Genomic DNA, 56,936 nt, shown 5'->3' on the forward strand with positions numbered 1-56,936 from the left:
AGGGCGCATGGTGGATGCCTTGGCATGCTGAGCCGATGAAGGACGTGTAAGGCTGCGTTAAGCCTCGGGGAGTTGTCAATAAAGCGTTGATCCGAGGATGTCCGAATGGGGAAACCTGGCCCTGGTTATGTGGGGTTACCCTTCAGTGAATTCATAGCTGTTGTGGGGGTTACGCGGGGAAGTGAAACATCTCAGTACCCGTAGGAGGAGAAAATAATAATGATTCTGCTAGTAGTGGCGAACGAACGTGGATGAGGCTAAACCGTGTGCATGTGATACCTGGTAGGGGTTGTGTGTGCGGTGTTGTGGGGCCTGATTTTGTGTCATCTACCAGTGGCACGCCCTTTTTGCATTGTTGTTAGGTGAAGTGGTTTGGAATGATCTGCCGGAGTAGGTGAGAGTCCTGTAGCTGAAGATGATGATGTGGGGGTTGTTGGGTTCCCGAGTAGCAACGGGCTCGTGGAATCTGTTGTGAATCTGCCGGGACCACCCGGTAAGCCTAAATACTCAGTGTGACCGATAGTGGATAGTACCGTGAGGGAATGGTGAAAAGTACCCCGGGAGGGGAGTGAAATAGTTCCTGAAACCATGTGCTTACAATCCGTCAGAGCACCTGTTTGTGTGTGATGGCGTGCCTTTTGAAGAATGAGCCTGCGAGTCAGCGGCATGTCGCGAGGTTAACCCGTGTGGGGTAGCCGTAGGGAAACCGAATCCTAATGGGGTGATAAGTGGCATGTCCTGGACCCGAAGCGGGGTGATCTACCCATGGCCAGTGTGAAGCAGCTGTAAGAGGTTGTGGAGGCGCGAACCCACGTAGGTTGAAAACTGCGGGGATGAGCTGTGGGTAGGGGTGAAAGGCCAATCAAACTCCGTGATAGCTGGTTCTCCCCGAAATGCATTTAGGTGCAGCGTCGCATTTAGCTTGGTGGAGGTAGAGCGACTGGTTGGTTGAGCGGGACTACAATCTTAGCAATGTCAGCCAAACTCCGAATGCCATCAATTGTGTTGTGCGGCAGTGAGACTGTGGGGGATAAGCTTCATAGTCGAGAGGGAAACAGCCCAGATCGCCGGTTAAGGCCCCTAAGGGTGTACTAAGTGGAAAAGGATGTGGGATCGCGAAGACAGCCAGGAGGTTGGCTTAGAAGCAGCCATCCTTGAAAGAGTGCGTAATAGCTCACTGGTCGAGTGGTTCTGCGCCGACAATGTAGTGGGGCTCAAGTACACCGCCGAAGCCGCGGCAAGCAACATTTTTTTGTTGTTTGGGTAGGGGAGCGTCGTGCATGGGTGGAAGCGTTACCGTGAGGAGGCGTGGACTGTGTGCGAGTGAGAATGCAGGCATGAGTAACGAATTGTAAGGTGAGAATCCTTACCGCCGGATGACTAAGGGTTCCTGGGTCAAGTTCGTCTTCCCAGGGTGAGTCGGGACCTAAGGCGAGGCCGACAGGCGTAGTCGATGGATAACCAGTTGATATTCTGGTACCCGTACATGTGCGCCCATGATAAAGCACGGATACTAACCACTGCGGATACGCTACCTTTGCACTTTTTTGAGTGTTGGTGGTGTTGATGTCGTGGGGCCTGATGTGTGGTTCAAGTGATGGGGTGACGCAGTGAGGTAGCCGCGCCACTTAGTGGATTGGTGGTGTAAGCGTGTAGGCCGTGTGGTAGGTAAATCCGCCACACATAGAGGTTGAGGCGTGATGCGTAGACCCTAAGCGGGTTGATGGTGGTGATCCTGTACTGTCGAGAAAAGCCTCTAGCGAGTGTGTGTATGGCCCGTACCCTAAACCGACACAGGTGGTCAGGTTGAAGATACTAAGGCGTTCGGGTGAACTGTGGTTAAGGAATTCGGCAAAATGCCCCCGTAACTTCGGGAGAAGGGGGGCCCTGTGACGTGAAGACCCTGTGCGGTTGGAGTGTTGTGGGGTCGCAGAGAATAGAGGGAAGCGACTGTTTATCAAAAACACAGGTCCATGCGAAGACGTTAAGTTGATGTATATGGACTGACGCCTGCCCGGTGCTGGAAGGTTAAGAGGACCGGTTAGTTAACGTTTGTTAGCGAAGCTGAGAATTTAAGCCCCAGTAAACGGCGGTGGTAACTATAACCATCCTAAGGTAGCGAAATTCCTTGTCGGGTAAGTTCCGACCTGCACGAATGGCGTAACGACTTCTCTGCTGTCTCGACCACAGGCCCGGTGAAATTGCATTACGAGTAAAGATGCTCGTTACGCGCGGCAGGACGAAAAGACCCCGGGACCTTCACTATAGCTTGGTATTGGTGTTTGGTTCGGTTTGTGTAGGATAGGTGGGAGACTGTGAAACCGTCACGCTAGTGGTGGTGGAGTCGTTGTTGAAATACCACTCTGATCGGATTGAGCATCTAACCTTGGCCCATGATCTGGGTTGGGGACAGTGCCTGGTGGGTAGTTTAACTGGGGCGGTTGCCTCCCAAAATGTAACGGAGGCGCCCAAAGGTTCCCTCAGCCTGGTTGGCAATCAGGTGGTGAGTGTAAGTGCACAAGGGAGCTTGACTGTGAGACAGACATGTCGAGCAGGGACGAAAGTCGGGACTAGTGATCCGGCACCTACTTGTGGATGTGGTGTCGCTCAACGGATAAAAGGTACCCCGGGGATAACAGGCTGATCTTCCCCAAGAGTCCATATCGACGGGATGGTTTGGCACCTCGATGTCGGCTCGTCGCATCCTGGGGCTGGAGTAGGTCCCAAGGGTTGGGCTGTTCGCCCATTAAAGCGGCACGCGAGCTGGGTTCAGAACGTCGTGAGACAGTTCGGTCTCTATCCGCCGCGCGCGTTGAAACTTGAAGAAGGCTGTCCCTAGTACGAGAGGACCGGGACGGACGTACCTCTAGTGTGCCAGTTATCCCGCCAGGGGTATCGCTGGTTGGCTACGTACGGAAGGGATAACCGCTGAAAGCATCTAAGCGGGAAGCCTGTTTTAAGATGAGGTTTCTTTTGAGGTCCCCTAAAGACTATGGGGTAGATAGGCCAGACTTGGAAGCACTGTAAGGTGTGAAGGCTACTGGTACTAATTGACCAAAACAAACACACCACAACAACCCCGAACACCATGTGGTTTAAGGGATGTTGAAGAGTGTTCTTGTTTAGCGAGTAAACAAACAAAAATGCACATTATCGTGTGTGTCGCGTCCACTATGCAGTATCTGACACAACACCCACACAATTGTGGTGGGTAGTGTTCTGATAGGTTTGTCGGTGGTTCATAGCTACAGGGAAACGCCCGGTCCCATTCCGAACCCGGAAGCTAAGCCTGTACGCGCTGATGGTACTGCAACCGGGAGGTTGTGGGAGAGTAAGTCACCGCCGACACCAAACAACAAAACAACAAAATAAAGTTCGTACCGAGAGGGGCAAGGACACCGATTTCTACGGAGTCTTTGCCCCTCTTTTTCGTGATCCCATAATTTTCTATAATGAAGCCTATGAGGACTCTTGCACAGGCGGTAACCGCTCTCGTTCGGACCAATGACCCAGACCTGTACAAGGGTTCCCGCGCCGTTTATTACAGCGACCGAATATATGAAGCCGCTGAGCTATTAGAACAGGCAGTGGAGGATCCTGCGCAACTTCTCGGCATTATGCCGCCGAGTCCATCCGACATTGTGCTTGTTTCCCTAGACGCAGTAGAAGAGGTCCTCAAGACCATTCCGAGGGTGAATGACTATGCCCATGCCGTAAGGGATGCCGGCGAAGTCTTGGCGCGGGTAGTTCCTTTCGCGGCGCAGCAAGCTAGTTACTCCGGTAGCGCTTTGGCTGATTGGTTTATACGAATGAATGAGATTCTTCCGGCCGAAGAAATAGACCTCGACCCAGTCTTTTTGGCACCTGCTCTCGGGGAAGAGGGCGTGGCCTGCATCCGCTCGTGGTATGCTTCACAACAGGTCGGTGGCTACGTGGGGCGTCGGCTAGCGGTGCTTGAAGGCAGTGCTGAAGCCGTTCTTCGGACCCATGGTCTCAAGGGAGTGCGGCGTTGCGATATGAGGAGATCATTGGCGGCCTTTGTGACATCGGCCGCTATGGTCTTGCCTTCGATTGGTCCGAGAAGGCGGTTAACGAGTGCGCCGTGGAGGAAACCCGAAATATAGCCTCGGGTTGGGCTGTTCTTGCCAGGGAGCATTTTCCCGAACATTCGGAACGCGTCGCCCGAAAAGTATTCGATACGTACCCGGAACTACCGTCCGCTCAGGAACTCTATGCAGTCGCCCCCGACAAGGCGGAATCGGCGGCGCATATACAACACACGTTGGAGGATAAGCCATGGGATTTGGTGATGTTTCAGCACTTGTGCCTTGAAGACCCTGGACTTGCCTGGAGCACCGTCGTTAAGGCGGGAATGGAACGGCCAATGGCGCAACGGTTCCTCGATGACCTCCCGGCGCAGGTCCTTCCTTTCGTTCGCGACAATGTCACAACTTACCTAGATTCGACGAAGGTCGGTCGTGACATGGGCATCGAGCTGCTGCAGACCATGAGAGAAAAGTCGTCGGAGCTGGGAGCGCCCTGGGATGCGGATTTCAACACGCTCTTGACAGATCTACGGTGCCGCTATGCAGAGCGGTATGTCGTCTTAAGGAGACTGGACGAGGTTTCCTTTATCACTTGATTCGGCTACCGAGAAAACGCTCAATTTGTGCCTATGGGTGAGAAGGGAGTCAGCAGTACGACGTGACCACAGCAAAGCGCCGGCAATGCTCACAGGGTGGTGTACAAATCGCTTTACTTGTTGTAAACATGTTTACATGAGCGAGTCAGTAATTAGTTTGCGCGTTAACGCGAAGCAGAAAGAGCGCCTAGATGCGCTTGCTTCGCGGACTGGGCGGACTGGGGCCTTCTATCTTCGCAAGGCCCTAGATTCCTACCTAGATGAACTTGAGTATGTGTATGCGCTTGAAGCCGAAGCCGAAGCAGCACGACGCGGAGAATTGGACACAATCTCCCTGCAGGACTTAGAGGACGAGTGTGGCTTGGTCGATTGAGTTCACCCCGCGTGCGGCAAAGTCGTTTCGGAAGCTTGACAAGCCCGTGCAGAAACAAATCAGTAAGTTTCTTCGCGAGGTAGCAGAGTTAGACGATCCCCGTGTGCGCGGTAAAGGACTCGTTGCGGACAAGTCTGGATTGTGGCGATGGAGAGTAGGGGATTATCGGGTGATTGTTTCTATCCTCGATGAAGCTGTGGTCGTCAACGTCATCGATGTAGGACACCGACGCAATATTTACCTTTAGCCATTTGACATAGGTAAAAGAAAAAGCACCAGAAACAATCTGGTGCTTGAGAGTCCTAGCTAGAGGACGAGTAGGTCATAGCGGGTTGCTTTGACATCGGAAAGCCGCTTGCGGGCGCGCTCTAGGCGCTGCCATTGTTCCTGGGGGATGGATTTGCGGGCGATGGTGACGGTTTCAGCATCGGGGGTTCCCCAAGCAATGGGCATGGGGGAGATTTGCTGCCAATGCTCTTTATCGGAGGTGGAACGCTGGCCGGATACGGCGGCGACCGGAACCTTGGTGCCAACGGTGCGTTGGACGCCGGGGATGGAAGACACCGTGCGCAGGCACGCGCCCCAGCGTGGGGGAAGGGACGGATCCACATTAGTATTTACCAAGGCAAGAAGGATCATATCTCGTTCGTTGACCTGTGCGATGACGGCGGGAGCGAGCGGATAAGAATCATAGAGGGATTGGGCCGTTCCTACCTTGCTTGCGGCGGCGACGCCGACGATGGCAACGACGATGCCAAAGAGGATGAGCCCTAAGCCCAAGGTGATTCCCCAGGAAAAGCTCCACCAAACAGCGGCACCGGCGATGATCAGGATGAGGCCGAAGATAAGCCCGGACACGCGCAGGCGGTTGGAATCACGAAGTAGCTCATTATTGGACTTAGCAAAGGACTCGTCAACGTCGAACTTAAAGATTTTCATTAACCCAAGTCTACTGCGTCCATCAGCCGGTAGGCATATCCTTGCTCGGCGAGGAAGCGTTGGCGGTGCATGGCATAGTCGGCATCGAGGCTATCGCGGGTTACGAGCGTATAAAACAGGGCCTCGGTTTCTTTCGGGCGAAGCAGGCGGCCTAAGCGTTGCGCTTCTTCTTGGCGGGACCCAAAGGTTCCAGATACTTGGATAGCCAATGCGGCCTCGGGAAGGTCGATGGAAAAGTTCGCGACTTTAGAGACGACGAGCGTGGGCAAGCTTCCCTCGCGGAACTGCTGGAAGAGTTTTTCGCGCTTGGAAGTGGACGTGGAGCCATCGATGACGGGGCAGTCGAGGTGCGTGCCGAGTTCTCGGAGCTGGTCCACGTAGCCACCGATGATTAGCGCCTGCTGATCGTGGGAGGCGAGGATCTTGTCCACGGCGCGGAGCTTCGCGGAGGCTTGGGCCGCGATGCGGTAGCGGTCGCGCGGCTGCGCGGTGGCATAGAGCATGCGTTCTTCTGGGTCCATATCTACACGGACCTCAGTGCATTCCGCGGTGGCGATGTAGCCGGCCATTTCCAGCTCTTTCCACGGCGCATCGTAGCGCTTCGGGCCGATGAGGGAGAAGACATCGCCCTCCCTGCCATCCTCGCGCACGAGGGTGGCGGTAAGCCCTAGCCGGCGCCGCGATTGCAGGTCCGAGGTCATGCGGAATACGGGTGCGGGCAGCAGGTGTACTTCGTCGTAGATAATAAGGCCCCAGTCGCGGGAATCGAAGAGTTCAAGGGCGCGGTACTCACCCTTGGTTTTTCGGGTGACCACTTGATAGGTGGCGATGGTGATCGGCTTGATTTCTTTCTTTTCACCGGAGTACTCGCCGATGTCGTTGGCGGAAAGCGTCGTGCGGCGCAGGAGCTCGTCGCGCCACTGGCGGCCAGCAACGGTATTGGTGACCAAGATGAGGGTGGTAGATTGCGCCTTTGCCATGGCGGCGGCACCAACGATGGTTTTTCCGGCACCGCAAGGCAAGACCACTACGCCCGAACCGCCGGACCAGAAGGCGTCGGTGGCGTATTCCTGGTAATTGCGCAGGTGCCAGCCATCCTCGTTCAGTGCGATGGGGTGGGATTCACCGTCGATGTAGCCGGCGAGGTCTTCGGCGGGCCAGCCGGCTTTGAGGAGTTCCTGCTTGAGGCGGCCGCGCTCGGAGGGCGCGACGGCGATGGTGTTGTCATCGATGCGCGCACCAAGCAGTTTTCCTACTTTGCCCCGGGAGAGCTCGGTAAGGATGGCGGGCTCTTCGGATTCGAGGATGAGCCCGTGGGCGGGGTGGGCGTGGAGGCGGACGCGGCCGTAGCGCGACATGGTTTCGGCGACATCGACAAGCAGCGATTGCGGGACCGGGAACCGGGAGTAGGTTTCGAGGACATCGACGACCTGCTCGGCGTCGTGTCCGGCGGCGCGGGCATTCCATAGCGCCAGGGAAGTAATGCGGTAGGTATGTACGTGTTCGGGGGCGCGTTCCAGCTCCGCGAACGGTGCGAGGGCGGTGCGCGCAGCGGCGGAATCTGGATGATCGACTTCCAGCAAGACGGTCTTGTCTGACTGCACAATCAGTGGTCCGTTCATGCGTCTAGGGTAACGGAGGTGATGCGGTGCAAGGGAAACCGGATGGTGGAGCCATCGGCGGCGCGGGCATCGATTTGGCCGCCGGCGACGGTAAGCGGGGTAACGGTGCGGGTCTTGGTATTGCCATTTTTATCGGCATAGCCAATGGTGATGGGGCGTGCGGTACGTGCGGCGGCGTGGACCAGATCCAGGTTGGGCAGGCTTGGAGCCTCCCCAGTGGTGAGATTGCGCAGCGCACGCGTGATATCGGGCGGTGCGGCTTGGCCGCGTGGGCTGGGCGTTGGCAGCGTTGCGGGCTCGGGCGCGATGGACAGGCTGGCGCCATTTTCGTCCTCGGCGGCGGGGGAGAGTCCGTACTCGCGCAGGCGCTCCAACAGATCGCTGACGCGCAGCTGGGAAATCGCGACCGTGGGGGCGAGCAGGCGCAGCGGGGCGGCCTTCGTTGCGATGTGTAAGAGGGCTGGGTCCTCGCTGCGCAGGTAGGATAGGGCCGGTCCGGAGCGCAGGGTGCCGTGGCGCTCGGCGATGTCCTCGATGTGGAACTCCAGCGTATGCGGGACATCGCCATGCGTGGCGAAGAAGTCGCGGATTTCTGTGCCCGTCATCCCTCGGTCGAGGCCGCGGCGGAGTGAGGCATCGCTGATGCGGTAGACGCTGGCTAAACCGGGCGATTCTAGGTCCGCGAGGGACTCTAGAGTGTGATGGGCGGCAGGCTCGAGGGGCCCAGGCACGAGCACGGTCATATCCGCTTGAATCAGGAAATAATCGATGGTGTCTGGGGTTAAGGCATCGGCCGCAGCAAAGCCATCGATGAGCACGCTGGTAGCTCGCCCGAGCGCGATGGCACCTATCCATTCCGCCTCGTGGTGCAGCTCATCGATGGTCTCTGGGGAGGTATGCGTGGCAAAAAGCGGAAAGGAAAAATGCAGGTCCGCTTGAAATTCAGCTGTGGAAAGCGGCTCTGCGGAGTGGAGGTAAACATCGAGGATATGCCGGCGGAACTTGGGCAGGCGATCGGTGCTGGCAGAGAGCACCCGGCCGGATTCCCACGGGGTCCAAGGGGAATGTTCCCAGGCGGCGAGGAGCACGCGCCACTGGGCGGCTAGTCCTGCATCGAGCCATTCTTGGGCGGAATCGGTGGGCGCGAGGAAATTTCCCTCGTACCCGGACGGTTCGCCGCGGTTGATAAGGCGCGCAGACAGGCCGAGCGTGATGAGGCGGCGCAGTTCTGGTTCCGCGATGTCCAGCTGCTTGCTGAGCTGGGCAAGGGGGCGCACGCCGACGGTTTTATCCTTGAGCAGCTCGATCGGCCGGGCGCCCAGGGCAGAAATCAGCTGTTGCATGCCGCGCACCACGGACAGGCCCGCGGCGGTGCCGGCGTCATCGGCCTTGCGGTCAGCGGTGGGCTCGCCGCGCCGCGCGGAGGGCTCGGTGGGAATGTGGGGGACGGTCTGCCCCTTCATGGCGCGGTGCACCTCGCGCGGGAGGCGAACGGTCTGGGAGTCGACGCGCTGCAGGAGCTGCATGTCAATCAAGCGCGGTACTGGGTGGGACGGATTGGTCTCTCGCGTGGTACCGATGCCATTGGAGCGCGCCAGGGTGGCAAGGACGTGGCGTTCGTCTTCAGGGAGGGCATCGATTGTCGCGGGTGATACATCGAGTTGATTAAGCAGTGACCAGCCCGTGGGGAGTGCGGGCATGACCTCTGGCGGGATTTGCACCGCGCCAAAGGCGAGGCCGCGTTCCTTGAGCTCGCGGGTGATGGCGGGGTTGTGGTCTTCTACCTCTGCAAGCTCCCCGCCGCGTTTGGCGATGTCCTCCAGCACCGCCAACTGCTGCGCGTTACACTCCGCTAGCGCTCGGGCGATGGAGGTGCGCAAGAGCAATCGCGTGGCCAGTGCCGCGATGGAGGGTGGCAGCGGGGTTAAAACGTCGGGGCGGTGGCGAAGGATGGTGGCCAGTTCCTCTTCAGTGAGGGAATTAAGCCAGGTGCGAAAATGTGGGAGGTGGGAGGACTGAGTCATGATAAATCACAATTTTAGCGCTGGATTGAGTTACGTTTTTGCCCGAGGTTTGAAATAATAAGGCTATGTCGAATGAAAAGAATGGCTTTGTTTCCCCGGCGTGGCCGGACAATGAAAACCGCGAGCATGCAATTACGGAAATTTCTGCGCCTTTTGCTGGTGCCTCCAGCCCCTACGGCGATGATTTGGTGCTGCCGATGCCGGCAGAGAAGTTGAACTACGTTCACCCTTATACCCGCATCAACCGCTAAAAAAATTCCCCTTGCTGCAGAAGGCGAGGGGAATTTTTATGTGCTTATTTAGCGGCTGAAGTTCTCAATTAGCTGTGCAACCGGGTCGATGACGTTGCGGTTCGCGGAGTAGAACGCGTTAAAGTCGTGGCGGTTTGCGTGGTAGAAGTCGGTGAACTGTGCCGGCAGCTGCAGGCCATAAGCGTTAGCGGTGTCCTTGATGAGGTTGTAGACGGCGTCTACAGCGAGCTCATCGGACTTGTTTTCTACTGCCTGCTGTACTGGCTGCGGTGCTGCAGCAGGTGCGGAAGGAGCGGTGCGCTCGGTCGGCGCGGAGTTCAGGCCAAGGGAAGCCGAGCACGCAGGCCATGCGCCCCAGCCCTGGTTGGCCAGGGTGCGCTCAGCGATGACAATCTGCTGCTCGCGGGTTGCCTGGTTAGCGGTAGGGGCGAATTCACCGCCGCCGTATGCCTGCCAGGTCTGCGCGTTGAACTGCAGGCCGCCGTGGTAGCCATTGCCGGTGTTGATGTGCCAGTCGCCGCCGGACTCACACTGTGCGAGGCGGTCCCAGTCGGAGTCAGGGGCAGCGGCGGCGTTCGGTGCCATGAGGGCGGCGGCTGCACCCAAGGCAACGGTGCCTGCGGTGAACTTAGCGGCAAAGTGGTTAGTCTTAGCGGAGTGGCGTCCCATAAAAGTAGTCCTTTCCGTAGTGCCCGTTTTCGTGTAAATGTTTTGCGCCTAGAAGAAAGGATGGGCAGGGAAACCTTCTTTGCGGCGACACTGGGGGCCAGCGTAGCGGTTTATAACGAAATAGTCACGTTCTGGGCACTAAATGGGAAAGAATTGAGACTATTGTGGTTCTGTCCGCAAAGTTTCCGCAGGTAGGCACATTGATGTGAACTATGTCACATTACATGTGGAGCTTCTGTTCTGTATAACTTCCAGCTAAACTTAAGAATTTACCCAAGAGAAGAGGTGGATACCTATGCCCATTGGCAAAGTGAAGTGGTATGACGCCGAGAAAGGTTTCGGTTTCGTTAGCAACCCGGGCGATGAAGACGTCTACGTCGGCCGGAATGTCCTGCCCCAGGGAGTAGAAGAAATCTTTCCGGGCCAGCGCATCGAATTCGATTTCGCGGCGGGGCGCCGCGGACCGCAGGCGCTGCGGGTGCGCGTGCTGGACAAGCCGCGCCGCCGCACGCCGTCGCGTAAGCCGGAAGAGCTCGGCAGCATGGTCTCTGATGTTATGACCCTGCTGGAATCGCAGGTGCAGCCGGTGTTGAACTCGGGGCGCTACCCCGAGCGCAAGACCGGGCGCCAAGTAGCAGAAATCCTCCGCGCGATTGCGAAGGATTTAGATAGTTAATTATCCATGGTGGATAGGGACCACACGGTGGCGAGGGGGGTTTCTTCGCCATCGTCGTCGGTGCCAATCATGAGGGAGGAGACCTCCACCACCATGAGCCGGGGGCGCTCGCCAGTCGATGCCTCGATGGGATCTACCGAACCGGGGATATCTACCTCGGTCGTTTCATTCGCACCGTGAGAGGTCTCATCATTGGCGGCGGGGTCATCATAAATGGACAGCACCTTCCATTCGTGATTAGAAATCTCCTCGGGGATTTCAAGATGCAAGGTGTCATCCTCGCCCACGGTTAGCTGGGGGACATCGCCTTCAGGGCAATCGGTTCCCGGCTCGCATACGAGGTAGGGCGTGACCTCCTTGGTGTTATCCCCCACGGAGGCGGTAATCGCAATCTCGCTCGGCTCAGGGCCTGGCCGCGAATTGCGCCAGCTCTGGAAGATCACCGCGGAGGCGACGATGACCGCCACGACCACGATGAGCGCGAGGATTTGCAGCAGCGACTTTTTCCTTGCTTCCTTACGGGTTGCCATGGCCCATTACTTTACTCGAACGCGGTAGAGCTCATCCCACCGCTTGCCGGTAAGCCAGAATTCATCGGTGCCCTCGATATGCGCGATGCCATTTAAGACATCATCGGGATCGGTGTATTTCGATTTATCGATGGCATCGGTAGAAATCACCGCGGTGACCTCCCCAGAGGAGGGATCGATGCGGTAGATATCGTTGGTCTGCCACACGTTGGCATAGACATCACCGTCCACGCATTCCAGCTCGTTGAGATCCTCTACGGGCGAGCCCTCGAGGGTGACCTCGGTGGTGGAGCGCTCCGCAAAGGTTTCCGGATCCATGTGCCGCAGGGTAGAGGTGCCATCGGACATGATGAGCTCGTCCTGGTTGGCACAAAGCCCCCAGCCTTCGCCGGTATAGGTGGCGGTCCCAGTGCGCTGGAAGTCGCCGTCATAGCGCAGGGCCTGCCCGCGCTTCCAGGTCAATTGCCAGATGGAATCGCCGTATTGGGTAATGCCTTCCCCAAAAAGCGAGTCATCCAGGGCATGGGCTTGGAGGACCTCGCCGGTTTCAGGGGAGAAGCGGATGAGCTTGGATTCGCCCCATTGCCCGGTGCCGAGCAGGAGGTTGCCCTCTCCGTCTTCTTCTAGGCCTTGCGTAAAGGAGTTCTCTGGCAGCGGCGCGGTATCGAGGACTTCCACTGATAGGTGCTCGGGGGAGGAAGATTCAGAAGCATCAGAAGAGCAGGCTGTTAAGGCGCAGCAGGGCACGGCAATGAGCGCGGCGCGGCGGAGAAACGACATGCACCATATGTACCACTGTTGGCTGGCCATCATGAATAATGAGGGGCGTGAGTAAGCGAAAAGCAAATCCGTTGATCGATTCCCGCGCCGTACGCATTGCGCGTGAGGCATTGGAAGAGGTGGGGGAAGGGGGCATCGGCAAGCATAGGGGCGTCGCCGGAATGGGCCGCAACGTTGTCACCCATCGCTTTGAAGCGGATATGCCGGGCTACCCGGGGTGGGAATGGCAGGCCGTGCTCGCGTGCGCGGAAGGCTCGCGCTACGTCACCGTCAACGAGGTGGCGCTGGTGCCGGGCGGGGAAGCGCTGCAGGCCCCGGAATGGGTGCCGTATGAGGATCGCGTGCTGCCGGGGGATTTGGGCCCGGGAGACCTCATGCCGCCGGCCATCGATGATGAGCGCCTGAATGGAAATGAGCTTTCCGCCAAGGGGCTGGCGGATGCCAAGCATCGCTGGCAAGAAGAATATGGCCCAACCTCGGAGATGGCGGCCAAGGCGCACCTGCAGTGCCGCACGTGCGCTTTTTATATGCAATTCATGGATAACTTTGGGGTATGCGCCAACGAGTATTCCGCCGATGGCCGTGTTGTACATGCACGCTACGGTTGCGGTGCGCATTCGCAGACGCGGGTGAGCGAGGAGAAGGCGCCGGCCGCGGCCTTCGATGATGAAAAGCCCATTTACCAAGATTTTGATTTTGAGGATTAAGGCAGCACACTTAGGGCGTAAAAAATACCGCTCTACGTGAAAGGGCACGGCGTGAAAGCCACTCTCGATCGCTATTTCCACATTTCTGAACGCGGTTCCACCATCGGAACCGAGCTACGCGCGGGAACGGTCTCGTTCTTCGCCATGGCATATATCATTTTGCTCAACCCGCTGATCCTGGGCACGAGCCCGGACGCGGAGGGCTATACCTTGGGCGTGCCGCAGGTTGCGGCCGCCACGGCGTTGGTCGCCGGCGTGATGTCCATTGCCTTCGGTGCGATTGCGAAGTACCCCTTCGCCATGGCCGCGGGCCTGGGCATGAATACCTTCGTTGCCGTCAGCATGGTCGCCACCAGCGAGCTGACCTGGCAAGAAGCAATGGGCCTCGTGGTAATCGAGGGCCTTATCATCGTCCTGCTCGCCGTGTCCGGCTTCCGCACCGCGGTATTTGACGCCATCCCGCAGCCCATGAAGGCCGCGATGGGCGTGGGCATTGGCATGTTCATCGCCATGATCGGTTTCGTGGATGGCGGGTTCGTTACCCGCGTGCCCGATGCCGCACAGACCACCGTGCCGGTGGGGCTGGGCATTAATGGCTCGATTGCCACCTGGCCGGCGGTGGTCTTTGTCATTGGTCTTATTGTTTGTGCCTTCATGGTCATCCGCAATGTGCCGGGCGGGCTATTTATTGCCATCATCCTCAACACGGTGATTGCTTTTATTGTTCAGGCGCTCACGGACTCCGAGGACTGGGGCATGGCCGCCCCGGAGAGCCCGGAGGCGTTGGGAGGCCTGCCGGATCTTTCCATCGTGGGCGATGTGAACCTGGTGGGCGCCTTTGCCAATATCGGGGTGATTTCCACGGTTCTGCTCATCTTCACCCTACTGCTGACCAATTTCTTCGATGCCATGGGCACCATGACTGGGCTGGGCAAACAGGCCAAGCTCGTGGATGACAACGGTAACCTGCCGGGCATGAAGAAGGCGCTGGTTGTGGAAGGCGCCGGCGCGGTGGCCGGTGGTCTGGGCTCGGCATCCTCGAATACCGTTTTTGCGGATTCCTCTGCCGGCATTGCCGATGGCGCCCGCACCGGCCTGGCCAATATCATGACCGGCCTGCTGTTTATCGCCGCCATGTTTTTCACCCCGCTCTATGAAATCGTGCCCATCGAGGCCGCTGCGCCGGTGCTGGTCATCGTCGGCGTGATGATGGCCGCGCAGCTCACGGATATCCCGTGGACTCGCATGGAAGTGGCCATCCCGGCGTTTTTAACCATCGTGGTCATGCCGTTTACCTATTCGATTGCCAACGGCATCGGCGTGGGCTTTATTACCTTCGCGCTCATGTCCACCTTTGCTGGTAAGGCCAAGCAGGTGCACTGGATCATGTGGCTACTGGCGGGCTTGTTCGTCATTTACTTTGGCATCGATCCGATTTCGGAGGCCATCGGCTAGCCTGGAAGGCATGCATATTTCTGATCCCCGTGACCCTCGCCTGGACGATATTCGGAACCTCAATAAATCCGATAAATCTGGCGAGGGTTTGGTCATTGCAGAAGGCCCCTTGGTGGCCGCCCGCCTTATGGAATCGCGGTTCCCCATGCGCTGCCTCGTGGGCTTTCCCCAGAAGCTGGAGGCCTTCTTTGCCGAGTATGGCGAGCCCGAGTGCCCCGTCTACGAGGTCTCGCGCGAGACCCTTGCAGAGGTCGCGGGCTTCGATATGCACCGCGGTTTGGTTGCCGCAGCGGACCGCGCCCCAGAGCCGGAGGTGGGCGAGATCCTGGAGCAGGCCCGCACCATCGCCGTGCTGGAGGGCGTGGGGGATCATGAAAATATCGGCGCCATCTTCCGCCACGCGGCCGGCATGAACGTGGATGCTGTCTTGCTCGGCTCGGGTGCTGCGGATCCGCTCTATCGCCGCTCGGTGCGCGTATCCATGGGCCACGTGCTGCGCGTGCCGTTTGCGCATTTAGAGGGCGGTTTCACCACCTGGCAGCGCTCGCTGCAGGCGCTTGCCGATGCCTCCTTTACCCTCATTTCCTTAACCCCCAACCCCCAGGCGGTGCACCTGGCAGAGGCCATGCACGGGCAGGACAAAGTGGCCATGCTGGTAGGCGCGGAGGGCCCCGGGCTTACCGAGCACGCAATGAAGGCCACCGATATCCGCGCGCGGATACCGATGGCCCCAGGTACCGATTCTCTAAATGTTGCGACCGCGGCCGCCATTTCCTTTTATGAGCGCCAGCGTTCCTTGAGCGACTTGAACGTCTGACGCAGCCAATTGCCAATCAACGAGCCGAGGTGCTTGGCGGTAGAAAGGATCTCATCGCCGGTGGAATCCGGCTCGGCATCGTGGTCCTCGTAGTCGTCATAATCGTTCAGGCCCAGCCTATTCGCTGATTGGGCGGCGAACTCGCTGACCGGTTGCTTTGGCTTGGGCGGATCGATCTTGGGTTCTGGGCGCCCGTCCACGGCATAACCCACGACATCCAGGTCTGGGCCTTCCTGTCCCACGGTGATGCCCAACCAGTGTTCTTGGGCGGCCTCCATGATGCTGTGGGGCCGAAACGGCAGGGAAATACCGCCGAGGGATTCGTCCTTTTCGCCGGCCCAAAACGGTGCCTCGAAGGGCTCGGGCAGGCCGGTGTCCTCGTAGAGACGGTCGCGGGAGGCACACAAGCTGCGCTTGAGCTCACCGCTTTCCCACAGCGCGAAACCCGCATAGTCCTCGTCCGCGTTGCTGACTAGGGCAATAACCCGCTGGGCAGGGATTGCACTTAAGAGGTCATTCGGCAGTTGGGATAATAGGACGGAATCGCCCTCGCAGACCGTTTGCACCACGGCAATCCCTGGGTAGCCGCCGATGTAGTACTCATTCGGATCCGTCTGCGCGGAGCGGTTCAGGGGGAATTGCCCAATCGGGGTGACCGGGAACTTGGGGTTGAGCTGGGCTAGGAACTTGCGGCCGAAACCGCGGTCCGCCTTGGGTTCGGTCTTGAGAACTTCTTCGGCGCCGGGCTTGGAGATGTACCACAGCGTGAGGACGGCATGAGAGATGTCCACTGTTTAGTCCCTCGGGCGCTTGGTATTGGAGCGAACGCCCAAGAGCACGTCCTCCCAGTGTGGGGTGACGGCCTTGCGGCGGCGCTTCGAGGGCTTGGGCTCGGAGGACGGATTCTGCAGGAATTCCTCTTCTTCCGTCTCTTCGCTGGAACCGGAAATATCGGTGACATTGGCGGGCTGATCGCCGTCAATGGCTTCGTCGTAGCGGCCGCTGCCCAAGGAAGTCAGCGATCGCACCGGCTGCACGAAGTCCGGGTCCGTAAGATCTGCCGCGACCGAGTTGCGGGCCTCGACCGTAGCGGGGGAGGACATGGACTGCTTGAAGGTCCATTCCGCCTCGTTTTCAGAAAGGCCAGCCTTCCAGGTCACGCGCACTACCCACGGCTCGCCCTGGTGGCGGTAGGCATCCCACGTGGACTCCGAGAGGGAGTGGCCGCGGGCGGCAAAGGAGCTCGCCAGTACTTCCCACAGGGTGAGCTTGGCCGGGCCGTCTTCGCGCACCGGGTGGGCCTGCTTGGCCACCTCAGAAATGCGGTTGCGCTCCAGCATGACCGGGTAGGCGAAGGGCTCGATGCGCGATTCATCGACATGCATCTCTTCCGCGAGCTCTGCCGTGGAAGCACCGGCACGGATGCGGTTTTGGATCTCTGCCGGCCGGATCTGCTTTTCTTCCTCTTCGTGGGAGGGCTTCGGCATCGGCGCTAGCTTCGGCGGCTCCGGCTTGCTAGCGGCGGGCGTGAGGGCGGAACGCAGCTCATCGGTGATGGGAAGGGAAAACTCTTCGCCTTCTTCGGTGCGTAGCACCAATGAGTCTTCGCTCGATTCGCTGTCAACGAGAAACAGCTCGCGCATAGTGTGGCGCTCCTTTGCCTATCGACGGAAGGACGGATCTGTGATGCAGTCAACTATAACGCGAAAAGGCCCCGCGCCCTGCGAGGCGGCGGGGCATGTTGATCACTTAGTTGGCATCCAGCACGTAGTCGATGCACTGCGTGAGCTTGGCGATGTCCCCAGGCTCAATCGCCGGGAACATACCCACGCGCAGCTGGTTGCGGCCGAGCTTGCGGTACGGCTCGACATCGAGGATGCCGTTGGCCCGCAGGGTCGCGGCAAGGTGGGCGGCATCCACGGAGTCATCGAAATCGATGGTGCCCACGACTAGGGAGCGCGTTGCCGGATCGCTGACGAACGGGGTGGCCTCCGGCCGGGCTTCGGCCCAGTTGTACAGCGTGGAGGAGGACTCGGTGGTGCGCTTGACCATGCCGTCGAGCCCGCCGTTGTCATTCATCCACTGAATCTGGTTATCCAGCATGAGCAGGGTGGCGATCGCCGGGGTGTTATAGGTCTGGTTCTTGCGGGAGTTGTTTACCGCGGTCTGCAGGTTCAAAAATTCCGGAATGAAGCGGTCGGAGTTGTTGATCTTTTCGATGCGCTCTAAGGCCGCCGGGGACATCGCGGCGAGCCAGAGTCCGCCGTCGGAAGCGAAGCACTTCTGCGGCGAGAAGTAGTACACGTCGGTCTCAGCGATATTGACGGGAAGGCCGCCGGCGCCAGAGGTGGCATCGACAAGCACAAGCTGCTGGTCGTTGTGGGGATGTGGGCGAACGACCTCCGTCATCGCGCCGGTCGAGGTTTCATTGTGGGCCCAAGCGGCGACATCGGCATCAGCCGCAAGCTCGCGCGGATTCGGGGCGGTGCCGGCGGGGGATTCGGTGAGCGCCGGGGCATCGAGCCACGGGGCCTTGGAGGCTGCCTTGGCAAACTTGGTGGAGAACTCGCCAAAGGTGAGGTGGGCCGACTGGCGCTCGATAAGGCCGAAGGTAGCCGCGTCCCAAAAAGCGGTGGCGCCGCCCAAAGACAGGACGATCTCGTAGCCTTCAGGAAGCGAGAACAGATCGCTTAAGCCCTCGCGCACGGATCCCACGAGGTTTTTCACCGCCGGCTGGCGGTGCGAGGTGCCCACGATAGCGGGGTCTATGGCCTCGATCTGGGCGGGGCGTACCTTGGAGGGGCCGCAGCCAAAGCGGCCATCGGAAGGCAAGAGATCTGCTGGCAGGGTGATTTTTGGAGTACTCATGCCGCCAGTGTAGAACAGTTCCGGTTGTACGGCAGGTATTTTGATGCCCGTAAACTTGTTGGCAGAATCACAAAGTTTGCTAGAGTGTGAATAGGTATAAGGCTGACTTGTCTAAGTTAGTGCCTTAAAGAACTCTTTAACAGGGAAAGGAAATTCCGTGTCTACTGAAGAAAACAAGGTAGTACTCAAGCACGCTGGCAACGAGTACGAGATGGATATCAAGCAGTCCACTGAGGGCGATTCCGGCTTCGATATCTCCAAGCTCCGCAAGGAAACCGGGCTTGTTACCTTCGACCCCGGCTACACCTCCACCGGCTCCACCGAGTCCAAGATTACCTTTATTAACGGTGAGGAGGGCATCCTTCGCTACCGTGGCTACGATATTGCTGAATTGGCAAATAACGCCACCTTCAATGAGGTTTCCTACCTGCTGATCAAGGGCCACCTGCCGGATGAGCAGGAACTCTCGCAGTTCAATAGCGCCATCCGCCACCACACCCTCTTGGATGAGGACTTTAAGGCGCAGTTCAACATCTTCCCGCGCGATGCCCACCCGATGGCCGTGCTTGCTTCCTCCGTGAACATTCTCTCCAGCTACTACCAGGATCAGCTGGACCCACTGGATGAGGAGCAGCTGGACAAGGCCACCGTTCGCCTGCTGGCTAAGGTGCCGATGCTGGCCGCTTACGCTTACCGCGCATCCCAGGGCAAGCCATATATGTACCCGGATAACAACCTGAACGCGCGCGAGAACTTCCTGCGCATGATGTTCGGTTACCCCACCGAGGAGTACGAGGTTGACCCGGTTGTCTCCAAGGCACTGGACAAGCTGCTCATCCTGCACGCTGACCACGAGCAGAACTGCTCCACCTCCACCGTCCGCATGATTGGTTCCGCACAGGCCAACATGTTCGTCTCCATCGCCGGCGGTATCAACGCCCTGTCCGGCCCGCTGCACGGTGGTGCTAACCAGGCCGTGCTGGAGATGCTCGAGGACATCGAGAAGAACAACGGCGGCGACGCTACCGACTTCATGAACCGCGTGAAGAACAAGGAAAAGGGCGTTCGCCTGATGGGCTTCGGCCACCGCGTGTACAAGAACTACGACCCACGCGCGGCCATCGTCAAGGAAACCGCACACGAGATCATCGATCACCTGGGCGGCGACCCGATGCTGGACCTGGCCATGAAGCTGGAAGAGATTGCGTTGAACGATGACTACTTCGTCTCCCGCAAGCTCTACCCGAATGTGGACTTCTACACCGGCCTCATCTACCGCGCCATGGGCTTCCCGACGGACTTCTTCACCGTCCTCTTCGCCATCGGCCGCCTGCCGGGCTGGATCGCTCAGTACCGCGAGCAGCTGGAGATGAACACCAAGATCAACCGTCCTCGCCAGATTTACACCGGTGAAACCCTGCGCAAGGTTACCCCTCGCAGCGAGCGCTAAATAGCGCTTTTGGTCGCCCCAATTCAGCCGAATCGGGCTTGAGCACTATAATTGGTGCAGCTCGGTTCGGTTTTATTGCGACCGCACGAACAAACTAGATTTCCCAAGGAGAATAATCCCCATGGATAAACCTGTTATTGAAGCCCAGTCTGGCCCGGCGCCGACCGACCTCGTCATCGAGGACATCGTCGTAGGCGATGGCGCTGAAGCCCAGCCTGGTGGCGTAGTGGAGGTCCACTACGTTGGCGCCGAATATGAGACCAACCAAGAATTCGATTCCTCGTGGGACCGTGGCCAGTCCATCGAGTTCCCACTGACCGGTCTCATTGCCGGCTGGCAAGAGGGCATCCCGGGAATGAAGGTGGGCGGTCGCCGTCAACTCATCATCCCGCCGGAAAAGGCCTACGGCCCAGCCGGCGGTGCGCACCCGCTGTCCGGCCGCACCTTGGTCTTTATCATTGACCTCATCCGCGCCGACTAAACTGCGCTAAAAACGTTGAACCGGCTCCCGAAAAAGGGGAGCCGGTTTTTCGTTGTACTGGGGCCTTAGTTCTTTCAAGTGCCCGCATAAGACGGGAAACTGGGGCACAATGGGAACTATGACTGTGCCAACTATTTCTTTCAATGATGACCGCGAGATGCCCCAGCTCGGTCTGGGCACCTACAAGCTCAATGATGATGAATGCATTCGCGTAGTCCGCGAAGCCATTGACCTGGGCTACCGCCACTTTGATACGGCGACGCTGTACAAGAACGAGGGGGCCTTGGGTACTGCGCTGAACCAAGCCATTGACGCGGGCGATGTCAGCCGCGAGGACTTGTTTATCACCTCCAAGGTCTGGCACTCCCACCACGGCGCGCAGAAGGCGGAACAAGCCTTCCAGGAATCCATGGAGAAGCTGAAGCTGGATTACTTGGACCTGTACCTCATCCACTGGCCGTGGCCACAGGGCGGGCTGTACGTGGAGACCTTTGAATCCATTGCCCGCCTGCAGGGGATGGGCCAGATCGCTTCCATTGGTGTTGCTAACTTCTACGAGGAGGTCCTCGAGAATCTCATTGATAAGACCGGCATTACCCCGGTGCTCAACCAAGTGGAGCTGCACCCTGGGTTCACCCAGCCGGAACTGCGCGAATTCCACCACAAGCACGGCATCGTGACCGAGGCGTGGTCGCCGCTGGCGCGCGGTGTGGTGCTCAATAACCCGGAGATTGAAAAGATTGCCGCCGCGCACGAGGCTACCGAGGGCCAGGTGGTGCTGGCGTACCTGATGGCCAAGGGCATTTCCGTTATTCCGAAGTCTGCCCGCAGCGAGCGGCTCAAGGAGAACCTGGCCGCCGCGGAGCTGGAGCTGGGCAAGGATGAAATCGCAGCGATTGACTCCTTGGAAGGTCAAGAAGGCTTTGGCCGCATGTTTAATGACCCCCGCGAATTCCCGGGCGCGGAGGGCTAAGAACACACCTCGGGTTAAGGGGCCACCGGCGACGGCGTCGTCGGTGGCTTTTGCTGTGCAGGATGGCTGAGTGGGAAGTACGTGCTGGTTAAGGCACTCACCTCGCTGATAGGTGGTTCCTTTCGCGCCGCCTTTACTCATTAGTTAATGTCTGGTTAACAAAATTTGCGAACACGTTAACTCTGGGGCGGAGGGGGTGATTTGCAAAGAATATTAGCCCAGTTCACCGGAACCTATCGGGCTAAAAGGGGGGAGTTTTTGTGAGGCATATTGGCAATATTTACTGCTTTGCAAAGATTGTTCTGTATCTTACATAGCAACGCGGGTAGTGATGGACAACACATTGCGCCTCGTTTGTACAGAACCTCTCTCACCCAAGGAGACAACCCTTCTATGAGTGATACAACTGCTCCAGTCGAGCGCCGTGAGCTTACGGCAGCCGACTACATAGAAATGCGCGATAGCGAAGAGTTTGGCGAGCTGCGCAGCGCTTATCGTAGTTTCACCTTTCCCATGACCGTCGCGTTTTTCGTGTGGTACATCGTCTACGTGCTCACCGCCGTGTTTGCGCCTGATTTTATGGCCATTGAGCTTGGCCATGGCGGCTGGAACGTCGGCCTCGTCTTCGGCCTGGCCCAGTTCCTGACCACGTTCATCATTACCTGGATTTACGTGAAATACGCCAATAAGAATATTCAGCCTAAATCGGTTGCTATTCGCGAGAAGTTGGAGGCCAAGTAAATGACTACCACTTACCTTGCACAAGAAACTTCTGCCGGTAACCCGATTCTGAATATCTCCATCTTCGGCATCTTCCTCGTGGTTACCATGGCCGTCGTGTTGCGCGCCGGCAAGACTACGAAGAAGGCGTCTGACTTCTATACCGGCGGTGGCTCGTTCTCCGGCCGCCAGAATGGCTTGGCCATTTCCGGTGACTACCTTTCTGCGGCATCCTTCCTCGGCATCGTTGGTGCGGTGGCGCTTAACGGCTACGACGGATTCTTGTACTCCGTCGGCTTCTTCGTCGCTTGGCTCGTAGCCCTGATGCTCGTGGCTGAGCCGATGCGTAACGTGGGCCGCTTTACCATGGCGGACGTTTTGTCCTTCCGCCTGAAGCAAAAGCCGGTGCGCGTGGCCGCGTCCATCGCCACACTCTTCGTGACGCTGTTCTACCTCATTGCCCAGATGGCCGGCGCCGGGTCCCTGGTGGCCGTGCTGCTGAACATCCACGACTTTAAGTGGCAGGCAGTTGTCGTCGGTATCGTCGGCGTGCTGATGATCCTCTACGTCTTGGTCGGCGGCATGAAGGGCACCACCTACGTGCAGATGATTAAGGCCGTCCTGTTGGTGACCGGTGTGGTCGTCATGTGCATCATGGTGTTTGTCTCCCTGCGCGGTGGCTTCAGCAACATGTTCAGCACCGCGATTGATATGCACGCATCGTCCGATTACCTCCATGAAAAGGGCTATGAGGCCAAGGAAATCATGGAGCCGGGCCTAAAGTACGGTGGCTCCACCGCCGCTAAGCTGGACTTCATCTCCTTGGGTATGTCCCTCGTGCTGGGTGTGGGTGGCTTGCCACACGTTCTGATGCGCTTCTACACCGTGCCGACCGCCGTTGAGGCGCGCCGCTCCGTGACGTGGGCCATCGTTATCATCGGTGCCTTCTACCTGATGACCCTGATTCTGGGCTACGGTGCAGCCGCACTGGTTGGCCCGGACCGCATCCTGAACGCACCGGGTGGCGCGAACGCCGCGGCACCGCTGCTGGCACTGGAAATCGGTGGCTCCATCTTCATGGCCATTATTTCCGCCGTGGCCTTTGCTACCGTGCTCGCCGTGGTGGCGGGCCTGGCGATTACCGCCTCCGCCTCCATCGCGCACGATATTTACCACGCGGTTATCCGCAACGGTGAGTCCACCGAGGCAGAGCAGGTGCGCGTCTCGCAGGCCACCGTGGTAATCCTGGGTATCGTCTCCATTATCTTGGGCATCTTGGCGATGACCCAGAACGTGGCCTTCTTGGTCTCCCTGGCCTTCGCGGTGGCGGCATCGGCTAACCTGCCGACCATCCTGTACTCGCTGTACTGGCGCCGCTTCAACACCGCGGGTGCCGTGGCCTCCATGTACACCGGTGTTGTCTCCTGCTTGGTCCTCATCTTCTTCTCTCCAGCGGTATCCGGCACCGAAAGCGCCATGTTCCCGAACGCGGACTGGGCTATCTTCCCGCTGACCTCGCCGGGTTTGGTCAGCATCCCGCTGTCCTTCTTCGTGGGGTGGTTCGTCTCCATCGTGACCAAGCCGGACAACTTGGATGAGTTGGCGGCAGAGATGGAAGTTCGTTCCCTGACCGGTGTGGGCGTCGAGGCCCCAGTCCAGCACTAATTGCCCGAAAAGGAGCAATTACCGGTAATATGGTTCGACGTGTTTAATCCGTCCTCTCTCAACGCGGCGGCATCAGTAAAGGCTGGTGCCGCCCTTGCCGTGTGCATGCTTGCCTGCTCTACGGTTGCTGGGTGCAGCAATAGCGAGCGAGATAGCACCGCCAAAGCCGAAGACACCACCATTACCGCGCATAGGGCGACAACGGTGCCCCCGCGGATCAATGAGTTCCTCAAGGGGGATGAGGACCATTCCATTAGCTATATTCGCCTGCACGATGGCATGTATATGGGCTCTGCGGCAGAACACGATCCCCGCCCGGCGCTTAGCCTCATCAAGCTCTACATCGCCACCTACGTCATTGAACAGGGTGAGTACGAAGATAAATATGAGGCGCTCGGCATGATCGCCAGCTCTTCTGATAAGAGCGCCGAGGAGCTGTTTAAAAAGTACCCGGATTCCATCGATAAGATTGCCAAGGAATACGATCTGGAATCCACCAAGGCGGGCGAGACCTGGGGCTATTCGGAAACCTCCACCTATGACGTGGCCAGCTTCATCTCGCAGCTCATCAAGCGCGATGAAACCCATCCCGTGCTGGTGGCGATGTCGCACGCGGATCCAGTCTCAGAAGATGGTTATGACCAGGATTATGGCACCGCGAAGCTCTCTAATGTCGTGGGCAGCAAGTGGGGCTGGTCCAACGATAAGTCCATCAATTCTTCGGTGTCCTTTGGCAAGAACTTCGTCGCCGCGGCCTCCATTAATGGTTCTGCCAATGACCTCACGGACTACGTCAAGAGCGAGATCAACGGCGAGAACCTGGGCAAGGCCACCGAGCGGTTCTTGAAGTACAAGGATGGCGAGGACGTGCCACCCATCGAGACGACCTCAGAGAAGCCGACCTCGAGCGAAAAGAAGGACGAGGACAAGAAGGACGAAAAGAAGTCCTCCGAGCCCAAAGGGAAATAGACCTACTTAATGGCCTTGGCGATGTCCTGGGCGGCATCCGCAAGCCCGCGAATTTGCTCGTTGCTTAGCGATGACCCCTTAAAGCTCACCCCATCCGCGTTGAGCTGCGGCAGCTCCGGCATATTTGGGATGGCCTTGTCCAGGGTGGAGCTGAGATCCTGGATGCCTGGCTGCTTGGAGCCGGGCGTCCATTGGCCCCAGTCGCTGGCGTAGACCTCGTTGACATCGACGATGACGTTCTCGATGGTCTGCTGGCGCGACTGCGGTAGCTGGTGAATGGTGGTCTTGGGGTGAATTTTCCCGTTGGAGCCCCAATCGTGCATCCAGTAAAACGTGCCAATCCCATCCTGGCTGGCCCACTCGATGGTGTTGTAGTTGCCGTAGACACCGGTCTGGTAGCCGGCCACGGATAGGGCCTTGGAAAACGCTTGCAGGTACGGCCGGATGAACTGGGTGTAGTGCTCGCGGGTGGGGTTATCGTCGATGGCGATATAAATGGGGCGGTGCGTGGGTCCACCGGCGGCCTTGTGCAGCGAAATGGCCTGCGGGGCGTGGATGGCGGCGCCGGCCGCGCCCTGCTTCCAATCGGCGGTTTCGGCGCGGCCGAATTGATAGACCGAGGCCGTGGGCAGGCCAGCCGCGGCATTGGCGGCAGCCTCTTGCAAAGTGACCGGCTTGCCGGTCATCCAAGCCGCGCCGGGGCGCTTATTGGAGACGTAGCGAATAGCGCCGATATGGCCCGCGCGCTTGATGGCGGCGGGGGAGGGGATACCGGAGGAAAAGTCGATGATGGTGCCGCGCACCGGGCCGAGGGCGGCGGCAGAGGGTGCGGCCGCACCAATGGCCCCGGCGGTAAGGGCAAGGGCGCTTGCCTTCAAGAGGCCGCGACGAGACAGAGACGGTGACATGAAAAGCTCCTGCAGTGATCGCATTAGTCACAATAGTCAACAAATGCACCATAGCAGGAGGTGGTGGGGGAATCGTGTTTATTTTGACACGTTGCTAAATTCCACGTTCGTGGCGTGTTCCACGGTGCGCGATACCGTGCAGTCCTTCTCGTGGGAAATGCGGATCAGGTTATCTACCAGCGCGCGGGCCTTATCGCCCTCCGGGGTGGAGGGGAAGGAGAGGTCGAAGGCGACGCGGACATCGGAAAGCCGCGAGGCGCCATCCTCATCCACGCGGTCGCCCTCTGCGTGCACCCGGAAAGACTCCGGCTCGGTGCGCCGGGAGGTCACGACATCCACATCCACCGCGGTGCATCCGGCGACGGCAGCCAGCAGGAGCTCGACCGGCGATAACAGGCCCTCCCCGCGGCCGAACTCGATGCTGGCGCCATCCGCATTGGTGGCGCGGTACACCGAATTTTCTACGCGGTTAAGGTCAACGGAATACTGCTTAGTGATTTCACTCATGGCTTAAAGCTTAAGCCAGGCTCGGGATATAGGCCACGCTGCCGCCCAAGGACATGGTGATAAAGATAGGTGCGATAACCAGGGGCCCAAGCCATACGCGGCCGGTATTGGCATAAAACATCTTGTTCAAGATGGGCAGCAGGATCATCATGGGCAAGATGGATTGCAGCATGTTCACATACAGCCAGTCATCGGTCCAGTGCACCGTGCCGGTGGCGGCGAAGACGGAATATTGGATAACGAAGATCATCGCCAAGCCGACGGAGTTAGCTAACGCCGCAATGAGGTAGGTCTGCCACTTGGGCGTATCGCTATAGCGCGTGCCCACACCGGCGCGAATGGAATTGGCCAGGTAGAAGATGAACATCGCCGGCACGTACATCAGCGCCACCAGGAACCAGCGCAGCGTCAGCGGGCGCGAGGCTACGACCAGGAAGCGGTAATCGCTGTGGAAGGCGAGGTAGACGATGGATAGCACGGAGAAGTACACGAAGAGCAGGATGAAGGCGAGCAGTATCGTGCGCCAAAAGGTGCGCCAGCTCATCGTGATGCCCCACGCGCGGGCGCGCTCGCCGCGGGCATAGGTGGACTTATCCCGGGTGATATAGAACAAGATAAGCCCGACGATGCCGTTGACGATGGCCCACAAGACCACCGAGTTGACCATGCGCGCCGGGAAGAACCAGGTGCTGACCTTATTCGCGGCATCGTAGAAGACGTCCTGCGAAAGGTTCGCCAGCGGCATGAACGTGAAGAATGCGATGGCCGCCGAAAGCACGAAGAATGCCCAGAACTTCGCGGCCTCTTTGCCCCGCGGACGCTTCGGTACGGCTGGGAGCGCCTGTGCCACTGGCGCAAAGTAACGGGTGCGCAGGAGTATGCGGGTTAGCGGGAAGAGCATGGCGATGCCGCCGATGAGGGAAATGAGGTTAAAGACCTCTTTCAGCCACCAGGTCTGGTTGCCGGAGTCCATCTTCACTGGCGCATCCAGGGTGTCATCGAAGAACTCGAGGATACTGCCGATGGCACTAGGTGTCAGCGGCTGCAGCGGGTGCAGCGTTTCATCGTTATAGGCAACGCGGTACGTGCCCTTGTCGATGTCCCCGTAACCACGGCCGATCTCAATGCGGTCCACCTGGTCTTGTTTCTTGAGCCCAGAGTTGACCATGGACAGGGCCTCCGGCGCATCGCGCAGATCACCATCGCCATTGATATTGCGGTAACCGCCCTCATCGTAGCGGGCATACCCCAGCGCCATATTGGAGTGCACGTGCGCGAACTTCTTATCGTTTAAGTTCTTGAGCCAGCCGGAGATAAAGACCGCGGAGATCTTATCCAGGTCCTCGGCGCGCTTGCGCTCGCCATCTGTGATGGTGGTGCCGCCTTCGCTATTCGGGTCCTTGGCCGCTTCGAGGGCATCGTCGACCTTCTTGCCGTACTTATTGGCCGCGGTGCGTACCGCGGTACCACCGGCGGAGTGGCCGGTTATGCCGATGCGATCCTCATCGACGTAATTAAACGTATCCAGGTGATCTGTGACGTAATCAATGGCGGTCACCACGGCGGTATCGCCATCGTCTGGGTGCTGCGCACTCGATTCGCCCTGGTTGTATGGGTCAACCACGAGGGTGACAAAGCCGCGCCGGGCCAGCTCCAGCGAGTTGGAGACTTGGGTTTCCTTGGTGCGCTGGAAGCCGGGCGAGACGATGACCATGGGTGCTTTATTCTCCGGCGTCGCGTCCTTCGGCCGGAAGAGATCTGCGGTGACCGTAGCGCCGTGCTTGCCGGCGATTTTGAGGTCAGTGACCTGAATTTTGCCGCCATCGGTTTGCACGAGGGATGAGCCCAGGGCGCCGACGAGAACGATGACGATGCACACAAAGAGCTTCCAGCCATCGCTAAAGCGGCGCTTCTTCGATACTTCAGCGGGCATCTGTTCTGCCTGCTGTTTTAGAGAAAGGGATGACCGCTCTTCCATGGGAGTGGGGGAGGGGGATGCGGAGTCGGACATATACGCGTTCCTTGTTGGTGGTGCTTAATTGAAACGAGTGGGCTGAAAGTCCGATAGTGGAAAACTTAAAGTCCAGTGTGGAAGCACATTAGGCCCGCACGAAAGTGGGTGCAAACGGTGCACTTTCTAGGGGTGCTGTGCAGGAGCTGAGCTGGTCAAAGTTCGCGCGGTGCGATGAATTAATTACGCGAAAGCGACGAAGGTGCGCGGTAGCCCCACATTGGGGGTTAACCTATAGCTCAATAGATATTTGTATACCTGTAGTACTACCGTTATGAAAAGCAATGAAGGAACCCTACAAGGAGAAACAATGGATTCGGTGATCGCAGGCAATGCGAGCTGGATGCTCATGAGCGCGGCTCTCGTGCTGCTCATGACCCCAGCCCTGGCACTTTTTTACGGAGGCATGACAGAGCGCCGCGGCGTGCTCAATATGATGTTGATGTCCTTCGGCTCACTAGCGGTAGTCAGCATCATTTATGTCCTCTGGGGCTGGTCGATGAGCTACGGCACGGAGTCCTGGGGCGGCATCGTTGCCAACCCCTTCGAGTTCTTCGGGCTCAAGGATTCCATCTTTGATGCCAATGGTGAATACCTCGAAGGCGCGGAAGGCTACGCCAATATCATCGATATCGGCTTCCAGCTCACCTTCGCCGTTATTTCCACCGCGATTATCTCCGGTGCACTCGCCGGCCGTGTGAAGTTCGGTACCTGGATGGTATTCAGTGGCCTGTGGGCAACCTTTGTCTACTTCCCGCTGGCCCACATGGTCTGGGGCGGCGGCATCCTGGGTGAGGGCGAAAGCAGCGTCACCAGCTGGATCTTTGGCAGCGAAGGCGGGGAAGCGCTTGTGGCTCCCATTGACTTTGCCGGTGGTACCGTCGTCCACATTTCCGCCGGTACGGCCGCACTCGTCCTGGCGATTGTCGTGGGCAAGCGCCAGGGCTTCCCGAAGAGCGTGCAGCGCCCCCACAACCTGCCCATGGTCATGCTCGGTGCCGGTCTGCTGTGGTTCGGTTGGTTCGGCTTCAACGGCGGTTCCGCCTTCGCTGCCGATGGCCTCGCCGGCCTGGCCTGGGTCAACACCACCGCCGCAACGGCCGCCGCAATTTTGGGCTGGTTGCTCGTGGAAAAGCTGCGCGATAACTACTGCACCTCCCTGGGTGCTGCCTCTGGTGTGGTCGCAGGACTGGTCACCATTACCCCGGCCGCGGGCGACCTGAACCCGGTCACCTCGCTCATCATGGGTGCTCTCGGCGGCATGCTGGGTTGTTTGGGCGTGGGCCTGAAGTTCCGCTTCGGCTTCGATGACTCCCTCGACGTCGTGGGCGTCCACCTGGTCGCCGGCCTGTGGGGCACCGTGGCAGTTGCCTTCTTTGCCAATGACCGCGGCATCTTTACCGGCGGCGGTGCCGAAGGCTGGAAGCTGCTCATCGTACAGATCCTCATCGCCGCAATCGCCGTGGTCTTTGCCGCAGTCATTACCGCCATCATCGCGGTGATTTTGAAGGCGACCATCGGCTGGCGCGTGACCGACCAGATTGAAACCGACGGCATTGACTTTGGTGGTCACCGTGAGACCGGCTACGACATTGGCGGCCGTGCGATGCGCGGTACCACCAGCCACAACTAAAACGCCCAGCGATTCCTAGGAGCAACAATGAAACTCGTAACAGCCGTGGTCAAGCCCTTTACGCTTGATGATATCCAGCAAGCCCTACAAAAGCTCGGCTCGCCCGGCATGACGGTGACCGAAATCGAAGGCTTTGGCCAGCAACGCGGTAACAAGGAAATCTACCGCGGCGCCCAATTCGCCACCTCCTTTGTCCCCAAGGCCAAAATCGAGCTCATCGTGGCAGACGATGACTCCGAAGCGATTGTCGATGCCATCGTCGACGCCGCCTGCACCGGCGAAATCGGCGACGGCAAGATTTGGATCGCACCCGTCGAAGACGTGATCCGCGTCCGCACCGGCGAGCGTGGCGAGAAGGCTATTTAAGCCTTCCACGCACCAGCGCCCGTGGTCTTCACAGAAGAGTGGAGGGCTGGGGTTTTGTTGTGGGTCCCAGTTTTATTTTTCTAATTGGTCGGTGTCTTTAGCCGTCGCCATGATGTTAGCTAGAGCATCTATCATGCTATTGAGTATGTTCTCATCGCTTGAAACAAGAGCATCGCGTTGCTTGCGTTGCTCAATGCCGCTAAAAATCGCACGCTTTGCTTCGACTTTAAAGAGCTTTGAACGCTTGAGCTGCTCCTTGGAGTTTTCTTGGCCAAGTTTCACGGCCGCGGGTTGGTTGGAGAGCGTACCCCATGCAGCAACGATCATCTGGGCGGTATCATCGCTGTCAACGTCCACTCCTGCGAGCGAGAAAAGATCGTTGACCTTCTCTACTGCCTCATCAAAGGCACTACGCAGGGGCGTCCGTGGCTCGCCTAGTCGGACCGTGAACTCCGGCACTTGCAAAGCCTCAGATTCGCTGCCGTTAACGCTATGGTCTTCTTCAACTTGACCCTGGGCAATTGCGACGCCTGCCAGCGTGACACCGGTGAGGAAGTCCTCGCTGTCATCCAGTTCGGTGATATGCAGGTTTGGCTCAAGGACGCTGCACAGCATTGCGCGCCGGGATACATCAGCATCGGCATAAGCGATGATTTGGGATAAGAACTCGTAGGCATGGCGATATTTCAGCACGTGGGCCTTGAAATCCTTGGCGTGCTCGAGAGCGCTTTTATCGGTGGAGCTACGGTCTGCGCGCCAGCGGCTAAGGATCGCGTCTGCTGCACCGCGTAGGCGTTCGGAGTCATTGCCAGCATTGTAGGCTTCTGCCACCGCGTTCATCTCATCGAGGTCATAGTAGCCGGCGGTATCTAACTCGTCTGCAAGTGTGTGAAGCGAGTTCGGATCTACGTCTGTATCGATGGATGCGCCCTGGTAGTAGCGCTGGAAGTCGGCCACAATTAGCGCGGGATCGTTGACAAAATCCACCACCATAGGTGCGGGCTTATCCGGATGAATCCTATTGAGACGCGACAAGGTTTGCACCGTAGCTACGCCGGAGAGGTGCTTATCCACATACATAGCGCATAGGCGCGGCTCGTTGAATCCGGTTTGGAACTTGTTGGCTACGATGAGCACGCGGTAGGAAAGATCGTCGTCCTTGAATGCTTGCTCCACATCGGACTCGCCGTTGAGACTTACTTCGGTGACCGGCTCCGGTTCATCTTCCATGCGCACCGCGTCAGAAAATGCCACGAGTGAGTGGAAACCGTATCCCTTCTCGGTGATGTAGCGGTTCATTTCGCGTGCCCAGTGTACCGCCGCTTTTCGCGAGGAAGTCACCACCATGGCTCGCGCCTGACCATCCAAGCGGTGCGCGACGTTACGGCGGTAGTGCTCAACAACGACCTCGACCTTTTGGGCAATGGAGGTTGGGTGCAGGCGCACAAACCGCACCATATCGGTGACCGCCGCAGACTGGTCAACCTCTTCGGTCCGTCCCAATTCATCGCGTACTTCGGCCCACATGGAATACGTGGAATAGTTGGTTAGCACGTCCATAATGAAGCCCTCAGCAATAGCCTGACCCATGGGATAGGTATCAAAAGCTACGTAATGACCGTCTTGGGTCTGCGAACCAAATAGACGCAGCGTCTTGGCCTTAGGTGTGGCGGTCAGAGCCACAAAGGTCATATTCGACGCATTAGCCACCGCTTCTTGGCGCAGCTCTAGCAGGTCATCAGCGGTGTATTCTTCGTCCTCATCTACATCAACGTCGGACAACAACTCGCGCAGTGCCGACGCGGAGGAGCCAGTTTGGGATGAGTGTGCTTCATCAGCAATAACGCACCAGTTCCGGCCTTGAATTTCTGGGTTGTTATCCAATAAGGAGAGTACGTGCGGAAATGTCTGCAACGTACAGGTAATAATGTGGCCACCCTCGACCAGCGCCTTGTGCAGTTGTGGCGACTTTGAACCAGAGTTTTCACCCACTGAGACCACCAGACCACGTGATGCAGCCAAAGCCTGCATGTCCTGGCGAATATTGGTATCGAGCGCCGTGCGGTCAGTGACCACAATGACCGAGTCAAACGTCTTCGTACCATCTTCGGCCACCTGTCTAATGAGCCGGTGGGCAAGCCAGGCGATCGTTTTGGTCTTGCCCGAGCCAGCCGAGTGTTCAATCAAATAGCGCCCGCCAGCACCGCGTTCGGCCACGTCAGTGGTGACTCGCTCCACCGCGCGCAACTGGTGGAAACGCGGGAAAATCAACGTGCCGTTGGCACCACGCTTGGACTTTTTATCCGGTTCCCACACGGCGAAGTCGCTCAAGATACGCAGCAACAACTGTGGCTGCAGTACCTGCTCCCATAGGTACGAGGTCGCAGACTTGCCCGCAACTGGCGGGTTGCCGCCTGCGCCGTCATGTCCCTGATTAAATGGTAGGAACCTAGTTTCGCTGCCTTTTAGCGCCGTGGTCATGTACGCCTCATCGTTCGATACCGCGAAGTGAACGAGTGCGCGACCTGGCAGCAGAACGCGGCGGTTCTTCGACGGCACACGATCCTCGCGATACTGCTTCATTGCCTTCTTTACGGACTGCGTGTTGTCCGTCTTTAGCTCGAACGTGGCAACCGGAATGCCGTTGACCGTAGCAACGAGATCCAGCGTTTCATTGCTGTCGTCGTCGAAATGTACCTGCCGGATAATGCGCAGCCGATTAGCTTCGGCGCGCTTGGCCGCGGTTACGCTCAGCGGATTGGCCGGTGGGAATGCCACCATAGGACCAAAGGTCGCCGAGCGTGCATTGGTCTGCGCGTACTTAAAGCCCTCGCGCAGCGTTCCCAACAGACCACCCCGGATACGTCCGGTTTGTGCGTCCTTGCGCGTCGCGGATTCTAGCCGCTTGGCAACATATTCCAGAAGCAGACTCTGCGCATTCTCGCGGGTGGCACCGGTCGCGTCCTGCGGCACAGCTTTGGCGTAGTTCTCTGGGTACTGGGTCTCCAGCCAGTGCAGCACGTCAGACGGAAACAGACCGAGCCGTGCATCCCAGCCTGTGTCTTTCATACCCGACTCATAGATCCAGCCGCTATCTTGTAAGGATTCACAGATCGTTTCTTCCAAGCGTTCTTCGCGCATGATGTCACGTTTAGGCATGAGATTCGTCCTTAGTAGTAGGGGAGGGAGGAATATCTATTTGGCCGGTTACCGCCGCAGAAATCACCGCCGCGCGACGCTCGGTGAGCAAGTCCCGCAGCTTTGTGATGTCCTCCAACATTGCGTCAATCTCGGCGGTCTCGCGGTCAATCTCGTCTGCGATACGACGTTGTTCATTAAGGGAAAGGAGGGGGACGCGGAGCTGACTTAGAACAGTAGAGGTCATACTTGGTAGGGCCGTATCGGTGGAGTACATTTCAAACGGAATGGTTGTCGCCCATTTGTGGAGGTATGGTGGAAAAATGTCTTGGCTCAAAACCGTGTAGTACATGGTGTCAACTGTCCAGAACTTGCCATCGACTAGGAGAGGCTTGTCAAGCGTCCCCTTTCGACCAAAGAGTACCGATGGGCCGTCAAAGAGAAATGATTTTGCTCGCTTAAATACTCCGCCTGACCCGTAAACTGGGTATTCCTCGCCTGTGCTCTCTACACCTTTGGTGTCTTGACCATTGCGGAATTGCGCCACGTAGCCTAGCTTCCGATAGTTGCAATCTGAATCCCGTAAAACCGAAAATTCATTTTTGACAATGGTGGCTCTTCGCTCCGTCAGCAGCCGCTCCATCTCGTCCAAATCGGCGCGCATACCGTCGTTCTCGGCGGTCTCGCGGTCGAGGTAGTCAGCGATGGTGCGCTGGGTATGGAGGTCGTCAATAGGTATTTTCATTGACATCAATGAGCGTACATCGAAACGGGAGAAAGCAGAAGAATCAGGATCTCCGCTTCCCATTCCACCCATGTCCCTCTTAATTAAGCTTGCGGATGATTGAGAGAGCAAGAAATATCGAATGAAACAAGGATCAGCAATGTCCTCATTAATTTCGGCGACGAAATAATCGGGGCTTACAACCCCCGGATCGGGGGTCAATCCGAGCGCCCCCTTATATGCATTAAAGCGGTTGAGGACAAGATTATTTTGAGAGACCACTTTGTAGTTTTCCAGCGACTTCGCCTGCATGGTTCGATTTTCCAGCTCTGAAGAGGGGATTACTCCGAATCGCTGACTTACGCTGAATCTAGTGATCTGAGATGAGTCGGAAGAACCTAACTTCTCATTCACCTCAGTGATTGCTACCTGTAGCCGCATCACTTCCTCACCTGCCCGAACTTCTCCATGAGACGGCCCATGACTTCGGCCACGTCAGCGTCGATCTCGGCCAGTGGGCGCACGGGTTCTGGGGTGTAGAACACGCGCTTAAAGGGTATCTCGTAGCCGGTCACGGCCTTCGTCGCGTCCCAGGTGACTTCGGGCGCAAAGGGGACGACTTCGCGCTGCATGTGCTCGTCGATGTCTTCGGTAAGTGGCACACGCTCGGTCATAGTAAATGACGGGTCGATAACTGGGTTGCCCTTGCGGTCTACCGCTGGCTCTGCATCTGGGTCGTTGACAGCAATTGCCTTGGAAATGGCATCGATAAGCGTAGCGGGCATTTTAACGCCGTGGTCTTTGGCAGCGGCTTTAAGCATGTTGGGTAAGTCGTTGTAATTTCCACCTGCCACCGCGCGCACTACGTCGGAGTGTTCGGCTACCGCCTGTTTGTGCTCTAGTACCTCGGCAATCGCGTCGTCGGTGACTTTCACGGCTAGGCGTGCTTGCTTGGTTACCTTTACATCGCGGAATCCCAAGTCATCCGGGGTGAGCACCTTGGACATGTCACTATCAGCAAACTCGTTGTAGGCTTCCAACACCTTGTTGCGGTCGGCTTCGCGCATCTCGCGACGCTTATCGCCTAGACCCTTGCTTGGGCTGGACCAGCATTCGGAGGCATCGATAAGCTGCACGAAGCCCTTGCGGTGGTCTTCTTTGTTGGTATCCAGAATCCAGATATAGGTAGAAATACCAGTGCCGTAGAACATATTGGTAGGCAACTGAATAATTGCGTCCACCAGATCGTTTTCTAGCAGCCAGGCGCGGATTTGGTCAGGCCCTGAGCCGGGGCCACCTGTAAACAGCGGTGAGCCGTTGGACACCACTGCGCCACGTCCCCCGGAGCCATTGTCACCTGCGGGCATGAGCTTGGAAGCCACATGGGCGAGGAATAACATCTGGCCGTCACCTTTATTGGGCAAGCCGTGGCTAAACCGTGAACCAGGGATCTTGGCCTGCTCTTTCACTGCTGCCTGCTGCACGGACCAGTCGGAGCCGAACGGAGGGTTGGACAGAATGTACTCGAACTGCTCGCCCTCATAGAGATCAGTCAGCAGGGTGTCGCCGTGGCGGATCGCATCCGGTTCGCCGCCTTGAATAAGTAGGTCGGCTTTGCCAATGGCGTAGCCGGTGGGCATGAGTTCTTGGCCGGCGAGATTTACTTCAATGTCGGGATTAAGTTCTTTTAGTGCACGTGCTGCGACCAGCAGCATTCCGCCCGTACCAGCGGTGGGATCGTAAACGGTACGTGAAGCGCCAGAGGAGGTAAGCCCAGCGTCATCGGAAGCGAACAGAATGTCTACCATGAGGCGGATGGCGTCACGCGGGGTATAGAACGCACCTGCAGCTTTGCCCTTAGTGTTGAATGCGCGGTACATGACGTTCTCGAAAAGGTCACCCATCTGTGCATCGGGAAGGGCCTCGAGAGACATGTCGATAGTGGAGAAGTGCTTGACCACTGGCCACAAACGGCCTGCTTGGTCGAGCGTTCGCATTTTGACCGAAAAGTCGAACGCATCCCAGATGTCCCGGACAGATTGTGAGAAAGCGCCCACGTAGTCCATCAACGAGTCGTAAACGTGGTCATCAGTTTCAGCGATGCGAGTGAGGTCCATCCGCGAAGAGTTATAGAAAGAAAGTCCGAACTGGGACTGGACTTCCCAGTCCATATAGGCCTCGCTGACCCCATCTGCGTGCAATGAGCTGACCAGCTCAAGCACCTGGTCTTTGGTTGGCGCCAAAATGCATTCGAGGCGGCGGAGAACTGTCAGCGGCAGGATGTAGTCGCCGTAATCTTCGGGCTCCACGATGGACCGGAGGTACTTATCGGCGGTGTTCCAGACAACAGACTGGTTGAGGTTAGCGGTGCTCAATCTGGGAGTTCCTTCTAGCAAGGCGTGGGGCAGTACCTTTGTAACCTTAGTTCTCTAGGGTAGAGAATTGGTGGAAGCTCGGGCTTAGATTCCAGCGGATTGAAGGCTCAGGCGATACAGCCAGCAACGACCGTACCGAAGCTCCGACTATTTTCAGCTGAGTTCTTTTCGAAGAATTTCGAATGCTTCAAGATATTGGATCCCCGTTTTTCCTATTTCCCTCGAGACGCACTCGCAAATTGCTTCGATTAGCGCGAATGCGGGAACCAGAGTGTCAGAGGGGCCGAATGCCTCGACGCGGGTGACCAAGGTTGCATCACTGTACGAGGATATAGGGGACATCCATCTATCTGTGGTTAAGATAACCAAGGCGCCTTTTTCTTTGACTAGCCGCGCAATTCGTTCTGAGCGTGGACTGTATCTCCGGAAGTCGAAGAAAACCCAAATGTCGTCGGCAGACGTTTGGGATATTAATTCAATAAGGGCAAGATCGGACAATGGTGCTGCTAGTTGGTTACCACGGAAGAGACTGAGCTGAGCAACAAAATGTTGAGCTAGTACCCATGAGAAAGTTCCGCCGTGAGAAACAATGCGGTGCTTTTGATCTGATAGGAGGGTTATGACTTTTTCAATATCGTCTTTTTTGGCGTATTTAAAAGTCGATTCAATTCCGCGTAAAAAAGCTTCGGCTGAATGATTGAGTGTCTGTTCTACTCGGTCATTAGCCAGGCTGGGGAAATCGTCCCCAGCCTGGCTGAGTGGTGAGGCATCTCTTTCAGAAACCTCTTTCATTAGAGCACTCTGAAATTGCTTAAACCCTTTGAAGCCCATGGTTTGCACAAAGCGAACGATCGTTGCACTGCTGACATTTGCTTGGACAGCAAAATGCTGGACCGTCTTAAGGCCGACCCAAGGATAGCTGTTTAGCAGACACCTTGCCGCATCCTTTTCTGCTTGTGACAGGGTTGGAAATTTAGCATTGATCTGCTCAGTGATGCTGTAGGACATTATCTTTCCAGTAAGTTATCCGCTGCGGCAATATAGCCAGTGATAAAAGCTTTGGCGACGTGGAGAATTGCTTCATCTGGTGGTAAAAATTCGGCATCGTGTAGTGAAGGAGTATCGCCTTCGTTGACCCCCACGAAACACATTAAAGAGGGACAGTTTTCTCCGTAATAGGAAAAATCATCGGCGCCTAGAGAGCGCATCGTATTGGCTAATGGTATGTCAATCTCTGCAGCGTACGACTCAAATTTATTAGCCAAGGAGTCTGCGTTGACTAGGGCTGGTTCGCCGGGAGTATATCTAGTTTCTGCAGAACAGCCTAAGCTCTGTGCCGTAAAAGTGGCGAATTGATTGATCTGGTTTGCAAGTTCGTCATTTGTTTCGATGCTAGTGCTTCTAATCGTTGCGAAGATGCTACCAGTTTGAGGCAAGACGTTTGCGGCTCCTTGTCCGACCGAAATGCTACCGATGCTCACCACAGCTGGGCTCATTGGATCGTTATTCCTACGTACTACCTCGGATAGTCCGAGAGCGATCTGAGCAGTAGGTGTCGCTACGTCGTTGGCTTTGTGAGGATAAGCTCCATGCCCTCCTTTACCGCGCACTCTGATTTCGATTTCGCCTGCCGCAGCGTTGACAAAGCCAGAGCCGGCCGCGATTGAGCCGAGTTGAATGGCTGGATGCACATGTGCCCCGATTACATGGCTCACTTTGTGCTTTTCTAATAGACCGGATTCAGAGATATCAAGAGCCCCCGAAGGATAGGTTTCTTCTCTGGGCTGAAGAATTGGAACTAACCCAAAAGGAAGATCGATATTTTTTGCTGCGTTGACGACGCCTGCTAACGCCGCAAGATGAATGTCGTGGCCGCATGCATGCATCTTGTTGGAGGTGGCAGCCCACTCGACGTTTGTATTCTCTTGCACTGGCAAAGCATCCAATTCGCCACGCATTCCGATACTGGGGCCTATCGTAGGACCAATTCGGCCGACTGCGCCAGTCTCTGCAACGGAGTCAAAACTGATGCCCATTTCTTTTAGCATCAGTTCTTTTGTAGGGCCCTCTTCACCGCTAATTTGAGGATGTTGGTGAATGGTTTTTCTGAGCGCGCTCGATTTGGAAGCAGTTTTCAGGAACTCATTAATCCATTGTTGAGATAGCTTCTTCAAATGCTTGTTCATGTTTCCAGCTCTCCTAATCTACTTCATAAAGTCGTGCTGCGTTTTCGTAGCCGATCATCCGAGCGATTCGGTAGCATTCGTCAAGAGGCCAATTCGCTTCTTCGTGGAAGTTGATTAGAGCCTTAGCTAATCCCTCGCGGAACAATTTCGCCCCTAGATAGTATAGTTCAGGGAGTCCAAACGCATCGGAGCTGAATAGAATCTTTCCGAAAGGACTTAGTTCTAGAGATTCAGCAATTACAGCATTAGCGCGGGCCCCAGTGTAATTAATCGCTAGCCCTACATCGAAGTAGACATGTGGAAACACGTCCGCTAGGTACCCAGCTTCTCGATGGTAAGGGTAGCAGTGTAGCAGAGTAAAGCGCGCGCCAGATCCGTTCGATTGCCGAAATAGATTGGTAAGGAACAGTGGATTGCATCGATGAAGGTCCACGTCGTCATCGCCATATCCGATATGGAGCTGAATTACTTGAGCTTTGTCGATTGCGAACCACAGTAGGTGTCGAATGATTGTACTATCCTCGAGTCGAATACTTCCTTCCTGGGCTAGTAATTTAGTCACCGCTTTTGATAGTTCATTCTCGGTTGGACGAGTGAACGGGAAATCTAAACCAACCCGGTACGCGGCAATGGACTTTACTCCTATTGCATTTTTTATTCGAGCTCGCAGAGTGGTGTCGAGTTCTTCGAGAAAGGCAGCCTCCTTTTCGTAGCTTTCCTGATCGCGGATTTTTTCAGCTACTTCTTCGGCGACCCTTTCTAGCCGAACTACTTCATGGACAGTTTTCCCGGTTAGTTGATGTAGCTCGTTAGGGGACGTGATCATATCGGCGGAGTGACCTGTCTCGAGACCAAAAGTCTCGATTCCGGTGGCTTTGAGAAACTTCTTGTTAATGCTTTCTGATGGCATAGTTGTTCTCTTCGCCATGTACTCTTCTGGTGAGCAAAATGAGTCCAATCCTAAGACTGGAGCACAGGTGCCTCGAACCTGAAAACCAATTTGGGAATCGAATCGAGTCGTTCCGACGGTTGCTGGGCTAGACGACTCGGAAATGAGTTCTTCAAAGTCGGGGCGCTGAAGTTGTTCAGTAACGGTTCCATGGCAGTGGTGATCGAACAATGGAAGAGAATCCAATGCATGTAGGAACTCATTGATACTTTTAATAGACATCTGCATACACCTCACATTGCTCTTCGATGCTTTTTTCTTCTAACGTGGCAATTTCATCTCGCTTCACCTTAAGGAAAGTTTCTACCCAAGCCTCGGAGAACCAAGAACGAACAACTTCATTTTCCTCGAACGCCTTCAGAGCTTCTTCCAAGTTCGATGGTAACGGCTGGCCCTCGAAAGAAGAGTCTTTGTCCGAGTCCGCTTCACCTACTACCACCCTTACAGGATCCAGGTTTTCAACTATCCCTGCCATGCCTGCTCGAATGATAATACCCATCAAGATCCAGGGATTTGCTCCGACGTCTCCACCGCGGAACTCAAAGTGGAATTGTTTGTCAGGCTTTCGATTACCAATTTCGTTAGTTGGGCAGATTCTTACAAGTGCTTCTCGGTTTTGCTCCCCGCAGAAAGCCTGCGCGACGGACCATTTATTTGGTTTCAGGCGGTGATAGCTTACGGTTAGAGGCGCGAACAAGCTAGTCATTGGAGCAGCGTACTTTATAATTCCTGCATTAAACTGGCTAGCAATCTTAGACATCCGCCCCGGTTTGTTTGGATCAAAAGAAATGATCTCACCATTGCGTCCGTAAAGCCCGTAGTGAACGTGCACGCCGGATCCACCCTCGGAGGCGTCTGGGACAGGTGAAAACGTAACCTCACGACCGTAAGCTTTGAAGCAGGTACGCACGATTTCTCTGAGCAGAATTGCACGATCGGCAGCCAAGACTGGATCGGAGGGTTTCATAGTGAGTTCATACTGGTAAGGTGCATACTCGGGAAGCCAACATTCTGGTTCAATTCCAGCTTGCTCTAAGATTTCGAAAATCGTTCCTCCTACAGGCTCTCCGTCTACGAAGTTCGAGAACGAAAATGGGTGAGTGGATTCGGAGGCATTTGTTTCGGTGAACTCGTGTTCAAATGAAGCAGTAAGGGTGAGCCCGTGTTTGTCTTTCAGTTCTTCTACCGCATTTTTTAGAAAGGTACGCGAGCAAGACTCCCATGCCGTTCCATCATTGTTGACTAAGTCAGAAAAGCAGACGTTAAAATCGGGGAGGTTTGGGATTCCCTTTAAGTGAAAAAGGGCATTGGGATCTGCTAGTAGGCGAATGTCACCAGTTGAATCGTAAGGAATACCGCTGACGATGTGACCTAGAGGCCCAATTCCCAGGTTGGCTGGCACCCAACCCACGCTTGTGCCTTCTTTGAAATCCTTTGTGCTTACAGCGCGGCCTTTGGTTCGAGCCGAGATATCGCTTGTTGCGAGGAAAGTAAAGGTGCTTGAGTTTTTTGGGGTTAGACATTATTCGATGTCCTCCTTAGTTAGTTTTCTTCCAATTTGGTTAGCTAATCGGGGTTTTGCCAAGACGATTATGAGTCCTAGAAGGCACCAGGCCCCTGAAATCCAAGGGAAGTAGGTGTACGGCGCCTCTTGGCCTACAACTTGAATGAAGTAGACGTAGACTAGATAGCCCACAGCAAGTAGCGGAAAGATGGTTTCCCACCGAGGAATGCTGGAATCTTTTTTTAGAATAAATTTGATAGCCCCTACTGATGCCATGCCATAAGCAACAACCATGCAGAGGGTGGCAATTGTCGCGTACCAATAGTAGATTTCGACGCTGGTCCGCCCAGCAGCTCCAAGTGCGAGAGCCAAAAGCAAACCGATAATGTTAGTGGCCCATACGGAGCTTTTCGGAATAAACGTTTTTGAATCGCGATTTGCGAACGTTGAGGGACCGAAGCCGTCGCGAGCAAGAGTGTGGATGAGCCTGGAGGTGGCGGTACTCGAGCTGAGGAATGCCCCGAATGCAACTGCGAAGGCGATTACTGAAATTAGAACCGAGAACCACTGTCCGATGTACATTGAACCAAGCTGAGTCAAAGTTGAGGACGATTCGGCAAACATAGCTACGCCCTTCTCGTCAGTTCCGAAACCATTGACTTGGGCGAACATGACGAATACGTAGAGAAATCCACCAATGATTACTGCTAGGAGCAATGAGAGTGGAACTGTGCGTTTGGGATTTGCCGTTTCTTCTCCAAGCGATGAACCAGACTCAAACCCTGCCCAGGAAAGGAAAGCGAATACAGATGCCGTCATTACGGCTGACCAAGAATTCCCAGCCGGAGTAAGTGTTTGAAAATCAAGGGAAGTAGAAGCTAAAGAATCTCCTCCGGTCACTTTGACCAATATGACAACGGAAAGGACCACCATCGCTAAGATTCCAACAAAGCCGATCGCAAGCGTCACACGAGCGGCGGCAGATGAGTTTCTTAAATTTAGATAGAGTCCGGCTGTAGAGACAATGATAGGTATGAGAAGCCAAAGGCCAACCGGAGTTTGAGCCCCCAATTCTTGCAACATTGCTTCGAAAAAAACGCTACAGGCGCCCAAAATGCAAGTAGTCATGAAGACATATGTGCCGAGTAATGCGAAGCCGCTAAAGAATCCAGATTTGGGGCCAATGGTGATACCGGCCAACGCATAAACCGATCCTGCATGTTTAACTCTCTGAAGGAGTCGTACGAAGGCATAGGCAACGAAAAGTGTTCCGGCAAAAGCGATAGCAAATGCGAAAGGAACCGCCTTGCCGACTAGTCCGGCAACTCCGATTCCATTCAAGGACATGGCCATAACTGGTCCCATAAATCCGACAGAAATCGCTGTGACTTCCCAGGTAGAGAGCTTCTTTCTATCGGAGGGGGGAGAGTTTATTGTAGAGGACCCCATTTTAAAGTTCCTTTCATCAAAAGTGTCCTGTGAAACAAAACATACATTAATATGACATAGGTCGCAATAGATTGTTGTTGTCGGCCACTTAATAGCAGTGTCGTGACTATCTGGTAGCGCTTTAGTGGGTATCCGGTAGCAGCTCACAACGCTCCGGGCGGTACTGGAAGGATTCCGTCATGGCGGATAACCGTGCGGTGAAGACGCAGCTGATACGGCAGCGTTCTTACCGATAGTTTGAAGACCCGCTCGGGTGCTCGCATCACGCGATTTCAGGAGCGAATCATGCATTGCGGAGCCGGGACCTGACCACGGTTCAGCAGGTCGCGGCATCAAGGAATGGCGAGTTGGACGAATTCTTCATTGAGAAACGCAGCATTGGGTAAGAAGAATTCGTCCCGATTGACTTTGACGCCGTAGTCAAAACACACACTGGGCACACAGTGCACACACTGCAGGAATTGTAGGCTTGCTACACTCAATCCACCGTCCAGGCGGGTCAGTGTCACTACAGCTACCACCGCCTTCGCCAGCTGATGGGCTCCCATGTCGATGTGGTCGGGCTTACCGCCCGTATCACCGGACCTGACCCCTGATTGGTGGACACGAGGAAACGCGCGTCCAATCAACCTACTGGTTGATTCAAGGTTCAACCGCCTCTGCGATTCAAAGCCAGAGAAGTCGGGGCAAGATATGTATATAGAGAAATTGATCGCCTCGGCTATCCAGTCACTGTGATGACTGGGAAGGAGTAATGACATGAAGGCTTTGTACAGGGCAGCGATTTTCTACCTCGTCTTGGGCTTGGTCGCTGGTTTGTTTTATCGGGAGTTTACGAAGCTACAAGATTTCCCGGAAGGCGAATATACGCAGCTAAGCGTGGCCCACACCCACTTGCTGGCACTGGGCTTCATGCTATTCCTCATCTTTTTGGCGCTGGAAAAGGTCTTTGCACTGTCGCGGTACCGCCAGCTATTCAACTCGTTCTTCTGGCTGTATAACGTGGGCGTGGTGCTCACCGTCGGCATGCAAATTTCGCACGGCATTTTGACGGTGCTGGGCAAGGAATCCAATGAGATGATCTCCGGTATTGCTGGGCTGGGCCACATCTTCATCACGGTGGGGCTGACGGTCTTCCTCGTGAATTTGGGCCGGGCCATCAAGGCGCCAGATGACGGCAGCACCAAAGCTTCGGTGAACGCCTAACTATGACCGAGCGCAGCGCACAAGAAAACGTCACAGCACCTGCTCGCCGCGATTGGATAAGCCTGGCGGTTCTATCCGTCGGACTGGGCATCATTGTTCTAAATGGCACTATCGTCGGCGTGGCATTGCCATCGATCATCACTGACCTGCAGCTCAACTTGACGCAAGCGCAGTGGGCTAACAGCCTCTATGCGGTGTTGTTGGCGGCGCTGCTGCTGTCGACAGGCAAGCTTGCTGATACCTGGGGCCGCAAACGCGCCTTCCTCGCCGGCCTGACGATATTTGTGGCAGGCAGCGTATTGGCGGGATTTTCTACCTCCGCTGCCACGCTGATCTCCGCGCGCGCCGTACAGGCTATCGGCGCCGCGTTCATCATGTCGTCCATGCTTTCGACCGTTAATGCCGTATTCCGGGGCAAGTACCGTGCCGCAGCCTTTGGTGTGCGGAGCGCAGTGATTTCCAGGGCTGCAGCGGTCGGGCCGCTCGTCGGCGGTGCGCTGACGGAATGGGTGTCCTGGTATTCGCGATTATCGAGGGCCCCGACCTGGGCTGGTGGGAGCCCCAATCCTCATTCAGCATCTTTGGCTGGACGTGGTCAGAAAACGCGGCCATTTTGCCGGTTCCGGTGGCGCTCGCGGTTTCGGCCGTGGGCTTCGCGCCGTCAGCCATGGCAATCGGTGCATTCTTCTCCGGTGCAGCAGCCCGCCGTGTCGCGGCACGGTACGGGGCGCCTGGGGCAGTGGTGCAGGCCTTAAGCTAGGGCTTGACCAACGCCGCGCAGCGGTCGCTCGTCGCCGCTACCGCATTCCTTGCGCTGGGCTTTGTCGGTGCACTTCGGATGCGCCGTGCTGCGGGGGAGAAGGGTGCCCCCGCAAACAACGTCGATCTCGGTGCCCGCGTTAATCGCGTCCAGAACTGATTTTCCACCCGCGTGCTGCTTTGCGTTGCTGCCAGAAGTGACGGTAGATACCGGGGACATTGGAAAGCTCAGCGTGGGTACCAAGTTGGCTGACGTGCCCGTGTTCATCCAAGACTACTATTTGATCAGCAGATTTGATTGTATCCAGCTTGTGGGCGATGACGATAAAAGTAGACTTCTCCCGTAGCTCGTCCATTGCGGCAAGGATATTTGCCTCATTTTCTGCATCGAGCGCGGAAGTTGCTTCATCAAAGAGAACAATCGGCGCTTGTTTGAGCAGCGCGCGAGCAACAGATACGCGCTGGCGCTCGCCGCCAGACAGAAGCCGTCCTCCTTCACCAACCGGAGTGTGCCACCCTAGCCGGTTCGCAATAGACGTCACGCCTGAAAGATTAGCTGCACGGAAGATTTCCTCATCGGAGGCATCGGGACGACCAACGCGGATATTAGCAATCAGCGAATCATCAAAGAGATAGACGTCCTGAAAGACCATGGATAGTCTGGACATTAGCTGTTCGGTTCCAAGCTCGCGGATATCTACGCCGTCAACCATCACCGCCCCGGAATCTACATCCCAAAATCGCGAAATAAGGCGCGCAATTGTGGTCTTTCCGGAGCCGGAAGGACCGACAATGGCGGTAACGGTGCCCGGTTGGGCGTGGAAGGCGACATCGACCAATACCGGCTTATCTCCGTATCCGAACGTGACATTGCGCAGCTCAACACTGCCCGAACCGTCTCCTGTACGCGGAGTAGTGGGTTCTGGCAGGGAAGGGGCATCGGTGATGAGCTCGGTTTCTGCGAGCGCGATACGGCCTGCGTCTAAACCGACGAAACAAGAGCCCAGCTGCTCAAGCGTGCGGGTAAACCTCAAGCTGATTCCGATGATCGCAATTGTTTCTAGTGGCGATAGGGCGCCTTCAACGGCAAGATTCGCGGAGACCATAATGAGAGCCACGATGAAGATCTGCACTACTATGCCGTTGAGTAGCAAAGCTAATGTGGATACCCATAGCTCGCGTATCCGTGCTTTATGATCGATTTCTAGTGCTTGCTCAAGCGGCGCAAACCCTTGTGATTTTCCCGCCGCGCGCAAGGCCGGCTGGCGGTTAGCAAATTCTACGATGCGCTGGGAGAGCTCTTTACTCGGCCCGAGTGCGCGGTTCGATGCTTTCTCACGAATCCATGCAGCCAACTGCATCACCACGAGCGCCAATGGTGCGATGATTAGAAAGACCAATCCCAACCGCGGATTCCAGAAACACGCTCCAACCAACAGGGTCATAAGTGCTGCACCATCGCGGTACACCATGCCTTGAGTATGTGCAAGAGTCTCGGCCGCGACCATAAAACGATCTGAGACGAGACGAGATAGCCCGCCGGTATTAGCCGGTATGAACCAGCCGAGCGGTAGCGTTGCCAATTTATCGCCCACAGTCGTGTGCGCGGTTCGGATGAAATCCAAGGCCGTGTGGTAAGAGGCCATGGTTGCGAAAAATCGTAGCGCAAAAGCTACGAGCGCAATTGCCAAAAGCGTCCACATCCATGGTGCGATCGTCGTATCCCCATCGAGTGCCTTTGTAAGTGGCACGAGCGTGAGAACGGCGAGGCCGTCAAGCACGCCAACGATAAGCGATAGACAAGCATGCCTTTTATTGAGCTTATGACCTACAGGACTTTGCAGCTTTTTGACACTGCGAGTAAGTAACGGATCACGAAGCCGCGAACTAGCAGGCGTGGTGGCATTAGACATGAGAATTATCCTTCACAGGCTTGAGGCGGATTATTTGGTCTGCGCCTTGGATTGACTCCGGTTTGTGGGCTATGACCAAGACGGTCTTGTCTCTTACGAGTGTGGCCAGAGCCGCTTGAATTTCTGCTTCGCAGTCAGGATCGGTTGCCGCAGTAGCTTCATCCAGGATCAAGATTGGGGCATTGGTAATAATTGCCCGGGCAATAGAAATGCGTTGCTGTTGTCCACCGGATAAAGAGATGTTCTCACCAACAACGGTGTCGAGCCCAGCTGGTAAAGCGCGAATATCAGCAGCTATGTGCGCGGCCTCTGCTGCTTGCCAGATCTCTTCATCGCGAGCTTCTGGGCGTGCAAGGCGAATGTTTTCCCGAATACTCATGCGCAGTAAGTGAGGATCTTGTAAGACGAAAGCCACAGTGCGGTACAAACTGTCGAAAGTGAGATCACGGATATCCACGTTGTTGATAGTGATTGTGCCCGAATCTGGATCCTGGAAACGCGCCAGCATCGTTGCTGCTGTGGATTTGCCAGACCCGGAGGGGCCAATCAATGCCGTGACAGTGCCTGCGTTTAATTGCGCAGAAAAGTCTTGGAGAACTGGTGTGTCTGGGGCGTAGCTAAAGCTGACCTTGTGGAATTCCACCTCCATGTCTTGACTACTGGCATCGAGGCTCTTTGAGCCTTCATTCACGTGGGAAATTGTCATGACTTCATCGAGGCGCAACGCCGCATTGCCAGCGAGCTGGTAAGACCACATCATGCGGCCGACGGTTTGAATCGTGCCTGGGATCACCAGTGCAATCAATGTTGTGGCGATGACTTCAGCAACCGTGACATAGTCCCCGGCTATTAGCAGAGAACCGACTCCTACATTGATAAGGATGAGCACGGGAACCGCCACCACGGATTCTGAAATTGCGCTAACGCGAAGAAGCGGACGTACCCACTCGTAATAGAAGATAGCGAATTGTTTAGCAGCTTCGCGGTACCGAGCGTGGGCTTTGCCAACGGTGCCGAAAGCCTTGACGACGGAAATACCTTCGGAGAACTCCACCGCAGTGGCAGAGACCTCACCCAAATAATTATCCATTTCCGCAGTTTTTGTGCCCATATCTTTCATTGAATACGCTTGGATTGCTAGGAAAATGGGCACAGTGGCAATAGAAAGTAGGCCAAGGCGCCAATCCAAGATAAAGGCATAAACTAGAAGCGCAAGAGGCGTGAAGATTGCGGCAACTTGCTCTACAGGAGCATGGGCTGTCAGGGTGTGCAGAGTTAGCGTATCGTCCTCGACTGCTTTGCGGACTTTGCCGGAATTAGTCTGGCTAAACCAAGACAGCGGTGCTTTCGCAATAGCGGTAATAATTCGGCGCCGGTTGATCCCCACCAGCTTTGCATCAGCGAAGTGGGTGATCGTAAGGGCAAGGAAATAGAAGAATAGCTGGCCCAAAAATGCAGCAAGTAGCCATTTCACAATGGACGCGACGTCATCAGTATTGCCGTCGATTAGAGCATTTCCCAGTGCCACCAACGCGACGTAGGGTGCTACGGCGAGTACCGAGGATATAAGCGCGAGAAACTGTGCGAAGTAGATGGTTGTTTGCACTGGGGCCAGTAGCTTTTTTAGAGCGATCTGGCCGGCTTTTTGTTTTGCGCGAGCCTCTTCTTCCGGTGACGCACCGTTTGATTCTGCTGCGTGGGTTCCGCTTGATTCTGTGGAACTTTGTTTTATCTCAGACATTTCTTTCTCAATTCTTGTTGATTTCCGTCATATCGATGATTCTGGTGACTGATTCTTGGATGAATTCGTGGTCATGGGTGATAACGATGACCACTGCGCCGCTTGCTGCAAGAGATCGAAGCAGCGCAGAGATGGATTGCAGTTGGCGCCAGCCCACTCCAGAGGTAGGTTCATCGAAGATGTAGACCTCTGCTTGCTCGGCTTGGGCTGAAGCTAAGGCTAAACGTTGCCGTTGCCCACCGGACAGAGACTGCGGATGCCGTTGGGCCATCTCTTCCAGATCGAGGCGATGGAGAATCTCGTTGACATCGGTGTGGTCCCGCTTCTTCTTTGCCAGTCCGATCGTGACCTCTTCTTCGGTGGTGGCAGCGAATAGCTGGCGGCCAACATCCTGCATCACCATGTACGCGCTGCGCCTCCGAGCTGCTGCTCCTACTCGTTTGCTGTTCAAACGGAGACTACCGCCGCGTTTGGGAGAAGCAAGACCACAAATGATCCTGGCGAGGGTGGTTTTGCCAACACCGTTGGGCCCGATTAAGGCGGTGACTTCGCCGCTGGGGAAAAATGCGTGGTCAATGTTGAGCACCTCATGCGTGCCATAAGAAAAACGGATATCGCTTAACTCGAGTCCGCTCCGCTGGGGATCGGCGTTTTCGGGCGTGGGTGGTGCCGGCACGCTCGCGGGCAGGGGAACGTGGTGTAAGCTGCGTAGCCCCAATTGTTTGCGTTCGGGTTCGTCTAAGGCATAAAACTCTTGCGCGTGGAAACTCCGCGTTATTTTTCCCTGAGTCAAGTAAATAACTTGGTCAGCGATATCTTTTAAGAAAAAGAGGCGATGATCAGCGATAATGATCGTTGTGCCTAATTCCTTCAAGCGGTGTAGCACGCGTGCAAGAATATCGATGCTTTCCATGGAGAGGTTGGACGTGGGTTCATCGAGAAGCACGAGACTGCCCGGGGATACAAGCGCGCATGCGCATGCCACGGTTTGTAGCTGTCCACCGGATAATTCTTTGAATCGCCGGCCTCGAAGGTCCTTTACGCCTAGCAACTCGACGGCTGATTGAATCCTCGACTCAATTTCTTTGGGATCCACACCAAGGTTTTCTAGCCCGAAGGCTAATTCTGCATTGACGCTTTCAGTGAAAAACTGCGTCCGTGGATTCTGAAATACTGAGGCGCTGAACTCGATGGCGCGGGAGAGCGGTTCCTGCGCAGGGTTAAAAGCCTGGTCATCCTTTGTAATAGTGATGGTGCCTAGTAGCTCTCCTGGATTGAAATGAGGGATGAGTCCGTTGATCAACTTGAGCACCGTGGACTTTCCCGATCCGGAATCACCGGTAATCAGTAGGCACTGTCCTGGAGAGACAGAAAAAGACACATCAGATACACCTTGAATGCCTGGCCGAGCGCCCAGTGGATATGTAAAAGAAACGTTATGGGCGTTTACACTGGTTGCGATACTGCGGTCGTTCATAAACGGACCTCCGTGGGAAGCCAGACAGAGGCAACAACGAGGCCCAACCCAGCTATTGCAGTGGCATCGACAAGCTTGAAGGAAAGATCGGCGGTGGTGGTTGGGCGTGTGGGTCCTCCCAACCCGCGAACCAGAGCAGAGGCGGCGAGCTCATCACCGGCGCGGACGACGGCGCCTAACAAGGGGATGATCAGCATCGCGGACGATTGTGTGGGCTGTGTGAACCAGCTTTTTACTCCAGGCTGGAGACCCCGAAGGACCATGGCATCGCGGATGGCTTTGGCTTCTGTCACGATGATCGGCAAAACGCGCAGGAATACCGCCGGTGGAATGGTGGCCCAGCCTGGTAAACGCAGGTCCCGCAGTGCTGAGGTCAACGTGGATGGTGTGAGAGTGAGCAAGCCGAATGCGCCGATGGACATGCTGATGACAAAACGGCTTAGCCACGAAAAAATTGCCGCCGAAAAAGCGAAAAATGTGGAGCCAGGAAGCTGTAATAGGCCCCAATACCCTAGATAGGATAATGCAAAAGCGCACAGGCAAATAAGACCATAGTGTGGCTTTACTGTAGTTAGTGCGATGGAGCTGAAGGCGATAGAAATCAGCAGTGTCGGTAGGTGGCCGTGGCTGAGAGCTACCGCATTGATTACTAGAACAGAAAGCAGCACGGTCCGTGGATCGATCGAAGATCGACGAAGCACGCCCTGTTTGTGCAGGCTCACAGGAGACCAGCGCTTTCAAAGTGTTTGCGGCTGACGCGAACTCCGACCTTTCCTCCGATAAAGCCGACGATGAGCGCACAAATGGCCAGTACTCCAATGGTCCATGGCTGGAAGATATCCGACATAGCATCGGCGTATTCTTGGCCCATTTGGTCTGCGATATCGACGTAGTATGAGTCCGTATCCATAATTAGCGGGATAAAAGGCAAAGAAACCCAGGCACAGAAGACGCCATAGGCAATAGGGAAGGACTTGGCAATCCCGAGGTGGCTTTTTGTGATAATCAAATCCGCGATAAACCCAAGAATTATGCTTCCCAGCAAGGTCCAGAAGTAGTGCCCGGTGAGCATGAATGCTAATCCGTTAATACCGCCGACAAGGGTGAAAGCGCCCATTTTGGGCGTGCGGGCGGCATAAAGCGCTAGCACGATTCCATTTGCGATTGCTGCGATGAACCAGCCAATGAACATGAATTGTGGTCCTGCGAATCCAACCATCCCGGTTACAAAAGTGATTACAAAGTAAAGTGCAGCAAAGATGCCAGCGTTGATGAGATCTCTGGTGTTTAAACGTGCCGTCGACCCACTGGATGAGCTTGTATTCCGTGCGGGCGTAGAGGACTGTTGGGGCATGGTAAACCTCGATTCATAAACAGTAGGGAAAGTAAGGCTTACCTAAAACGTATAATACTGTTTATAAGCTATTTCTAGCTCGATCTGAAGATTTACCCTTAATGGGGGCGAATGCAGATAAGCGGTTTATAGGGATCATAAAATCATTATTTGTTGATATGAGGGAACTAAGGTGTACCGCCTCTGCATGCTTGGACCGAATGAAATCAGACAGCAAACGGATCGTTATCGGGATTGCTGTTGACGATGAGCTCAATATGATTGGTGACAGAGGATGCTGTTTCTTCACCGAAGAAGTGAGTAATGAAGGCCACCGCCATATCAATTCCTGCCGCCACGCCGGATGATGTCCAGAGATTGCCGTCGTGGACCCATCGAGCTTGCTTTTTCCATTCAATTTTCTGGCCGTGCGTTCTAACCCAGTCGAACGCGTTCTTATTTGTGGTAGCGGTGTGGTTTTCTAAAAGGCCCGCGGCGGCGAGTAGCGCTGACCCAGTACAAACTGAGGTGATGATGTCCGCCGAGCCTGCAAGGGCAGCTAGCTGGCGGAGGAATTCTGGATCTTGAACAAGTGAGCGTGTACCGCGTCCTCCTGGCACAAGCAGAGTATCTCCAGAGAAAGATTCAAAACGCATTGTCGGAACTATGCGTACGCCTTGAGCGCTGCTTACCGGGCTGTCATGTTTTGACAGATAGTTGACTTCAAGGCCTGTTGTATTTGCGAGTACTTCTGCGGGGCCAAAACATCGAGTAACTCGAACCCGTCGAAAAGTACGATGCCAATGTTCTGCGGACGCGTCTGGCTCATGACTAAACCGTATCAAAACCAAATTCGACGCCTTAGAGTTTTGGTGCTCGGGGTCAATAAGCAGAAGCGTAGAAAAATGTACCCCTCTGATGCAGGTCAGAGGGGAACAAATTGGTGCCCCAGAGAAGATTCGAACTTCCGACACCGGCTTTAGGAGAGCCGTGCTCTATCCCCTGAGCTACTGGGGCGGGGGTGTTGCTTATGCAACTCGGATCATCATAGCAGTGGGGCGCGAGTGCGCCCCAAAAGGCTGCGTGCGCGGCCATTTGTATAGGTCCGGCCAGCAGCCTTAGCTATGAGGTTTAGGTGTCTGCCAGTTCTTCCTGCTTGTTGCGCACGGAGGATGCAGGCGGGTTGGTCTCGTGGGTGCCGTCGGAGTACAAGACGGTGGGAATGATGCGGTTGCCGTCATTGACGGACTTGATCCACTCGTTGATGTCATCGGCGTTATCGCCTTCTACGTCGACGAGCTCATAAGGGGTCTCGGTGCGGTCCAGGTTCTTGATGAGCTTGGCGCAAAATGGGCACCAGTCGGCGTAGAAGATGGTGACATCGGCATTGGTTTCGGGTGCTTGTACAGTCATTATGCTGCGTCCTTTCTATCGTAAGTTAAAAAGCGGTACTTCATGGGTAGCTCGCTGGCCGGCTGCTCGGGAAGCTCTAAATGCCCTTTGTCAGAGGTAAGCCAATCCGTGCTGTAGGCCAAGCCGAACGTATCGGGGATATCCGGGGCAAAGACGGCATCCTCGCCATAGATATCGCCGATGTTTACGCCCATGAGAGTGACCTCGATGCGGTCCACCTGGTCCAAGGCGGCGGTGTAGATTTGGCCGCCGCCGATGACCCAGGCATCGGCAAGCGCGGGCATCGTCCTGCCCACCGTAGCACCAGTTGACCACGTGCCGGGCGCGCGCGAGGAGAGCACGTAATTTTCCCGGCCGGGCAGGGGGCGGAACTTGGGGTTGAGGGACTCCCAGGTCTTGCGGCCCATGATGACCGGCGCGCCCATGGTGACGTCCTTGAAGTGCTTGAGATCCTCCGGAACGTGCCAAGGCATCTGCGCGCCATCGCCGATGATGCCGTCCAGGGACTGCGCCCAAATCGCGCCAAGCATTAGACCGACACCTGCGCCTTGATGGCCGGGTGCGGGTCGTAGCCCTGCACCTCAAAATCGGCGAAGTCATAGGAGAAGAGGTCCTTCGCCTTGTTGAGTTTAAGCTGCGGGTACTCACGCGGCTCGCGGGAAAGCTGCTCTTGGACCTGCTCCACGTGGTTGTTATAGATGTGGCAATCGCCGCCGGTCCAGATGAGATCGCCCACCTTGAGACCAGCCTGCTGGGAAAACATGTGGGTCAGCGCCGCATAGGAGGCAATATTGAAGGGTACGCCCAGGAACATATCCGCCGAGCGCTGGTAGACCTGTAGCGACAGCGTGTCATTGGCCACGTAGAGCTGGAAGAGCAGGTGGCAAGGCATAAGCGCCATCTGATCGAGCTCCGATACATTCCACGCGGAAACCAGGTTGCGGCGCGAGTCTGGGTTGTTCTTCAAAGTGTCGAGTGCCTGCTGGATTTGGTCGATGTGGCTGCCATCCGGGGTGGGCCAGGAACGCCACTGCACGCCGTAGACCGGGCCCAAATCGCCATTCTCATCGGCCCACTCGTTCCAAATGCGCACGTTATTATCCTGCAGGAATTTCACATTGGAATCGCCACGCAGGAACCACAGCAGCTCGCCGATGATCCCGCGAAAGTAGACCTTCTTCGTGGTCAGCAACGGGAAGGATTCCGCAAGGTTATAGCGCAGCTGCGCGCCGAAAATGGAGCGCGTGCCGGTGCCGGTGCGATCGCCTTTGGCCGTGCCTTCTTCGAGGACGCGGCGGAGGAGATCCTCATATGGGGTATCGATAGTGGCACTAGAGGCGGTGGACGTATCACTCATGGTGCCCAAGTGTAGAACGTTAGAAAGCCATGGGGATAGTCGGAAAATCTATTTCTTGTTGGTGCTGGTAGCGGGACTGTCTGCTCGAAGGGTTTCGCGGATCGCTTGCTCGATCGGGGTAGCTTCCCACTGGGCGTCGGCACCACTCAAGATGGAGGGGCGCTCCCACAGATAGCGCATCTCCAACAGTCCATGAAGATCGGAGTTAAAGAGCCCGCCTAGCCTGATCATCCACGGACGCAGCGTTATGGGCGAGTGTCGGCAGCCTGCGAGGCATGCGAACTCCGCCTGGGTAATTGCAGGGGCGCAGGGCGCAAAAATAATAGGTGGCCTGGTGGGGGCAAGGATGGCATCGGCAAGCGCACGGCCAAAGTCCGGAAGGTAGGTAACCGAATGCGTGGTATGCGCGTTGAAGAGTGCGAGGGGAATGCGTTTGCCGATGATCAGTTGGTGATACACGCACCCCGGACCAGAATCCGGGCCAAATAGGTCAGCGGCCACCACCGATACGGCGCGGGCAGGTGAGGCGAGGCGTGTATTGATGAGCGCAGCGCGCACGCCGGGTTTTCCTTGTCTGGATGTGGTTAAAGGGGTATCTGGTGAAACCGTTTCGTAGGCTGGATCGAATCCGTAGATGGATTCTGGGAATACTATGGGGATATCGCATTCGGCGGCGACGTGGAGGGCTGTGTCCTCAGCGGGGATGAGGAGCGTGCGCCATGCCTCGGCGTTATAAGCGGCGTGGATGCAGTGGACAATGCCGTCGACGTCTGCGGGATAGGACTCTTTTTGGGTGGCATCGCCGGTGATGTGCTGTACGTGTGGGCCTAGGTCGAGTGTGGAACCGTGGCGGCTCATGATGATGCATTCATAGCCTCGGGCGGTGAGTTCGCGGGCAACCGCACGGCCAACGGGTCCAGCGCCAGTGATGAGGTATTTCATTATCCGGAGTCCTATTCATATTAGTGACTAGTGCTCTCTAAAAATATAGGGCGGGGTCCTTGAAAGCAAGAGTAGTGCTCTCTTTTGTGAGTTGCTATAGTTTGCTCATGGCACAAACCCCACGCGAGCGCGCCCGAGAGCAGACGATGACCCGCATCATCGAGCTGGGACGGCAGCAACTAGCTAGTGGTGGTGTAGAGGCGCTGAACCTACGGGCCATAGCCCGTGAGCTAGGAATCGTCCCTTCTGGTATTTACCGCTACGTACCGGATAGGGCGAGCCTTATTACTCTCCTCATTGTTGATGCTTTTGACTCCCTTGATGGGGCAGTGGTGCGGCGCGATGATCCGAGTGCGCAACCGCGTGAGCGATTCATTGGCCTCGTAGGTGCGATGAGGCAGTGGGCCCTTGAATTTCCGCAACGGTGGGGGCTGATTTACGGCACCCCGATTGTGGGCTATCAAGCGCCAGCTGCCGAGACGATAGCAGCGGGTACCAAAGTTAGCCGCCGCCTCGCCGCCTTGCTAGAACAGTCTACGGTCGCGTCGTTGGGGCAGCGATCGCGCCAACTGGATGCAGATATGGAGGCAGCCGCGAAAGATATGGGCTCCGAGCTCAGCGCGGACGCCATGGAAATGGCGTTGGAGGCTTGGGTGAGGATCATCGGGCTGATCAACGCCGAGGTTTTCGGCTACCTAGGGCGCGATACGCTGAGCGAGTTCGCTGAGTTCCATGCCCGCGCTGTGTCGCGGCTCGCCGATGAGTTAGGGCTCTAAAATCCGCCATTCTCCTCGGCAAAGGCCGCGGCGTGCTCTAGAATCTCGTCTTTGAGCTCGGGGCGGCAGATGAGCAGATCGGGGATGAAGGTGTCCTCGTTATTGAAGGTGATGGGGCTGCCGTCGAGGCGAGAGCAGTGCAGGCCGGCTGCCATGGCGACGCCTACCGGGGCGGCCTGATCCCATTCGTATTGGCCGCCGGCGTGAATATAACCGTCATAATCACCCAGCAGCACGTGCATGGCCTTGGCGCCGGCGGAGCCGACGCCCTCGGTTTCATAGCCCATCTTTTCCGCGATGTAGCCGGCCACCTTGGGCGGGCGGTTGCGAGAGATGACGAATTTCTTGGATAGCGGGCCGGCGACGGCGCGCACATCGGAGGACTTGAAGGTTACGCCGTAGTCTGGCAGTCCCACCGCGGCGTGGACTGGGGTGCCGTCCTCAACGAGGGCGATGTGTACTGCCCAGTCCTGGCGGCCGGTGGCGAATTCTTTGGTGCCGTCAAGCGGGTCCACGATCCAGACACGCTTCTTTTTTAACCGGGCAAGGTCATCGGAAGCCTCTTCAGAAAGCACGCCATCGCCGGGCCGGTGCTGTTCTAATACGCGGGCGATCCATTCTTGGGCGGCGTCATCGCCGGCATCGCCAAGCGAAAGGCCCCGTAGCAGGCCACCATTGCGCACACCCTTTAAAATCTCGCCGCAGCCTTGGGCGAGCGAATTGGTCAGGCGGGAATCAGAAATCTCGACGGTCATGGTGCCCACATTACAACGGGGACTAGAGTGTGGTCATGCCAGAAAACATCCTCGAGCGCTTTCGCCCCCAAGTGGCGCGGTGGTTCCAGGACGTTTTTGCCGCTCCCACCGCAGTACAAGCCCAGGCCTGGGACAAGATTTCCCGCGGGGATCACGCCCTGATGGTTGCCCCCACCGGTTCTGGTAAGACGCTCGCGGCGTTTTTATGGGCGCTAAATAACCTGGTAGAACGCGAAGGACAACTGGCCCTGCCGGTAGGAAACGCCGCAGGCTCCGCAACGGGCGTGCGGGTGTTGTATATATCGCCGCTCAAGGCGCTGGGCGTGGACGTGGAAAATAACCTGCGGGCCCCGCTGACCGGCATTGCGCGCACCGCGGAAAAGCTGGGGCTGGAGACGCCGAATATTTCCGTGGGCGTGCGCTCTGGCGATACACCCTCAGCAGAGCGCTCCCGACAGGTGCGCAAGCCACCGGATATCCTCATTACCACCCCGGAATCGGCGTATTTGATGCTGACCTCAAAGGCGGCGGGGATTTTGAAAACCGTCGATACCGTCATCATCGATGAAATCCACGCGCTGGCCGGCACCAAGCGCGGCGCGCACCTCGCCCTGACGCTGGAGCGCCTGCAAGAAATTGCGGGTGATTTTCAGCGCATTGGGCTTTCTGCCACGGTGCGCCCGCTTTCGGCCGTCTCGGATTTCTTGGGTGGCAATCGCCCAGTGGAAATCGTGGCGCCGGAGGCCCACAAGAAGTGGGACCTGGATGTGCGCGTGCCGGTAGAGGATATGTCGGATCTTCCCACGCCGGAGGCGGGCTCGACCATCGGGGAGCTCACCGTCGATGATGCCATTGGCATTACCGGCGGGCCGGAAGGCAGCGGGGACGGTGTGGAGGACTTCG

The 56,936-nt window shown here is 56.5% G+C and carries 51 protein-coding genes, 1 tRNA gene and 2 rRNA genes (1 of these 54 running past the window's edge); 22 read left to right on the plus strand and 32 right to left on the minus strand.

Annotated elements, in window-relative coordinates; all coding sequences use genetic code 11:
* The 5 genes from HMPREF1287_RS00005 to HMPREF1287_RS00025 all read left to right on the plus strand — a co-directional run.
* Window positions 1-3,071 (plus strand): 23S ribosomal RNA (locus HMPREF1287_RS00005); the annotation flags it as partial.
* Between the two features lie 159 nt (window positions 3,072-3,230).
* Window positions 3,231-3,348: ribosomal RNA gene (rrf, locus tag HMPREF1287_RS00010) — 5S ribosomal RNA — on the plus strand.
* A gap of 661 nt (window positions 3,349-4,009) precedes the next feature.
* Window positions 4,010-4,642: a hypothetical protein gene (locus HMPREF1287_RS12645; RefSeq protein ID WP_023017563.1), complete on the plus strand. Its 633-nt coding sequence runs from the start codon at window positions 4,010-4,012 to the stop codon at window positions 4,640-4,642.
* A 136-nt stretch (window positions 4,643-4,778) separates the two neighbouring features.
* On the plus strand, window positions 4,779-5,015 hold the full coding sequence (locus tag HMPREF1287_RS00020) for a hypothetical protein (protein WP_005279821.1): 237 nt from the start codon (window positions 4,779-4,781) through the stop codon (window positions 5,013-5,015).
* On the plus strand, window positions 4,999-5,262 hold the full coding sequence (locus HMPREF1287_RS00025; RefSeq protein WP_023017564.1) for a type II toxin-antitoxin system RelE/ParE family toxin: 264 nt from the start codon (window positions 4,999-5,001) through the stop codon (window positions 5,260-5,262). The genes HMPREF1287_RS00020 and HMPREF1287_RS00025 overlap by 17 nt, the downstream gene beginning before the upstream one ends.
* Before the next feature lie 59 nt (window positions 5,263-5,321).
* Here the strand turns inward: HMPREF1287_RS00025 and HMPREF1287_RS00030 are convergent, their stop codons facing one another.
* The 3 genes from HMPREF1287_RS00030 to HMPREF1287_RS00040 are packed head-to-tail and all read right to left on the minus strand — an operon-like array spanning window position 5,322 to window position 9,600.
* Window positions 5,322-5,954 carry a DUF3239 domain-containing protein gene (locus HMPREF1287_RS00030; protein WP_023017565.1) on the minus strand — a complete coding sequence of 211 codons (633 nt, stop codon included), beginning with the start codon at window positions 5,952-5,954 and terminating at the stop codon, window positions 5,322-5,324.
* Window positions 5,954-7,576: a DNA repair helicase XPB gene (locus HMPREF1287_RS00035; protein WP_023017566.1), complete on the minus strand. Its 1,623-nt coding sequence runs from the start codon at window positions 7,574-7,576 to the stop codon at window positions 5,954-5,956. Before HMPREF1287_RS00035 ends, HMPREF1287_RS00030 begins: the two co-directional genes overlap by 1 nt.
* Entirely contained in the window at window positions 7,573-9,600 is a 2,028-nt protein-coding gene (locus tag HMPREF1287_RS00040; protein WP_023017567.1) for a helicase-associated domain-containing protein, read from the minus strand. The genes HMPREF1287_RS00035 and HMPREF1287_RS00040 overlap by 4 nt, the downstream gene beginning before the upstream one ends.
* 65 nt (window positions 9,601-9,665) lie before the next feature.
* On the opposite strand from HMPREF1287_RS00040, the gene HMPREF1287_RS00045 reads away from it, so the two are divergent.
* A complete protein-coding gene (locus HMPREF1287_RS00045) occupies window positions 9,666-9,851 on the plus strand; it encodes a hypothetical protein (protein ID WP_023017568.1) in 186 nt (61 codons plus the stop codon).
* A gap of 48 nt (window positions 9,852-9,899) precedes the next feature.
* Here the strand turns inward: HMPREF1287_RS00045 and HMPREF1287_RS00050 are convergent, their stop codons facing one another.
* Window positions 9,900-10,520 carry a resuscitation-promoting factor Rpf1 domain-containing protein gene (locus HMPREF1287_RS00050; protein ID WP_023017569.1) on the minus strand — a complete coding sequence of 207 codons (621 nt, stop codon included), beginning with the start codon at window positions 10,518-10,520 and terminating at the stop codon, window positions 9,900-9,902.
* A gap of 295 nt (window positions 10,521-10,815) precedes the next feature.
* Here HMPREF1287_RS00050 and HMPREF1287_RS00055 point away from each other — a divergent pair, with 295 nt between their 5' ends.
* Complete coding sequence (locus tag HMPREF1287_RS00055; protein ID WP_005281859.1) at window positions 10,816-11,196, plus strand: cold-shock protein; 381 nt, start codon at window positions 10,816-10,818, stop codon at window positions 11,194-11,196.
* Here the strand turns inward: HMPREF1287_RS00055 and HMPREF1287_RS00060 are convergent.
* Together HMPREF1287_RS00060 and HMPREF1287_RS00065 are read right to left on the minus strand one after the other, a co-directional pair.
* Entirely contained in the window at window positions 11,193-11,726 is a 534-nt protein-coding gene (locus HMPREF1287_RS00060; RefSeq protein ID WP_005279829.1) for a DUF2771 domain-containing protein, read from the minus strand. The genes HMPREF1287_RS00055 and HMPREF1287_RS00060 overlap by 4 nt on opposite strands.
* A gap of 6 nt (window positions 11,727-11,732) precedes the next feature.
* Window positions 11,733-12,539 (minus strand): glutaminyl-peptide cyclotransferase, encoded by an 807-nt coding sequence (locus HMPREF1287_RS00065; RefSeq protein WP_023017570.1) that lies wholly within the window; start codon window positions 12,537-12,539, stop codon window positions 11,733-11,735.
* A 5-nt stretch (window positions 12,540-12,544) separates the two neighbouring features.
* Here HMPREF1287_RS00065 and HMPREF1287_RS00070 point away from each other — a divergent pair, with 5 nt between their 5' ends.
* From HMPREF1287_RS00070 to HMPREF1287_RS00080, 3 genes are read left to right on the plus strand one after another with little or no spacing between them, the layout of a single operon-like run.
* Window positions 12,545-13,213, plus strand: coding sequence for a DUF3027 domain-containing protein (locus HMPREF1287_RS00070; RefSeq protein WP_023017571.1), 669 nt, complete (start codon window positions 12,545-12,547; stop codon window positions 13,211-13,213).
* Between the two features lie 51 nt (window positions 13,214-13,264).
* Window positions 13,265-14,668, plus strand: a complete 1,404-nt coding sequence (locus HMPREF1287_RS00075; RefSeq protein ID WP_023017572.1) for an NCS2 family permease — start codon at window positions 13,265-13,267, stop codon at window positions 14,666-14,668.
* 10 nt (window positions 14,669-14,678) lie between these two features.
* Window positions 14,679-15,485, plus strand: a complete 807-nt coding sequence (locus tag HMPREF1287_RS00080; protein ID WP_005279837.1) for an RNA methyltransferase — start codon at window positions 14,679-14,681, stop codon at window positions 15,483-15,485.
* Here the strand turns inward: HMPREF1287_RS00080 and HMPREF1287_RS00085 are convergent.
* The 3 genes from HMPREF1287_RS00085 to serC all read right to left on the minus strand — a co-directional run bounded on the left by HMPREF1287_RS00085 (window position 15,446) and on the right by serC (window position 18,353).
* Entirely contained in the window at window positions 15,446-16,276 is an 831-nt protein-coding gene (locus HMPREF1287_RS00085) for a hypothetical protein (RefSeq protein WP_023017573.1), read from the minus strand. The genes HMPREF1287_RS00080 and HMPREF1287_RS00085 overlap by 40 nt on opposite strands.
* Before the next feature lie 3 nt (window positions 16,277-16,279).
* Window positions 16,280-17,128 (minus strand): septation protein SepH, encoded by an 849-nt coding sequence (sepH, locus tag HMPREF1287_RS00090; RefSeq protein ID WP_023017574.1) that lies wholly within the window; start codon window positions 17,126-17,128, stop codon window positions 16,280-16,282.
* Between the two features lie 106 nt (window positions 17,129-17,234).
* Window positions 17,235-18,353: a phosphoserine transaminase gene (serC, locus tag HMPREF1287_RS00095; RefSeq protein WP_023017575.1), complete on the minus strand. Its 1,119-nt coding sequence runs from the start codon at window positions 18,351-18,353 to the stop codon at window positions 17,235-17,237.
* Between the two features lie 157 nt (window positions 18,354-18,510).
* Between serC and HMPREF1287_RS00100 the strand changes: the two genes are divergently transcribed.
* From HMPREF1287_RS00100 to HMPREF1287_RS00125, 6 genes are all read left to right on the plus strand, one after another.
* Window positions 18,511-19,803, plus strand: a complete 1,293-nt coding sequence (locus tag HMPREF1287_RS00100) for a citrate synthase (protein ID WP_005279842.1) — start codon at window positions 18,511-18,513, stop codon at window positions 19,801-19,803.
* 121 nt (window positions 19,804-19,924) lie between these two features.
* On the plus strand, window positions 19,925-20,284 hold the full coding sequence (locus HMPREF1287_RS00105) for an FKBP-type peptidyl-prolyl cis-trans isomerase (protein ID WP_005279843.1): 360 nt from the start codon (window positions 19,925-19,927) through the stop codon (window positions 20,282-20,284).
* A 109-nt stretch (window positions 20,285-20,393) separates the two neighbouring features.
* The gene (locus HMPREF1287_RS00110) at window positions 20,394-21,257 is read left to right on the plus strand and encodes an aldo/keto reductase (protein ID WP_023017576.1); all 864 of its coding nucleotides are present in this window, start codon (window positions 20,394-20,396) and stop codon (window positions 21,255-21,257) included.
* Between the two features lie 393 nt (window positions 21,258-21,650).
* Complete coding sequence (locus tag HMPREF1287_RS00115; protein WP_023017577.1) at window positions 21,651-21,998, plus strand: DUF485 domain-containing protein; 348 nt, start codon at window positions 21,651-21,653, stop codon at window positions 21,996-21,998.
* Window positions 21,999-23,642, plus strand: coding sequence for a cation acetate symporter (locus HMPREF1287_RS00120; RefSeq protein WP_023017578.1), 1,644 nt, complete (start codon window positions 21,999-22,001; stop codon window positions 23,640-23,642).
* A 39-nt stretch (window positions 23,643-23,681) separates the two neighbouring features.
* Window positions 23,682-24,611 carry a hypothetical protein gene (locus HMPREF1287_RS00125; RefSeq protein WP_023017579.1) on the plus strand — a complete coding sequence of 310 codons (930 nt, stop codon included), beginning with the start codon at window positions 23,682-23,684 and terminating at the stop codon, window positions 24,609-24,611.
* Between the two features lie 2 nt (window positions 24,612-24,613).
* Here HMPREF1287_RS00125 and HMPREF1287_RS00130 read toward each other — a convergent pair whose 3' ends face one another.
* From HMPREF1287_RS00130 to HMPREF1287_RS00140, 3 genes are all read right to left on the minus strand, one after another.
* Window positions 24,614-25,519 (minus strand): DUF1906 domain-containing protein, encoded by a 906-nt coding sequence (locus tag HMPREF1287_RS00130; RefSeq protein WP_023017580.1) that lies wholly within the window; start codon window positions 25,517-25,519, stop codon window positions 24,614-24,616.
* Between the two features lie 78 nt (window positions 25,520-25,597).
* Window positions 25,598-26,026 carry an OsmC family protein gene (locus HMPREF1287_RS00135; protein WP_023017581.1) on the minus strand — a complete coding sequence of 143 codons (429 nt, stop codon included), beginning with the start codon at window positions 26,024-26,026 and terminating at the stop codon, window positions 25,598-25,600.
* 10 nt (window positions 26,027-26,036) lie between these two features.
* Window positions 26,037-28,037 (minus strand): prolyl oligopeptidase family serine peptidase, encoded by a 2,001-nt coding sequence (locus HMPREF1287_RS00140; RefSeq protein ID WP_023017582.1) that lies wholly within the window; start codon window positions 28,035-28,037, stop codon window positions 26,037-26,039.
* Window positions 28,038-28,347: 310 nt separating this feature from the next.
* Between HMPREF1287_RS00140 and HMPREF1287_RS00145 the strand changes: the two genes are divergently transcribed.
* Together HMPREF1287_RS00145 and HMPREF1287_RS00150 are read left to right on the plus strand one after the other, a co-directional pair.
* Entirely contained in the window at window positions 28,348-29,670 is a 1,323-nt protein-coding gene (locus HMPREF1287_RS00145) for an ammonium transporter (protein ID WP_023017583.1), read from the plus strand.
* Between the two features lie 27 nt (window positions 29,671-29,697).
* Window positions 29,698-30,036, plus strand: a complete 339-nt coding sequence (locus HMPREF1287_RS00150) for a P-II family nitrogen regulator (RefSeq protein WP_023017584.1) — start codon at window positions 29,698-29,700, stop codon at window positions 30,034-30,036.
* Between the two features lie 72 nt (window positions 30,037-30,108).
* On the opposite strand, the gene HMPREF1287_RS00155 is transcribed toward HMPREF1287_RS00150, so the two are convergent.
* The 8 genes from HMPREF1287_RS00155 to HMPREF1287_RS00190 all read right to left on the minus strand — a co-directional run bounded on the left by HMPREF1287_RS00155 (window position 30,109) and on the right by HMPREF1287_RS00190 (window position 42,361).
* Window positions 30,109-33,195 carry a type I restriction endonuclease subunit R gene (locus HMPREF1287_RS00155; RefSeq protein ID WP_023017585.1) on the minus strand — a complete coding sequence of 1,029 codons (3,087 nt, stop codon included), beginning with the start codon at window positions 33,193-33,195 and terminating at the stop codon, window positions 30,109-30,111.
* A complete protein-coding gene (locus HMPREF1287_RS11890) occupies window positions 33,188-34,312 on the minus strand; it encodes a restriction endonuclease subunit S (protein WP_198010358.1) in 1,125 nt (374 codons plus the stop codon). Before HMPREF1287_RS11890 ends, HMPREF1287_RS00155 begins: the two co-directional genes overlap by 8 nt.
* Before the next feature lie 26 nt (window positions 34,313-34,338).
* Window positions 34,339-36,273, minus strand: a complete 1,935-nt coding sequence (locus tag HMPREF1287_RS00165; protein WP_023017587.1) for a class I SAM-dependent DNA methyltransferase — start codon at window positions 36,271-36,273, stop codon at window positions 34,339-34,341.
* A 153-nt stretch (window positions 36,274-36,426) separates the two neighbouring features.
* A complete protein-coding gene (locus HMPREF1287_RS00170) occupies window positions 36,427-37,281 on the minus strand; it encodes a MurR/RpiR family transcriptional regulator (RefSeq protein ID WP_023017588.1) in 855 nt (284 codons plus the stop codon).
* Window positions 37,281-38,459, minus strand: a complete 1,179-nt coding sequence (locus tag HMPREF1287_RS00175; RefSeq protein ID WP_023017589.1) for a M20 family metallopeptidase — start codon at window positions 38,457-38,459, stop codon at window positions 37,281-37,283. The genes HMPREF1287_RS00170 and HMPREF1287_RS00175 overlap by 1 nt, the downstream gene beginning before the upstream one ends.
* 13 nt (window positions 38,460-38,472) lie before the next feature.
* Entirely contained in the window at window positions 38,473-39,630 is a 1,158-nt protein-coding gene (locus HMPREF1287_RS00180) for an amidohydrolase family protein (protein WP_023017590.1), read from the minus strand.
* Entirely contained in the window at window positions 39,620-40,879 is a 1,260-nt protein-coding gene (locus HMPREF1287_RS00185; RefSeq protein ID WP_042403599.1) for a glutamine synthetase, read from the minus strand. The genes HMPREF1287_RS00180 and HMPREF1287_RS00185 overlap by 11 nt, the downstream gene beginning before the upstream one ends.
* Before the next feature lie 51 nt (window positions 40,880-40,930).
* Entirely contained in the window at window positions 40,931-42,361 is a 1,431-nt protein-coding gene (locus tag HMPREF1287_RS00190; protein WP_023017592.1) for an APC family permease, read from the minus strand.
* A gap of 759 nt (window positions 42,362-43,120) precedes the next feature.
* On the opposite strand from HMPREF1287_RS00190, the gene HMPREF1287_RS00195 reads away from it, so the two are divergent.
* Window positions 43,121-43,567 carry a DUF2871 domain-containing protein gene (locus tag HMPREF1287_RS00195; RefSeq protein WP_023017594.1) on the plus strand — a complete coding sequence of 149 codons (447 nt, stop codon included), beginning with the start codon at window positions 43,121-43,123 and terminating at the stop codon, window positions 43,565-43,567.
* Between the two features lie 2 nt (window positions 43,568-43,569).
* On the plus strand, window positions 43,570-44,322 hold the full coding sequence (locus HMPREF1287_RS11970) for an MFS transporter (protein WP_023017595.1): 753 nt from the start codon (window positions 43,570-43,572) through the stop codon (window positions 44,320-44,322).
* 144 nt (window positions 44,323-44,466) lie between these two features.
* Here HMPREF1287_RS11970 and HMPREF1287_RS00205 read toward each other — a convergent pair whose 3' ends face one another.
* The 11 genes from HMPREF1287_RS00205 to HMPREF1287_RS00255 form a co-directional block, all read right to left on the minus strand.
* On the minus strand, window positions 44,467-46,239 hold the full coding sequence (locus tag HMPREF1287_RS00205) for an ABC transporter ATP-binding protein (protein WP_023017596.1): 1,773 nt from the start codon (window positions 46,237-46,239) through the stop codon (window positions 44,467-44,469).
* Window positions 46,232-47,980, minus strand: coding sequence for an ABC transporter ATP-binding protein (locus tag HMPREF1287_RS00210; protein WP_023017597.1), 1,749 nt, complete (start codon window positions 47,978-47,980; stop codon window positions 46,232-46,234). The genes HMPREF1287_RS00205 and HMPREF1287_RS00210 overlap by 8 nt, the downstream gene beginning before the upstream one ends.
* 7 nt (window positions 47,981-47,987) lie before the next feature.
* Window positions 47,988-49,457: an ABC transporter ATP-binding protein gene (locus HMPREF1287_RS00215; RefSeq protein WP_023017598.1), complete on the minus strand. Its 1,470-nt coding sequence runs from the start codon at window positions 49,455-49,457 to the stop codon at window positions 47,988-47,990.
* Complete coding sequence (locus HMPREF1287_RS12765; RefSeq protein ID WP_023017599.1) at window positions 49,454-50,179, minus strand: energy-coupling factor transporter transmembrane protein EcfT; 726 nt, start codon at window positions 50,177-50,179, stop codon at window positions 49,454-49,456. The genes HMPREF1287_RS00215 and HMPREF1287_RS12765 overlap by 4 nt, the downstream gene beginning before the upstream one ends.
* A complete protein-coding gene (locus HMPREF1287_RS00225; RefSeq protein WP_034653519.1) occupies window positions 50,176-50,811 on the minus strand; it encodes an MptD family putative ECF transporter S component in 636 nt (211 codons plus the stop codon). Before HMPREF1287_RS00225 ends, HMPREF1287_RS12765 begins: the two co-directional genes overlap by 4 nt.
* A gap of 206 nt (window positions 50,812-51,017) precedes the next feature.
* Window positions 51,018-51,764 (minus strand): DJ-1/PfpI family protein, encoded by a 747-nt coding sequence (locus HMPREF1287_RS00230; protein ID WP_232218792.1) that lies wholly within the window; start codon window positions 51,762-51,764, stop codon window positions 51,018-51,020.
* Window positions 51,732-51,807: transfer RNA gene (locus tag HMPREF1287_RS00235), tRNA-Arg, on the minus strand. The genes HMPREF1287_RS00230 and HMPREF1287_RS00235 overlap by 33 nt, the downstream gene beginning before the upstream one ends.
* A 114-nt stretch (window positions 51,808-51,921) precedes the next feature.
* Window positions 51,922-52,203 carry a glutaredoxin domain-containing protein gene (locus tag HMPREF1287_RS00240; RefSeq protein ID WP_023017602.1) on the minus strand — a complete coding sequence of 94 codons (282 nt, stop codon included), beginning with the start codon at window positions 52,201-52,203 and terminating at the stop codon, window positions 51,922-51,924.
* Window positions 52,203-52,733, minus strand: coding sequence for a dihydrofolate reductase (locus tag HMPREF1287_RS00245; protein ID WP_023017603.1), 531 nt, complete (start codon window positions 52,731-52,733; stop codon window positions 52,203-52,205). The genes HMPREF1287_RS00240 and HMPREF1287_RS00245 overlap by 1 nt, the downstream gene beginning before the upstream one ends.
* The gene (locus HMPREF1287_RS00250) at window positions 52,733-53,560 is read right to left on the minus strand and encodes a thymidylate synthase (protein WP_023017604.1); all 828 of its coding nucleotides are present in this window, start codon (window positions 53,558-53,560) and stop codon (window positions 52,733-52,735) included. Before HMPREF1287_RS00250 ends, HMPREF1287_RS00245 begins: the two co-directional genes overlap by 1 nt.
* Window positions 53,561-53,608: 48 nt before the next feature.
* Window positions 53,609-54,502, minus strand: a complete 894-nt coding sequence (locus tag HMPREF1287_RS00255; RefSeq protein WP_023017605.1) for an NAD-dependent epimerase/dehydratase family protein — start codon at window positions 54,500-54,502, stop codon at window positions 53,609-53,611.
* Between the two features lie 107 nt (window positions 54,503-54,609).
* Here HMPREF1287_RS00255 and HMPREF1287_RS00260 point away from each other — a divergent pair, with 107 nt between their 5' ends.
* Window positions 54,610-55,278, plus strand: a complete 669-nt coding sequence (locus HMPREF1287_RS00260) for a TetR/AcrR family transcriptional regulator (protein WP_023017606.1) — start codon at window positions 54,610-54,612, stop codon at window positions 55,276-55,278.
* Here HMPREF1287_RS00260 and HMPREF1287_RS00265 read toward each other — a convergent pair.
* Entirely contained in the window at window positions 55,275-56,033 is a 759-nt protein-coding gene (locus HMPREF1287_RS00265; RefSeq protein WP_023017607.1) for a 3'(2'),5'-bisphosphate nucleotidase CysQ, read from the minus strand. The two genes, HMPREF1287_RS00260 and HMPREF1287_RS00265, sit on opposite strands and share 4 nt — an antisense overlap.
* 35 nt (window positions 56,034-56,068) lie before the next feature.
* On the opposite strand from HMPREF1287_RS00265, the gene HMPREF1287_RS00270 reads away from it, so the two are divergent.
* A protein-coding gene (locus HMPREF1287_RS00270; RefSeq protein ID WP_023017608.1) for a DEAD/DEAH box helicase crosses the window boundary here: on the plus strand, window positions 56,069-56,936 show its 5' portion. Its footprint extends 4,046 nt past the window's final position; the window shows 868 of its 4,914 coding nt (coding positions 1-868); the start codon lies at window positions 56,069-56,071; its stop codon lies beyond the right edge, outside the window.

This window comes from Corynebacterium sp. KPL1986 (assembly GCF_000477975.1).
Taxonomy (GTDB): Bacteria; Actinomycetota; Actinomycetes; order Mycobacteriales; family Mycobacteriaceae; genus Corynebacterium; species Corynebacterium accolens.

Excerpts from the sequence above, each read along its gene's own strand:
- HMPREF1287_RS00020 (WP_005279821.1), top strand. The coding sequence starts at position 4,779 with ATGAGCGAGTCAGTAATTAGTTTGCGCGTTAACGCGAAGCAGAAAGAG.
- HMPREF1287_RS00030 (WP_023017565.1), bottom strand. The coding sequence starts at position 5,954 with ATGAAAATCTTTAAGTTCGACGTTGACGAGTCCTTTGCTAAGTCCAAT.
- HMPREF1287_RS00035 (WP_023017566.1), bottom strand. The coding sequence starts at position 7,576 with ATGAACGGACCACTGATTGTGCAGTCAGACAAGACCGTCTTGCTGGAA.
- HMPREF1287_RS00040 (WP_023017567.1), bottom strand. The coding sequence starts at position 9,600 with ATGACTCAGTCCTCCCACCTCCCACATTTTCGCACCTGGCTTAATTCC.
- HMPREF1287_RS00045 (WP_023017568.1), top strand. The coding sequence starts at position 9,666 with ATGTCGAATGAAAAGAATGGCTTTGTTTCCCCGGCGTGGCCGGACAAT.
- HMPREF1287_RS00050 (WP_023017569.1), bottom strand. The coding sequence starts at position 10,520 with ATGGGACGCCACTCCGCTAAGACTAACCACTTTGCCGCTAAGTTCACC.
- HMPREF1287_RS00055 (WP_005281859.1), top strand. The coding sequence starts at position 10,816 with ATGCCCATTGGCAAAGTGAAGTGGTATGACGCCGAGAAAGGTTTCGGT.
- HMPREF1287_RS00060 (WP_005279829.1), bottom strand. The coding sequence starts at position 11,726 with ATGGCAACCCGTAAGGAAGCAAGGAAAAAGTCGCTGCTGCAAATCCTC.
- HMPREF1287_RS00065 (WP_023017570.1), bottom strand. The coding sequence starts at position 12,539 with ATGATGGCCAGCCAACAGTGGTACATATGGTGCATGTCGTTTCTCCGC.
- HMPREF1287_RS00070 (WP_023017571.1), top strand. The coding sequence starts at position 12,545 with ATGAGGGGCGTGAGTAAGCGAAAAGCAAATCCGTTGATCGATTCCCGC.
- HMPREF1287_RS00080 (WP_005279837.1), top strand. The coding sequence starts at position 14,679 with ATGCATATTTCTGATCCCCGTGACCCTCGCCTGGACGATATTCGGAAC.
- sepH (WP_023017574.1), bottom strand. The coding sequence starts at position 17,128 with ATGCGCGAGCTGTTTCTCGTTGACAGCGAATCGAGCGAAGACTCATTG.
- serC (WP_023017575.1), bottom strand. The coding sequence starts at position 18,353 with ATGAGTACTCCAAAAATCACCCTGCCAGCAGATCTCTTGCCTTCCGAT.
- HMPREF1287_RS00105 (WP_005279843.1), top strand. The coding sequence starts at position 19,925 with ATGGATAAACCTGTTATTGAAGCCCAGTCTGGCCCGGCGCCGACCGAC.
- HMPREF1287_RS00110 (WP_023017576.1), top strand. The coding sequence starts at position 20,394 with ATGGGAACTATGACTGTGCCAACTATTTCTTTCAATGATGACCGCGAG.
- HMPREF1287_RS00115 (WP_023017577.1), top strand. The coding sequence starts at position 21,651 with ATGAGTGATACAACTGCTCCAGTCGAGCGCCGTGAGCTTACGGCAGCC.
- HMPREF1287_RS00120 (WP_023017578.1), top strand. The coding sequence starts at position 21,999 with ATGACTACCACTTACCTTGCACAAGAAACTTCTGCCGGTAACCCGATT.
- HMPREF1287_RS00130 (WP_023017580.1), bottom strand. The coding sequence starts at position 25,519 with ATGTCACCGTCTCTGTCTCGTCGCGGCCTCTTGAAGGCAAGCGCCCTT.
- HMPREF1287_RS00135 (WP_023017581.1), bottom strand. The coding sequence starts at position 26,026 with ATGAGTGAAATCACTAAGCAGTATTCCGTTGACCTTAACCGCGTAGAA.
- HMPREF1287_RS00140 (WP_023017582.1), bottom strand. The coding sequence starts at position 28,037 with ATGTCCGACTCCGCATCCCCCTCCCCCACTCCCATGGAAGAGCGGTCA.
- HMPREF1287_RS00145 (WP_023017583.1), top strand. The coding sequence starts at position 28,348 with ATGGATTCGGTGATCGCAGGCAATGCGAGCTGGATGCTCATGAGCGCG.
- HMPREF1287_RS00150 (WP_023017584.1), top strand. The coding sequence starts at position 29,698 with ATGAAACTCGTAACAGCCGTGGTCAAGCCCTTTACGCTTGATGATATC.
- HMPREF1287_RS00155 (WP_023017585.1), bottom strand. The coding sequence starts at position 33,195 with ATGCCTAAACGTGACATCATGCGCGAAGAACGCTTGGAAGAAACGATC.
- HMPREF1287_RS00170 (WP_023017588.1), bottom strand. The coding sequence starts at position 37,281 with ATGTCCTACAGCATCACTGAGCAGATCAATGCTAAATTTCCAACCCTG.
- HMPREF1287_RS00175 (WP_023017589.1), bottom strand. The coding sequence starts at position 38,459 with ATGAACAAGCATTTGAAGAAGCTATCTCAACAATGGATTAATGAGTTC.
- HMPREF1287_RS00180 (WP_023017590.1), bottom strand. The coding sequence starts at position 39,630 with ATGTCTATTAAAAGTATCAATGAGTTCCTACATGCATTGGATTCTCTT.
- HMPREF1287_RS00190 (WP_023017592.1), bottom strand. The coding sequence starts at position 42,361 with ATGGGGTCCTCTACAATAAACTCTCCCCCCTCCGATAGAAAGAAGCTC.
- HMPREF1287_RS00195 (WP_023017594.1), top strand. The coding sequence starts at position 43,121 with ATGAAGGCTTTGTACAGGGCAGCGATTTTCTACCTCGTCTTGGGCTTG.
- HMPREF1287_RS11970 (WP_023017595.1), top strand. The coding sequence starts at position 43,570 with ATGACCGAGCGCAGCGCACAAGAAAACGTCACAGCACCTGCTCGCCGC.
- HMPREF1287_RS00205 (WP_023017596.1), bottom strand. The coding sequence starts at position 46,239 with ATGTCTAATGCCACCACGCCTGCTAGTTCGCGGCTTCGTGATCCGTTA.
- HMPREF1287_RS00210 (WP_023017597.1), bottom strand. The coding sequence starts at position 47,980 with ATGTCTGAGATAAAACAAAGTTCCACAGAATCAAGCGGAACCCACGCA.
- HMPREF1287_RS00215 (WP_023017598.1), bottom strand. The coding sequence starts at position 49,457 with ATGAACGACCGCAGTATCGCAACCAGTGTAAACGCCCATAACGTTTCT.
- HMPREF1287_RS00225 (WP_034653519.1), bottom strand. The coding sequence starts at position 50,811 with ATGCCCCAACAGTCCTCTACGCCCGCACGGAATACAAGCTCATCCAGT.
- HMPREF1287_RS00240 (WP_023017602.1), bottom strand. The coding sequence starts at position 52,203 with ATGACTGTACAAGCACCCGAAACCAATGCCGATGTCACCATCTTCTAC.
- HMPREF1287_RS00245 (WP_023017603.1), bottom strand. The coding sequence starts at position 52,733 with ATGCTTGGCGCGATTTGGGCGCAGTCCCTGGACGGCATCATCGGCGAT.
- HMPREF1287_RS00250 (WP_023017604.1), bottom strand. The coding sequence starts at position 53,560 with ATGAGTGATACGTCCACCGCCTCTAGTGCCACTATCGATACCCCATAT.
- HMPREF1287_RS00255 (WP_023017605.1), bottom strand. The coding sequence starts at position 54,502 with ATGAAATACCTCATCACTGGCGCTGGACCCGTTGGCCGTGCGGTTGCC.
- HMPREF1287_RS00260 (WP_023017606.1), top strand. The coding sequence starts at position 54,610 with ATGGCACAAACCCCACGCGAGCGCGCCCGAGAGCAGACGATGACCCGC.
- HMPREF1287_RS00265 (WP_023017607.1), bottom strand. The coding sequence starts at position 56,033 with ATGACCGTCGAGATTTCTGATTCCCGCCTGACCAATTCGCTCGCCCAA.